This is a genomic window from Sulfuricaulis sp. (assembly GCF_024653915.1).
Taxonomy (GTDB): Bacteria; Pseudomonadota; Gammaproteobacteria; order Acidiferrobacterales; family Sulfurifustaceae; genus Sulfuricaulis.
Window position 1 is genome coordinate 1 of the sequence record NZ_JANLGY010000020.1, and the last position, 56,995, is coordinate 56,995.

The 56,995-nt window shown below is 57.4% G+C and carries 54 protein-coding genes and 5 pseudogenes (1 of these 59 cut by a window edge); 16 read left to right on the forward strand and 43 right to left on the reverse strand.

Annotation, left to right across the window (positions count from 1 at the left end; translation table 11 throughout):
- Together NUV55_RS09770 and NUV55_RS09775 are read left to right on the forward strand one after the other, a co-directional pair.
- Positions 1–163, forward strand: a pseudogene (locus NUV55_RS09770) (transposase); the annotation flags it as partial.
- Between the two features lie 91 nt (positions 164–254).
- Entirely contained in the window at positions 255–947 is a 693-nt protein-coding gene (locus tag NUV55_RS09775) for a transposase (RefSeq protein ID WP_296672492.1), read from the forward strand.
- A 202-nt stretch (positions 948–1,149) separates the two neighbouring features.
- Here NUV55_RS09775 and NUV55_RS09780 read toward each other — a convergent pair whose 3' ends face one another.
- A complete protein-coding gene (locus NUV55_RS09780) occupies positions 1,150–2,361 on the reverse strand; it encodes a glycosyltransferase family 2 protein (protein WP_296672494.1) in 1,212 nt (403 codons plus the stop codon).
- A 254-nt stretch (positions 2,362–2,615) separates the two neighbouring features.
- On the opposite strand from NUV55_RS09780, the gene NUV55_RS09785 reads away from it, so the two are divergent.
- Entirely contained in the window at positions 2,616–3,296 is a 681-nt protein-coding gene (locus tag NUV55_RS09785) for a class I SAM-dependent methyltransferase (protein ID WP_296672495.1), read from the forward strand.
- A gap of 25 nt (positions 3,297–3,321) precedes the next feature.
- Here NUV55_RS09785 and NUV55_RS09790 read toward each other — a convergent pair whose 3' ends face one another.
- From NUV55_RS09790 to lptF, 3 genes are read right to left on the reverse strand one after another with little or no spacing between them, the layout of a single operon-like run.
- Positions 3,322–4,338: a thioredoxin fold domain-containing protein gene (locus NUV55_RS09790; protein ID WP_296672497.1), complete on the reverse strand. Its 1,017-nt coding sequence runs from the start codon at positions 4,336–4,338 to the stop codon at positions 3,322–3,324.
- 20 nt (positions 4,339–4,358) lie between these two features.
- The gene (gene lptG / locus NUV55_RS09795; protein WP_296672499.1) at positions 4,359–5,438 is read right to left on the reverse strand and encodes an LPS export ABC transporter permease LptG; all 1,080 of its coding nucleotides are present in this window, start codon (positions 5,436–5,438) and stop codon (positions 4,359–4,361) included.
- Complete coding sequence (gene lptF / locus NUV55_RS09800) at positions 5,435–6,532, reverse strand: LPS export ABC transporter permease LptF (RefSeq protein WP_296672501.1); 1,098 nt, start codon at positions 6,530–6,532, stop codon at positions 5,435–5,437. The genes lptG and lptF overlap by 4 nt, the downstream gene beginning before the upstream one ends.
- A 215-nt stretch (positions 6,533–6,747) precedes the next feature.
- On the opposite strand from lptF, the gene NUV55_RS09805 reads away from it, so the two are divergent.
- The 5 genes from NUV55_RS09805 to NUV55_RS09825 all read left to right on the forward strand — a co-directional run bounded on the left by NUV55_RS09805 (position 6,748) and on the right by NUV55_RS09825 (position 14,345).
- The gene (locus NUV55_RS09805; protein WP_296672502.1) at positions 6,748–8,259 is read left to right on the forward strand and encodes a leucyl aminopeptidase; all 1,512 of its coding nucleotides are present in this window, start codon (positions 6,748–6,750) and stop codon (positions 8,257–8,259) included.
- Positions 8,256–8,705 (forward strand): DNA polymerase III subunit chi, encoded by a 450-nt coding sequence (locus NUV55_RS09810; protein ID WP_296672504.1) that lies wholly within the window; start codon positions 8,256–8,258, stop codon positions 8,703–8,705. Before NUV55_RS09805 ends, NUV55_RS09810 begins: the two co-directional genes overlap by 4 nt.
- Positions 8,706–8,708: 3 nt before the next feature.
- Entirely contained in the window at positions 8,709–10,643 is a 1,935-nt protein-coding gene (locus tag NUV55_RS09815) for a hypothetical protein (protein ID WP_296672506.1), read from the forward strand.
- A gap of 179 nt (positions 10,644–10,822) precedes the next feature.
- On the forward strand, positions 10,823–13,585 hold the full coding sequence (locus NUV55_RS09820) for a valine--tRNA ligase (RefSeq protein WP_367280399.1): 2,763 nt from the start codon (positions 10,823–10,825) through the stop codon (positions 13,583–13,585).
- Positions 13,586–13,631: 46 nt separating this feature from the next.
- On the forward strand, positions 13,632–14,345 hold the full coding sequence (locus NUV55_RS09825) for an FKBP-type peptidyl-prolyl cis-trans isomerase (protein WP_296672510.1): 714 nt from the start codon (positions 13,632–13,634) through the stop codon (positions 14,343–14,345).
- Positions 14,346–14,355: 10 nt separating this feature from the next.
- On the opposite strand, the gene NUV55_RS09830 is transcribed toward NUV55_RS09825, so the two are convergent.
- The 5 genes from NUV55_RS09830 to NUV55_RS09850 all read right to left on the reverse strand — a co-directional run bounded on the left by NUV55_RS09830 (position 14,356) and on the right by NUV55_RS09850 (position 17,606).
- Positions 14,356–14,766: a hypothetical protein gene (locus NUV55_RS09830; RefSeq protein WP_296672511.1), complete on the reverse strand. Its 411-nt coding sequence runs from the start codon at positions 14,764–14,766 to the stop codon at positions 14,356–14,358.
- Positions 14,767–14,785: 19 nt separating this feature from the next.
- The gene (locus tag NUV55_RS09835) at positions 14,786–15,187 is read right to left on the reverse strand and encodes a hypothetical protein (RefSeq protein WP_296672513.1); all 402 of its coding nucleotides are present in this window, start codon (positions 15,185–15,187) and stop codon (positions 14,786–14,788) included.
- Positions 15,188–15,279: 92 nt separating this feature from the next.
- Entirely contained in the window at positions 15,280–16,860 is a 1,581-nt protein-coding gene (locus tag NUV55_RS09840; RefSeq protein WP_296672515.1) for a peptide chain release factor 3, read from the reverse strand.
- A gap of 90 nt (positions 16,861–16,950) precedes the next feature.
- Positions 16,951–17,157: a cold-shock protein gene (locus tag NUV55_RS09845; protein ID WP_096360074.1), complete on the reverse strand. Its 207-nt coding sequence runs from the start codon at positions 17,155–17,157 to the stop codon at positions 16,951–16,953.
- 191 nt (positions 17,158–17,348) lie between these two features.
- Positions 17,349–17,606 (reverse strand): hypothetical protein, encoded by a 258-nt coding sequence (locus tag NUV55_RS09850; protein WP_296672518.1) that lies wholly within the window; start codon positions 17,604–17,606, stop codon positions 17,349–17,351.
- Positions 17,607–17,740: 134 nt separating this feature from the next.
- Here NUV55_RS09850 and NUV55_RS09855 point away from each other — a divergent pair.
- The 3 genes and pseudogenes from NUV55_RS09855 to NUV55_RS09865 form a co-directional block, all read left to right on the forward strand.
- Positions 17,741–18,043 (forward strand): annotated as a pseudogene (locus NUV55_RS09855) (thioredoxin family protein); the annotation flags it as partial.
- Positions 18,044–18,194: 151 nt separating this feature from the next.
- Complete coding sequence (locus NUV55_RS09860) at positions 18,195–18,464, forward strand: tetratricopeptide repeat protein (RefSeq protein ID WP_296672802.1); 270 nt, start codon at positions 18,195–18,197, stop codon at positions 18,462–18,464.
- A gap of 112 nt (positions 18,465–18,576) precedes the next feature.
- Positions 18,577–19,107 carry a tetratricopeptide repeat protein gene (locus NUV55_RS09865; protein ID WP_296672520.1) on the forward strand — a complete coding sequence of 177 codons (531 nt, stop codon included), beginning with the start codon at positions 18,577–18,579 and terminating at the stop codon, positions 19,105–19,107.
- Positions 19,108–19,135: 28 nt separating this feature from the next.
- On the opposite strand, the gene NUV55_RS09870 is transcribed toward NUV55_RS09865, so the two are convergent.
- The gene (locus tag NUV55_RS09870) at positions 19,136–20,329 is read right to left on the reverse strand and encodes a hypothetical protein (protein WP_296672521.1); all 1,194 of its coding nucleotides are present in this window, start codon (positions 20,327–20,329) and stop codon (positions 19,136–19,138) included.
- A gap of 399 nt (positions 20,330–20,728) precedes the next feature.
- Positions 20,729–21,325 (reverse strand): malonic semialdehyde reductase, encoded by a 597-nt coding sequence (locus NUV55_RS09875; protein WP_296672523.1) that lies wholly within the window; start codon positions 21,323–21,325, stop codon positions 20,729–20,731.
- A 132-nt stretch (positions 21,326–21,457) separates the two neighbouring features.
- Between NUV55_RS09875 and NUV55_RS09880 the strand changes: the two genes are divergently transcribed.
- Complete coding sequence (locus NUV55_RS09880; RefSeq protein ID WP_296672525.1) at positions 21,458–22,426, forward strand: hypothetical protein; 969 nt, start codon at positions 21,458–21,460, stop codon at positions 22,424–22,426.
- 175 nt (positions 22,427–22,601) lie between these two features.
- Positions 22,602–22,826: a hypothetical protein gene (locus tag NUV55_RS09885; protein ID WP_296672526.1), complete on the forward strand. Its 225-nt coding sequence runs from the start codon at positions 22,602–22,604 to the stop codon at positions 22,824–22,826.
- 65 nt (positions 22,827–22,891) lie between these two features.
- Here NUV55_RS09885 and NUV55_RS09890 read toward each other — a convergent pair whose 3' ends face one another.
- Positions 22,892–23,416 (reverse strand): NUDIX hydrolase, encoded by a 525-nt coding sequence (locus NUV55_RS09890; protein WP_296672528.1) that lies wholly within the window; start codon positions 23,414–23,416, stop codon positions 22,892–22,894.
- A 183-nt stretch (positions 23,417–23,599) separates the two neighbouring features.
- Between NUV55_RS09890 and NUV55_RS09895 the strand changes: the two genes are divergently transcribed.
- Positions 23,600–24,388, forward strand: coding sequence for a M48 family metallopeptidase (locus NUV55_RS09895; RefSeq protein WP_296672530.1), 789 nt, complete (start codon positions 23,600–23,602; stop codon positions 24,386–24,388).
- A 13-nt stretch (positions 24,389–24,401) separates the two neighbouring features.
- Here NUV55_RS09895 and rimI read toward each other — a convergent pair whose 3' ends face one another.
- The 12 genes and pseudogenes from rimI to gltX form a co-directional block, all read right to left on the reverse strand.
- Positions 24,402–24,884 (reverse strand): ribosomal protein S18-alanine N-acetyltransferase, encoded by a 483-nt coding sequence (rimI, locus tag NUV55_RS09900; protein WP_296672531.1) that lies wholly within the window; start codon positions 24,882–24,884, stop codon positions 24,402–24,404.
- Positions 24,881–25,180 (reverse strand): annotated as a pseudogene (locus tag NUV55_RS13860) (uracil-DNA glycosylase); the annotation flags it as partial. The pseudogene NUV55_RS13860 and the gene rimI, both read right to left, overlap by 4 nt.
- A 3-nt stretch (positions 25,181–25,183) precedes the next feature.
- Positions 25,184–26,152 (reverse strand): annotated as a pseudogene (locus tag NUV55_RS13865) (hypothetical protein); the annotation flags it as partial.
- Between the two features lie 87 nt (positions 26,153–26,239).
- A pseudogene (locus NUV55_RS13870) lies at positions 26,240–26,653 on the reverse strand (uracil-DNA glycosylase family protein); the annotation flags it as partial.
- A gap of 25 nt (positions 26,654–26,678) precedes the next feature.
- Positions 26,679–28,226 (reverse strand): 2-isopropylmalate synthase, encoded by a 1,548-nt coding sequence (locus tag NUV55_RS09910; RefSeq protein ID WP_296672533.1) that lies wholly within the window; start codon positions 28,224–28,226, stop codon positions 26,679–26,681.
- A gap of 281 nt (positions 28,227–28,507) precedes the next feature.
- Positions 28,508–29,290: a CDP-diacylglycerol--serine O-phosphatidyltransferase gene (gene pssA, locus NUV55_RS09915; RefSeq protein WP_296672535.1), complete on the reverse strand. Its 783-nt coding sequence runs from the start codon at positions 29,288–29,290 to the stop codon at positions 28,508–28,510.
- Positions 29,290–29,952: a phosphatidylserine decarboxylase gene (locus tag NUV55_RS09920; protein WP_296672536.1), complete on the reverse strand. Its 663-nt coding sequence runs from the start codon at positions 29,950–29,952 to the stop codon at positions 29,290–29,292. Before NUV55_RS09920 ends, pssA begins: the two co-directional genes overlap by 1 nt.
- Before the next feature lie 98 nt (positions 29,953–30,050).
- Positions 30,051–31,067, reverse strand: a complete 1,017-nt coding sequence (ilvC, locus tag NUV55_RS09925; RefSeq protein WP_296672538.1) for a ketol-acid reductoisomerase — start codon at positions 31,065–31,067, stop codon at positions 30,051–30,053.
- Between the two features lie 119 nt (positions 31,068–31,186).
- On the reverse strand, positions 31,187–31,678 hold the full coding sequence (gene ilvN / locus NUV55_RS09930) for an acetolactate synthase small subunit (protein ID WP_296672540.1): 492 nt from the start codon (positions 31,676–31,678) through the stop codon (positions 31,187–31,189).
- Positions 31,678–33,411, reverse strand: coding sequence for an acetolactate synthase 3 large subunit (locus NUV55_RS09935; RefSeq protein ID WP_296672541.1), 1,734 nt, complete (start codon positions 33,409–33,411; stop codon positions 31,678–31,680). The genes ilvN and NUV55_RS09935 overlap by 1 nt, the downstream gene beginning before the upstream one ends.
- Before the next feature lie 135 nt (positions 33,412–33,546).
- Positions 33,547–34,980 carry a cysteine--tRNA ligase gene (cysS, locus tag NUV55_RS09940; protein WP_296672542.1) on the reverse strand — a complete coding sequence of 478 codons (1,434 nt, stop codon included), beginning with the start codon at positions 34,978–34,980 and terminating at the stop codon, positions 33,547–33,549.
- 22 nt (positions 34,981–35,002) lie between these two features.
- Positions 35,003–36,403: a glutamate--tRNA ligase gene (gltX, locus tag NUV55_RS09945; RefSeq protein WP_296672543.1), complete on the reverse strand. Its 1,401-nt coding sequence runs from the start codon at positions 36,401–36,403 to the stop codon at positions 35,003–35,005.
- A 144-nt stretch (positions 36,404–36,547) separates the two neighbouring features.
- Between gltX and NUV55_RS09950 the strand changes: the two genes are divergently transcribed.
- Both NUV55_RS09950 and NUV55_RS09955 read left to right on the forward strand, forming a co-directional pair.
- The gene (locus NUV55_RS09950; RefSeq protein ID WP_296672545.1) at positions 36,548–37,048 is read left to right on the forward strand and encodes a peptidylprolyl isomerase; all 501 of its coding nucleotides are present in this window, start codon (positions 36,548–36,550) and stop codon (positions 37,046–37,048) included.
- 18 nt (positions 37,049–37,066) lie between these two features.
- A complete protein-coding gene (locus NUV55_RS09955) occupies positions 37,067–37,837 on the forward strand; it encodes a UDP-2,3-diacylglucosamine diphosphatase (protein WP_296672546.1) in 771 nt (256 codons plus the stop codon).
- A 35-nt stretch (positions 37,838–37,872) separates the two neighbouring features.
- Here NUV55_RS09955 and NUV55_RS09960 read toward each other — a convergent pair whose 3' ends face one another.
- The 19 genes from NUV55_RS09960 to truA form a co-directional block, all read right to left on the reverse strand.
- Positions 37,873–38,580, reverse strand: coding sequence for a hypothetical protein (locus NUV55_RS09960; RefSeq protein WP_296672548.1), 708 nt, complete (start codon positions 38,578–38,580; stop codon positions 37,873–37,875).
- A gap of 6 nt (positions 38,581–38,586) precedes the next feature.
- Positions 38,587–39,822, reverse strand: coding sequence for a DUF4147 domain-containing protein (locus NUV55_RS09965; protein ID WP_296672550.1), 1,236 nt, complete (start codon positions 39,820–39,822; stop codon positions 38,587–38,589).
- Positions 39,822–40,295, reverse strand: a complete 474-nt coding sequence (locus NUV55_RS09970) for a protein tyrosine phosphatase family protein (protein ID WP_296672552.1) — start codon at positions 40,293–40,295, stop codon at positions 39,822–39,824. The genes NUV55_RS09965 and NUV55_RS09970 overlap by 1 nt, the downstream gene beginning before the upstream one ends.
- 164 nt (positions 40,296–40,459) lie before the next feature.
- Positions 40,460–41,965 (reverse strand): CoA-acylating methylmalonate-semialdehyde dehydrogenase, encoded by a 1,506-nt coding sequence (locus NUV55_RS09975; RefSeq protein ID WP_296672554.1) that lies wholly within the window; start codon positions 41,963–41,965, stop codon positions 40,460–40,462.
- 23 nt (positions 41,966–41,988) lie between these two features.
- Entirely contained in the window at positions 41,989–42,618 is a 630-nt protein-coding gene (locus tag NUV55_RS09980; protein WP_296672556.1) for a lactate utilization protein C, read from the reverse strand.
- Positions 42,615–44,021, reverse strand: a complete 1,407-nt coding sequence (locus tag NUV55_RS09985) for a LutB/LldF family L-lactate oxidation iron-sulfur protein (RefSeq protein ID WP_296672558.1) — start codon at positions 44,019–44,021, stop codon at positions 42,615–42,617. The genes NUV55_RS09980 and NUV55_RS09985 overlap by 4 nt, the downstream gene beginning before the upstream one ends.
- Complete coding sequence (locus NUV55_RS09990; protein ID WP_296672560.1) at positions 44,012–44,758, reverse strand: (Fe-S)-binding protein; 747 nt, start codon at positions 44,756–44,758, stop codon at positions 44,012–44,014. Before NUV55_RS09990 ends, NUV55_RS09985 begins: the two co-directional genes overlap by 10 nt.
- Before the next feature lie 53 nt (positions 44,759–44,811).
- The gene (locus NUV55_RS09995) at positions 44,812–45,993 is read right to left on the reverse strand and encodes an O-succinylhomoserine sulfhydrylase (RefSeq protein WP_296672561.1); all 1,182 of its coding nucleotides are present in this window, start codon (positions 45,991–45,993) and stop codon (positions 44,812–44,814) included.
- Between the two features lie 191 nt (positions 45,994–46,184).
- A complete protein-coding gene (locus tag NUV55_RS10000) occupies positions 46,185–47,114 on the reverse strand; it encodes a restriction endonuclease (protein ID WP_296672563.1) in 930 nt (309 codons plus the stop codon).
- 398 nt (positions 47,115–47,512) lie between these two features.
- Entirely contained in the window at positions 47,513–49,042 is a 1,530-nt protein-coding gene (gene purF, locus NUV55_RS10005) for an amidophosphoribosyltransferase (RefSeq protein WP_296672565.1), read from the reverse strand.
- A gap of 33 nt (positions 49,043–49,075) precedes the next feature.
- Positions 49,076–49,570 carry a CvpA family protein gene (locus NUV55_RS10010; RefSeq protein ID WP_296672566.1) on the reverse strand — a complete coding sequence of 165 codons (495 nt, stop codon included), beginning with the start codon at positions 49,568–49,570 and terminating at the stop codon, positions 49,076–49,078.
- Between the two features lie 115 nt (positions 49,571–49,685).
- Positions 49,686–50,300: an SPOR domain-containing protein gene (locus tag NUV55_RS10015; protein ID WP_296672568.1), complete on the reverse strand. Its 615-nt coding sequence runs from the start codon at positions 50,298–50,300 to the stop codon at positions 49,686–49,688.
- A gap of 136 nt (positions 50,301–50,436) precedes the next feature.
- Positions 50,437–51,723, reverse strand: coding sequence for a bifunctional tetrahydrofolate synthase/dihydrofolate synthase (folC, locus tag NUV55_RS10020; protein ID WP_296672570.1), 1,287 nt, complete (start codon positions 51,721–51,723; stop codon positions 50,437–50,439).
- 115 nt (positions 51,724–51,838) lie between these two features.
- Positions 51,839–52,756 (reverse strand): acetyl-CoA carboxylase, carboxyltransferase subunit beta, encoded by a 918-nt coding sequence (gene accD, locus NUV55_RS10025; RefSeq protein ID WP_296672572.1) that lies wholly within the window; start codon positions 52,754–52,756, stop codon positions 51,839–51,841.
- Positions 52,753–53,595: a tryptophan synthase subunit alpha gene (gene trpA / locus NUV55_RS10030; RefSeq protein WP_296672574.1), complete on the reverse strand. Its 843-nt coding sequence runs from the start codon at positions 53,593–53,595 to the stop codon at positions 52,753–52,755. The genes accD and trpA overlap by 4 nt, the downstream gene beginning before the upstream one ends.
- On the reverse strand, positions 53,595–54,794 hold the full coding sequence (trpB, locus tag NUV55_RS10035) for a tryptophan synthase subunit beta (RefSeq protein ID WP_296672576.1): 1,200 nt from the start codon (positions 54,792–54,794) through the stop codon (positions 53,595–53,597). Before trpB ends, trpA begins: the two co-directional genes overlap by 1 nt.
- The gene (locus NUV55_RS10040; protein WP_296672578.1) at positions 54,791–55,465 is read right to left on the reverse strand and encodes a phosphoribosylanthranilate isomerase; all 675 of its coding nucleotides are present in this window, start codon (positions 55,463–55,465) and stop codon (positions 54,791–54,793) included. The genes trpB and NUV55_RS10040 overlap by 4 nt, the downstream gene beginning before the upstream one ends.
- Positions 55,466–55,535: 70 nt before the next feature.
- Positions 55,536–56,639, reverse strand: coding sequence for a Rieske 2Fe-2S domain-containing protein (locus tag NUV55_RS10045; RefSeq protein ID WP_296672579.1), 1,104 nt, complete (start codon positions 56,637–56,639; stop codon positions 55,536–55,538).
- 50 nt (positions 56,640–56,689) lie between these two features.
- A protein-coding gene (gene truA / locus NUV55_RS10050) for a tRNA pseudouridine(38-40) synthase TruA (RefSeq protein WP_296672581.1) crosses the window boundary here: on the reverse strand, positions 56,690–56,995 show its 3' portion. It continues 483 nt past the right edge of the window; the window shows 306 of its 789 coding nt (coding positions 484–789); its start codon lies beyond the right edge, outside the window; the stop codon is at positions 56,690–56,692.

A 56,995-nucleotide genomic window follows, 5' to 3' on the forward strand; every position in this document is an offset into this window, starting at 1 on the left:
TTTCCTGGGGATTCTGGGTAAAGTCATCAAACAGTGTCACTGGCTATGCCACGCCTACTGTCTGATGGACAATCACTACCACCTCCTGATCGAGACCCCCGACGCCAATCTGTCGGTCGGCATGCGCCAGCTCAACGGCACCTACACCCAAACCTTCAACCGCGGTCAGTTAAAGGGGTCAGTACCCTTAAACGATCCTTTGCTCTAAACTACAATCCGAATAACACAACAACAAACATGACAAGAGCAGGCACATGCCAAGAAAGCCTCGCTTCTATCTGCCGGGCATCCCCGCTCACATCGTCCAGCGCGGCAATTGTCGTCAAGCCACGTTTTTTGGCGACGAGGATTATGCCGCCTACCTAAGCTGGCTTCACGAAGGCGCGAAGCAACATGATTGCGCCATCCATGCCTACGTGCTGATGACCAATCATGTTCACCTCCTGGTCACACCGCAGGACACCGAATCCATCAGCCGACTCATCCAATATGTCGGCCGTCATTACGTGACGTATGTGAATCATGCCTATAGAAAAAGCGGCACACTTTGGGAAGGACGGCACAAAGGATGCCTGATCTCCAGCGATAACTACCTGCTCACCTGCATGCGTTATATCGAACTCAATCCGGTGCGTGCGGGCATAGTCGCCTCTCCGGGCGACTATCGCTGGTCAAGCTATCGAATCAATGCCAGCGGCGGCGAGCATGCCACCATTACCCCGCATCCCTTGTATCTGGCACTTGGTCGGGGTTATGAAGAAAGAGGTTACGTCTACCGGGAATTGTTTCGAATCGCACTGGATCAAGACCAAGTGCGTAATATCCGGGCCACAGTGCAAACTGGGACTCCGCTGGGGAATGATCGTTTCAAGCAACAGATTGAGCAAACCTTACAACGCAAGGTTGGGCAATCGCGTCGAGGCCGACCTGAGAAAATTTCAGAATAAGGGTACTGACCCCTTTAGTAAATGACCGTCAATCTCATCCGCGAATCGACGAATAAGTCTTGGGCCTTGGGCAGTGACCGGTTCCGGGAGGAAATTGAGAGAGCATTACAACGTCGTACGCGTCCGTTACCGCGCGGCGGGGCGCGACGGCGTAATACAGAAACCGAAACGTCTGGGCTGGCATGAGCAATCGAGTCTGACCCTATTGCTTTGCTCTCGCCTTCAACCGTCTCACTCCCGAAAACAGCTTGCGCACGGCGAGGCGCGTGAGGTCGATGGGTCCCAGCCCCTCCGAGGTGATACGGCCGACAACGTAGCGCAGGTAAAGATTGAAACAGTACAAACCGCTCGCGATCCGGATTGACGGGATGATTCGCACAAATAAACCCAGCCAACGAGCCTGCCACAACCCGGGTACGGCGTCGGACGCTTCGCGCAGGTGAACGAGTGCTTCCTTCCTTTTTCCATGTTCCAGCGCGGTGCGGCCAGCATAATATTGATAAAGTCCGCGGATGCGTTTGATTTCGGGATCCGTTTTGCGTTCGTTCCAGAACAATTCATCGAACAGCGGCAATCGATGTACAGCATAACGGTATTCATTCACGCCCGTGGCGAGATGAGCCTCGGCGAGATCACGCCCACCCACGGCCTTGTTGTGCTTGATGGCGCCGGGAAGCGAGATCATGTTGGCACGAAAGTTACGATACAGGAGCCCCAGAAACCGGTAATCCGCCGCGGTGCGGTAGTTCTCCGGAAACAGGCCGATGGTGTCCAGCGCCTTGCGCGTGAGTATGGTGATGGGTAGCCAGCCCAAATGACGAAAGCGCAAGTACTCGAAGATGTGGCCACGGTAGAGGGCGGCATCGCTGTAACCGGCCCGGACGGCGATATTCCGACCCCAGTCGCCGAGTGGCTCGCTAGTATCGTAGACACGCAGGTAATTATCGGATTCGCCGGGTGGCAACTCAACCAGCTGCGATCCGACCGTGCGCGCCATGCGCGGAAACTTGTTGGAGATTTCGTATATATCGTGTCGCACCCGCGAACCGACGCCCCAATCCTCGAGAAACTCGGTCATCACGAATTGATCTTCCGGGGACCATTTGAGGAAGGCCAGCGTGATTTCGAGAAAGTACGGCAGCCATTCGTCGTCCGAATCAATGAAGGTAAGATAACGCCCGCGGCTGTTGCGCAGCCCGTTGTTGCGCGCAACATAACAGCCTGCGTTTTCCTGGCGGATGAGCCGGACGCGCGGGTCCAGGCCCTCGACAAGGGACGCCGTCCCGTCGGTGGAGCCGTCATCGACAATAATCAACTCCCAATCCTGGAAGGTCTGGCGTCGGACACTGTCAATGGCGCGCCCGATGGTGTCGGCGCGATTGTAGGTCGGCATGATGATGGAAACTTCGGGCATAGCGGGGCGTTACATTCAGCTTCTTATTGGTAGTCTCGCAAAACCCACCGCGAACACTCCAAGCCCGCGTCAGGCCCTGGAAGTGTAGCATGAAAGTTGGGGCCCCCCGGTGACGACACGATGGCGCAACACGGGTGCGCCGGAAAACCCCGTGGACGTGCGGCTGATATTATTCTCGTCTAAGATGATTATAGACAGGCCGGCATGTACCATTTCAGCGCCTTAATTGACAAGCACCTTGGCCTATTCCTGACATGATCAACGCGTTTCTCAGACATCTGCGAACTGACGGCCTGCGGGGCACCCTGGCCGCCTTGATCGACTTCAGCCAGCACCTGTGGCGGCGCTGGGCCGATGCCAGCTTTGACCGTCGGTATGGTACCGACACGCAGGGCATTACCGATGACATGACCGAGCTCGGCGTGTTCACGGAACATCGACTCAATGCTTTCGGCTACGAAGGAATACAAATTCCCGTGTTCCAGAAAATGCTGCGCGAGCTGAAGCTTGATCCATCTGAATATGCCTTCGTGGATTTTGGATCGGGCAAAGGGCGCGCGCTTATGATGGCTGCTGAATATGGCTTTGCGCGAACCTATGGCGTGGAATTCTCACCCGTGTTGCACGAGATTGCACAAAAGAATATTGCGATATTCGGACAACGCAATCCACGGGCGTGCCCGATTGAGTTGCGTCTTCAGGATGCGATGGAGTTTTCGATACCGGATGAGAATCTGGTGTGTTTCTTTTACAACCCGTTCGACGACAAGGTAATGCGGCAAGTCGTTGGCAACATCGCCGACTCTTATGCGCGCCACCCGCGAAAGCTTGCCGTGGCCTATCGCAACCCTCTCTGCGCTGAACTGTTCGACAATCTCGGGTTTCTGCAGCTGGTCAGCTCTACACATCGCTACCATATCTATAAAAGTCGCTGAAGCGGAGCAGTGTCTGGCAACTGGTTTATTGTGCGTAATCGATCGCCACGCCCTGCGACAGCAATTCATCCCGTCTGGCGGCGTTGTAGGAAGAGAAGGTGGCATGCTTGTGGTAATGCTTGCCGCTGACGTAGCGCAGCAGTTCCTTGAAATGAAAATGGTACTGCATGCCGTCCATGCGCATGCGCTCCTTGCCTTCGTTGAAAAACACCACGCCCGGCCGGTAAATCAGGTTCAGTCGCTGCGCCCAAGCCCTGGGCGTGGTTTTGCGCCCGTCAATATCGACCATCGCTGAATCCGAATAGGCATCAAGTCGGACGATTTTGTATTTGGCCAGCTCCGGCTGGACCTCGGCATGATTCAGCACCTTGGCATGAAACTCGTCGCAATCCGCACAATCCTTGTCCTCAAAAATCACTGCAAGCGGTTTTGAATAGCCCTTGAAATCAGTCATGTCGGTAAATCGCGCATCCGGCCGGAAACGGTAAACCGCGGCCTTGTTCAGTTTTTCCACATAACTTGCCAGCGATTGTGACTGATAGTGCTTGCCGTGCACGTAGTCGAGCGCCTGACGCAGGACGGCCGGCTTGCGGTAACCGTTCAGCTGCAGCACGGTTTTGCCTGTGGCATCGAAAAACACCATGGTCGGCGTGGCCACGACCTTCAGTTTTCGGGCCAGTTCCGTCTCCGAGTTGGTCTTGCCGTCGAACCACTCCACGCTGTTGCCGCCTCGAATATTAATGGCGATGACGTCGAAATATTTTTCTGCGAAATCTTTCGCCTCGCCACGACGAAAGTTCTCGTCCAGAAGCCGCGCGCAATAGGGACACTCGTCGAGGTACATGAATAACATCACATGCCGGCCCTGCGCTTTGGCTTCCTCCACGTCCTCATGCAACACGAGAAAGCTTTTCTTGAACCAGTCGGGTAATTCATAAATCTGTCCGCCGGTCAGCTGGCCACGCGGCGCCTCATCCCCCGCGGCCGACGCCAGGCTAAAAACTGTCATGGAGATTATTGCCACGACGATTCTGATCAACATCACAATTGACTCCTTACAGTTCACTGGCCGCGCGCGGCACGGCGCAACAGGAACAGGGCCAGAGCAAAAAAGGCCACGATCGGCAACAACGAGGCGGCCACGGGAGGCAGCGCGTAGAGCGCGCCAAAATAACCCAAGCTCTTGTGAATAATCATAAACATCAGTCCCAGCATGATGCCGATGAACACCCGCTGGCTCAGTCCCCCGCTGCGTATCTGCCGGAAAACAAAGGGCGTGGCCAGCAAAACCATGATGAGAATGGCGAGCGGCATGAAGCACTTCTGCCAGAATGCCAGCTGGAAGCTGCGCGTGTCCTGATTGTTCTGCTGCAAATGGCCAATGTAATAATGGAGTTGCTGAATCGAAAGGCTCCCGGGCCGGATCGCGAACACCGACACCACATCGGGTGTGATCGCCGAGTGCCAGTCCTCTTCCGGGACACGACGAGTCTGCACCGCCTCGTTGCCCACAATCAGGCTTTCGCTCACATTCTGCAGGCGCCATACCCCGCCTTCGTAGTGGGCACGTTGCGCGCTTGTCTGGATGCGCAGTCGGGAACGATGATCGAAGTCGTATAGGTTCATTTGCAGAAGGCTGAAGTCCGGCAGCACCTCGCCGATATTCACGAACGTCGTGCCGCTGCGCAGCCAGATGCCCGAGCTTTTTTTCTGTAACGGGGTTTCCAGGGCACTGGCACGTCCGGTCTGGGCCATGTTTTCCGATACCGGCACGACGTATTCGCCCAGCAGCAGGATCACCAGCGCAAACAGCAATCCCACTTTCAGCGTCGCCAACACTATGCGCGTTACCGACACCCCGGCGGCGCGCATGGCGGTCAGTTCGGAATTGAGCGCGAGAGTGGATAAACCCATGATCGTGCCGATCAAGGCGCCAATGGGCGCCAACTCATAGACCTGTTGCGGTTGCTTCAGGACAACATACTTGACCATCTCAAACAGCCCGAAATTTGCCTGGCCGTAATCCTTCAGGGCACTGATCAGGATAAAAAACGCCGCCAACGCCACCAGCACGTTAAGCACCAGCAGAGTGCTGTAAAGAATCTGCCGGGCGATCAACCGATCGAGCAATGAGGGCATCATGCGCGCTTCAACCTCATGGGCAGGGTAAACAACGGCAGGTTCTGCAGACGCCGCCGCAACAGGTAAACAGCCGCCAATCCCATGCCGCCATGCACCCACCACAGACCCACGCTGGCAGGCACGCTCCCGCTCTGCAACATGGTCTCGCCGATGCCGAGCAGGTTGGAATAAATAAAATAAATCACGATGGCGACAAAAAAATTGGACATGCGCCCACGGCGCATGTCGGTAAACGCGAACACCATGGCATACAGGGCCAACACAAACAGGACGACGGTCTTGCCCAGTCGCCAATGCAATTCCGCGCTGGCTTTCGGGTTGCCAAGCTGGCCCAGCAGCGACATATTCGGCAATCCCTCCATCGGCACCAGCGGTTCGTCGATCATCTTGGGCTCGATGCGCAGGTTATAGACGCCGAATTCAAGAATGCGGTAGTTGGCCGCACCGGGTTCGCCTTCATAGAACGTTCCGTCATGCAGCGCGATGAACTTGTCGCCGGTTTTGGCATCGGTAAACGGTCTGCCGGTTTTCGCCACCAACACGCCCTGGTTGCCCTGCTCCAGACTGCTGACGAATACACCCTCCAGACCACCGTCCCGGCGTGTTCTTTCAGCGTAGAAAATGCGCCCCGCACGCGCGGACTCGGTAAACACGCCGGGGGCCACCTGATCGGGCTCCAAGCGCTGGGAGCTTTCGACTTTGACTCTTTCAATCTGTCGCACCGTCAGCGGTGTGGTGTAGAACGACGCCACCATGACCACCACGCCCAATGACAGCCCGATTAACATCACCGGGCGCAGGAAGTGCATGAGCCCGATACCGCAAGCGGCCAGCACCGTCATCTCGCTATCGCGATACCAGCGTGACAGCGTCAACAGGATGCCCAGATAAAACGCCAGCGGCAGCAGAACGTCGATTTTCCCGAGCATCTGGTAGCCGAGCAGGACATAAAGCACGCTTTCAGAAGTGCCGCCCCGCACCACCCGCCCCAGGAGCCAGGTCAGGTTCATCATGGACATGACGATCAGCAGCACCACCGCAATCCCCAAGGTGGTGACGGCGGTTTCCCGGTAGAACGCGCGATTAATGATCAAGGCGTGAACACCGGGCAAGGCTTTGACAACGGGCGCGCAAACATTGGAAAATGCCACTCAATGGCCGGAATGGAGGGTAACCCATCAAAAATACCACTTTCTCACGCACAGTCACACCTAATGGCTTGATTGCAAAACGGAACCGTGACCCGAAGTCGACAAAAATATACCATATCCTGCAGCGTCGGGGCGTGAAATAACTACAGGGAATCGGCATGGAATTCATCGTCAAAAGCGGCACTCCCGAAAAACAGCGCACGGGCTGTGTTGTGGTCGGTGTTTTTGAATCGCGCAAGCTGTCTGCCGTAGCGCACCAGATCGATGAAGTCTCGGGCGGCGCCATCAGCGCGATACTGCGGCGCGGCGATCTCGACGGCAAATCCGGCCACACCCTGCTGCTGCACAACATTCCAAATCTTCCCAGCGAACGCGTATTGCTGGTCGGCTGCGGCAAGGAAAAAGAATTCAACGAAAGTCGTTACCGTGATACCACCGCCAAGGCGGTTAGCGTTCTGAAGAACACGGGCTCCACCGAAATCACTTCTTACCTGACTGAAATTGACGTCAAGGGCCGCGACATCGCCTGGAAAGTGCGCCAAGCCGTGGAAGTAATGGAAGCCACGTTGTACCGCTTCGACCAGCTCAAGAGCAAACCAGATAATCAGCGCCGCGCCTTGCGGCGTGTGGTGCTCGCCGTACCCAAGCGTAGCGACCTCGGTCCCGGTGAACAGGCGATTCGTGAAGGCCAGGCCATTGCAGAAGGCGTGAAACTCGCGCGCGATCTCGGCAATCTTCCCGGCAACCTTTGTACCCCCAGTTATCTCGCCGAACAGGCCGTTGAGATCGGCAAACAATACAACCTGAAAACAACCGTGCTGGAAAAGGAGGACATGCAGAAACTCGGCATGGGCGCGCTCTTGTCCGTGTCACGCGGCAGCCGCCAACCGCCCAAGCTCATCGTGCTTGAATACCAGGGCGGCAAGGAAGGCGAGTTGCCCGTGGTGCTGGTCGGCAAGGGCCTCACCTTCGACGCCGGCGGTATTTCGATCAAGCCGGCGGCCAACATGGATGAGATGAAATTCGACATGTGCGGTGGCGCCTCCGTGCTGGGGGCGGTGAAGGCCGCGGCCGAACTGAAATTGCCGCTGAATATTGTCGGCATCGTACCAAGCTCGGAAAACCTGCCCGACGGCGATGCCAACAAGCCCGGTGATATCGTCACCAGCATGTCCGGCCAAACGGTGGAGGTGCTCAATACCGACGCCGAGGGCCGACTGATTCTGAGCGATGCCCTCACCTACGCCGAGCGCTTCAACCCGGCGGCGGTGATCGACATCGCCACGCTCACCGGAGCCTGCGTCATCGCGCTGGGCGCGCACGCCAGCGGACTGCTGTCCAACAATGACCCGTTGGCGCGTGAAATCATCAATGCCGGCAAGTACACCCACGACCGTGCCTGGCAGTTACCGCTGTGGGATGAATACCAGAAACAACTCGACAGTAATTTCGCCGACATGGCCAATATCGGCGGACGCGAGGCCGGTACCATCACCGCCGCCTGCTTCCTCTCGCGCTACGCCAGGAATTTCAAATGGGCGCATCTCGACATTGCCGGTACCGCCTGGAAAACCGGCAAGGAAAAAGGCGCCACCGGTCGGCCGGTTCCGCTGCTGGTGCAATTTCTTATCAACCGCGCGCACAAAAGCGACGCGGAAACCTCGGCATGACGCGCGTTGATTTCTATTTGCTCAACCATGCCGCCGATGGCAGCCAGGACGCCGCTGTTTGCAAGCTGGCCCACAAGGCCTTCCGCCTCGGTCACCGCATTTATATCCTGACCCCCGATTCCAGCCACGCTCAGCGGCTCGACCGTATGATGTGGATATTCAGTCCCGGCAGTTTCATCCCCCATGGATTGAGTTCAAACACCACGGATGCCGACATGCCGGTATTGATCGGCTATGATGAACCGGCCGCATCGCACGAGGATGTCTTGATCCAGCTCACGCCGCAGGTACCGGAGTGCTTTAGCCGCTTCCAACGCGTCGCCGAGGTGGTCAGCGGCGCCGACGCGGACAAGGCACAGGCGCGTGAACGTTTCCGTTTTTATCGCGACCGCGGCTACACGCTGCAAACACACAATATTTCCGCCGGTGATTTCGTCGAGGCCTGAGTCATGGAAACGCCCGATCCGAAATATAAACACAAACCTTCCGAGAAACACACGCTCGAAGAGGTGCTGAAGTCGCTACAGGACCTGATACGCAACGATTTCTCCGAGAGTACGGCCGGCACAAACAAACCGATAACGTCAGCGACGGAAGCGCGCCACCCCGATACCACGCCGGAGCCGAAACAGCGTCGTGAAAGCAAGCCGGTGGCACGGGAAGATTTTGCTCCGGTGTCACCCGGATCGGGACCGGTCAATCTGGATGCCGTGATGCGGTCATTGAAAGACCTGATTGGAAACGAACTCAACGTTGGCGATGCGCCCAAACCGGCGAGTGAGATGAAATCCGCGGCACATGACGAGTATTTGTCCGCTGAAGAAAAAATCGAAGAGTACATCCCGGAAGAACTGGCAGATCTCGATAATGAACTGACCATCGACGAAGCGCCCGCCACGAAGGAAACCAAATCAGCGCCGTCACGCTATGAGTTTCCTGCGCCTGAAGAAATTACTGCAGCCAGCCTGCCGGAAGAATTAACTCCGTTCGGTGAGGACTTGACCATCGAAGCGCCATCGGCGCTCGAGTCTCCGTACACCTTGCCTGTTGAACCGGCAGAACCATCTGGTGAAATTGCAGCAGAGCCGACTCCGAGCATGGTGGAACCTGTCCCGGAGGAATTCACGCCGCTCGACGAGGAGTTGACGTTCGAGGAACCGCTGGAAGCGGCACCTCCCCCCGCCGTACCGACAGTGGCAGCAGAACTGCCCGGTGAAATCTCGCCGGAGCTTTTCGAAGAACCTGTGACACCGCCACCAGCCGCGGTCACGTCCATGTCAGCGCCAGAGGTGAATCTCGCGGCAGGCACACAGCATGAAATGTTCCTTGAGACTTCGTCGCCACGTCCCTCTGAGCCCGAGGCGGTTGCAACAGACTCCGCCCCGGCAACGGCCGCGGACGCAGCGCCCGTCGATCAGCACGAACAACCCATGGAAGCGAAGCAGGAAAGCGTGCCCGAGGCCCTGCCGACCATTGAAGTCGAAGAAAGCTTCGATGATCACGATTATTTCGCCGCTACCCCGCCGTCAGCATCGGAATCAGAAGAGACCATTGCCGTGGACGCGGAAATCACCTCTGAACCGGAGATCGTTGCGACCCCGGCAGCAGAACCTACAGCGCCACCAGCGCCTCCGGAAATAGCGGCGGCTCCAGAATCACCTGTGGCGTCAGTCAAAACTACCGGGAAGAAAATTACCCTGGAGACAGCGAACGAGCCGACCCCGGAATGGCAGCGGGATGGTTATTCAGTAGACTTCAATTCGTCTGACCTGAGTCCGCCGCTGCCGGAAGAATCGGATATTGCCCCCCCTCAAACCAGCTCGACAATTGCTTCTGCCGAGGAAAAGTTTCAGCACAGTTATTCGGTGGATTTTGAATCGTCCGATTTGAGCCCACCGTTGCCGGAAGAATCGGATTTGGCCTCGTCAGAGGCAGGCGCGTCAGCGGAGAACGAACCCCCGGTCGAATTAGCCAAGGCCGACAGTTTCCCGGCACCGGAATCCAAACCCGCGGCACCGCCGCCGGAACCGCCCGCCGTTGAAACCAAGTCCGAAACTCCGGCTGAAACAGAATCGCCGCCACAGATCACGGATACGGCAGTACCAGAAGCGGAGGCATCGGCAGCGTCCAATCTCGATGACATTCCGGTACTGAATGAAGTGGTGGCGCCGCCCGCGGGGCGCGTGTCGAAAACCAAACCTTCCAAGCCCTCCCCCAAACCATCGTTGCCCGCGCCGGACCGCGCGCGCGAAATCGTGGTGCGGGCGGTGGCCAAGCTCAATGTCGAAATGCGCAAAACCGGCAGCGCCGGGCTCGACACCAAGACCATCCTGCGGCTGCAACAGCTGATACGCCAGGAACTCGAAAAAGGCGGGGAGAAATGAAGCAACCGGATAATCAAGTGAAATAAACCCGATAACTCACTAGAATTCCGCCCCCTGTTTCAACATTTACTGTTTCCTTGAGTAGTTTTCGGGAAGGGGTAAGGTACTTTCCCGAGCATCATAAAATGAGCCAGAACCCACAAAAACCCGCTGGCGGCGACCCGACGTCCGAGAGCACCCTGAGCAAATCCTACGATCCGCACGCGATCGAAGCACGGATCTATGAAACCTGGGAGCGCGCAGGCTATTTCTCCGCCACCGGTCAGGGTGCTCCCTACTGCATCATGATCCCGCCGCCCAATGTCACCGGTAGCCTGCACATGGGTCATGCGTTCCAGGACACGCTCATGGACACGCTCACGCGCTACCACCGCATGCAGGGCGACAACACCCTGTGGCAGGCGGGCACCGACCACGCCGGCATCGCCACCCAGATGGTGGTCGAACGCCAACTCGAGGCCGAGGGCAAAACGCGCCACGACCTCGGGCGCGAGGAATTCGTCAAGCGCGTGTGGAAGTGGAAGGCCGAATCCGGCGGCACCATCACGCGCCAGTTGCGGCGCATGGGCGCCTCGCTCGACTGGTCACGCGAACGCTTCACCATGGACGAAGGGCTGTCGCGCGCGGTCACCGAAGTCTTTGTACGGCTTCACGATGAAGGTCTGATTTATCGCGGCCAACGCCTCGTGAACTGGGACCCGGTGCTGCACACCGCGGTCTCCGACCTCGAAGTCGTTTCCGAGGAAGAAGCCGGCCATCTCTGGCACATTCGTTATCCCATCGTGGGCACGAAGGAACATCTCGTTGTCGCCACCACCCGTCCGGAAACCATGCTGGGCGATACCGCCGTGGCGGTCCATCCGGAAGACGAACGCTATAAGAAATTCATCGGCAAGGTGGTCGAGCTACCGCTCACGGGCCGCAAGATCCCCGTTATCGCCGACGACTATGTAGACAAGGAATTCGGCTCCGGTTGCGTCAAGATTACTCCCGCGCATGACTTCAACGACTATGAAGTCGGCAAACGACACAACCTGCCGCTGATCAATATTTTTTCTATTGACGCACACATTGAACTATCGGGCTCTCCTTATCATGGGCTCGACCGCTTCAAGGCACGCAAGCAGCTCGTCTTGGATCTCGAAACTCAAAATCTGCTCGAAAGGGTCCAGGACCATAAACTCATGGTTCCGCGCGGCGACCGTACCGGTGCCGTGATCGAGCCTTTTCTCACTGATCAGTGGTACGTGAAGGTCGCGCCGCTCGCCGCTGAGGCCATCAAGGCGGTCGAAGATGGCCATATCAAGTTCGTGCCAGAGAACTGGACTAAGACTTACTACGAGTGGATGCGCAACATTCAGGACTGGTGTATCTCACGCCAGATCTGGTGGGGCCATCGCATACCGGCGTGGTATGACGAGAATGACAAGTTCTACGTCGGCCGCACTGAGGCCGAAGTTCGCGCCAAACACAATCTTGGCGCTCGCGTCCTGAAACAGGACGAGGATGTGCTGGATACGTGGTTTTCTTCAGCACTGTGGCCATTCTCAACCCTCGGCTGGCCGGAGCAGACCAAAGAGCTGAAAACCTTTTATCCCACGAGCGTACTGGTTACCGGCTTTGACATCATTTTCTTCTGGGTTGCACGCATGATCATGATGGGGCTCAAATTCACCGGCGAGGTTCCGTTCCAGCAGATATATATCACCGGCCTGATTCGCGATGCGCATGGTCAGAAGATGTCGAAATCCAAGGGCAATATCCTCGACCCGATCGATCTTATTGACGGCATCGATCTCGAATCGCTGGTACGCAAGCGTACCAGCGGACTGATGCAGCCGCAGATGGCGAAAAAGATTGAGCAGGCCACGCGCAAGGAGTTCCCGCAAGGCATTCCGACCTTCGGCACCGATGCCCTGCGCTTCACCATGGCCAGTCTCGCCACCCAGGGACGTGACATCAAGTTCGATCTCGGGCGTATCGACGGGTATCGCAATTTCTGCAACAAACTCTGGAACGCGGCACGCTACGTGCTGATGAACACCGAGGGTCAGGATTGCGGGGTGAGCGCAAAAATTGAACTCAATGCCGCCGATCGCTGGATTATTTCGCGCCTGCAGGAAGTCGCCGCAGAAGTGGAAATGAATTTCCGCGACTATCGCTTCGATCTTGCCTCGCAGGCGATTTACAGCTTCGTCTGGCATGAGTATTGCGACTGGTATCTGGAGCTCTCCAAGGTCGTGCTGACCGGCGTCGACAGCCGGCCGGAACAACTGCGCGGCACGCGCCGGACCCTGGTACAAGTACTGGAAACTGCGCTGCGCCTGCTGCACCCCATCATGCCCTTCATCACCGAGGAAGTCTGGCAGCGCATCGCGAAACTCGCAGGTAAGGCTGGCGCCACCATCATGCGCGAGCCCTACCCTCGGTTGGATAAAAACCTGATCGATACCGAGGCGAGCGAGGAAATGCGCTGGGCCATGGCGGTGATCACCGGCGTGCGCAACATCCGCGGCGAAATGGACATCTCTCCCGGCAAACCGCTGCCGCTAATGTTCCAGGATGGTTTCGCGGCTGACAAAAAATATCTCGAAACCAACCGTCCGTATCTTTCAGCGCTGGCGCGGGCCGAATCCATTACCTGGCTCGACAAGGGGCAGGAGGCACCCGAATCCGCCACGGCCCTGGTCGGTCACATGAAAGTACTCATTCCGCTCGGTTCACTGATCGACAAGCAGGCGGAACTGGATCGGCTTGGCAAGGAAATGGAAAAAATCGAAAAGGACCTGTCCAAGGCCAAAACCAAACTGGCCAATGCTGATTTCGTCGCGCGCGCGCCAAAAAACGTGGTTGAGCAGGAGCAAGGTCGCGTGCAACAATTTGAAACGGCACTGGTCAATCTGCGAAACCAGCGCGCCAAGGTAGAAGCGTTGCCGGGCTGAGCCGGAGGCGCATCATTATCCCTGACATTCACCACAAGGAGTCACCATGAAAACCGGTTTTGTGTTCGGCTTGCTCGCCCTCTCCCTTTCCCTGAACGCCTGGGGCAAGGAGCCAGCGAGTTTCAAGACAGACAAACAGAAATTTAGTTACACCGCAGGTTACCAAATCGGACAGAACCTGAAGCGCCAGAACCTCGACCTGGATTCCAAGACCTTTAGCCAAGGTGTGCAGGACGCAATATCTGACGCCAAGCCCCGTCTCAAAACAGAAGAAATGCAGGCGGCAGTTCAATCTCAGCAGAAAAAAGATATGGAAAAACAGGAGGTACTGATGAATAAGAATCTGGAAGCCGGACAGGCCTTTCTTGCGACCAACAAGAAAAAGGATGGCGTGATAGCACTGCCCAGCGGTTTGCAATACAAGGTCATCACCGAGGGCAAGGGCAAGCAACCCAAGAGCACCGATTCGGTTGTCGCCCACTATCGCGGTACGCTGATCAACGGCACCGAGTTCGACAGTTCTTACAAGCGCAATGAACCGGCGACTTTCCCGGTGGCGGGCGTGATCAAAGGCTGGCAGGAAGCCCTGCCATTAATGAAGGAAGGTTCCAAGTGGCAGGTATTCATCCCAGCCGATCTGGCCTATGGCGCGCGCGGTGCTGGCGCGGCAATCGGCCCGAATGAAGCGCTGATCTTCGATATCGAACTGCTTAGCGTGAAGAGCAACGCCGAAGGCGCGCAGGCCAAGGAAGATAAATAGAAAGAGATTCTCAGCCCCGGCGCTTGAGTTTATACGAGGTCATATCCTCCACCAGCGCCGGACAGGGAATAGCGTCGAGGTTGCCATATTGTCCTATTGCCTGATCGACGAGGGCATGGATATTCCTCACCTCGGCTGAATCGGCAGCACCGGAACTCAGGAGCCGCTGCAATCCCAGCAGGCCGCCAAGCTGGATTTTGACCAGCACGCTGTGGGGCATGCTGAGCAGATCGTCCTCCACCCCAAACGCGGGCAAAGCCGCGGCTTTCATTTGCTGGTATAGCTTCTCGCAGCGTAGATGAGCCTCTTCAGATGCGCAGGCAATATCCGGCCCGCCGCGTCGTGTTACCTGTTCACCCTTCTCACAGCCAAACTGTTTGGTGATCAGGGTGTTACTGAAGGCGCATTTGTACGGTTCCATGCATTCGCCTTGCCCTTGCTTACTTGGGTTTTTCGTCCGAACCGCTGATATGCCAGTCGTAGGCACAGTCCAGATGAGTGCGCACGGCAACAATGCCTCCCAATCCATCCTCAAGCATGGCGGCCAACGGTGAGCGGTTGTCGAAGCGATGATTCATCTTGTTCATCCAGATGTTTCCCATGTGCGCGTTGCGCGGATAGGACGTACGCAGGGCGTCGGCAATGCCGATCAGATGCTCGATACGCTCCATGACTGGCTCGCCTTCCGGAAACGGGGTGCCCTGACGATATTGACGCACCGCACCGGGACGCGTGCCTGCCGGCAGTGCCAGCAAGGCGATCTGGTCGGCAGCGGCGATACCCCAACTATCCAACAGACCGACAATGGCGCGGGTCAAGGCAATGCGGTCTTCCAAGTTCATTTTCTGCATGCTGAGACCAGCATGGTAAATCCCGCCAATGATGGCTGTAAACGCACATCATTCATAATGACATCCGGCCGAGTAAAGCCGTATCAGTGCTCGCGCGTGGCGAGAAAACGGATCTGCGGCCAGCGCTCCATCGTGAGATGGAGATTAACCAGCGTCGGCGCCAGATAAGTCAGGTTGCCAGCCCGATCGAGAGCGAGACGGGCCTCGCCATTGCGACGGAACTCCTCAAGCTTCTTCGGCTCATCGCAGTCCACCCAGCGCGCGGTGGTTACGTCAATGTCATCGTAGGTGCATTCCACGCCATATTCGTGCTTCAGGCGATAGGCCACCACGTCGAATTGCAGAGCACCCACCGCCCCGAGAATGAGGTCATTGCTGATCAACGGACGGAATATCTGCGTGGCGCCCTCTTCACTCAGCTGATCCAACCCCTTCTGCAGCGCCTTCATGCGCAGCGGATCACGCAGCACCACGCGCCGGAAGAGTTCGGGTGCAAAATACGGAATTCCGGCGAATTTCAGGTCCTCTCCCTCGGTGAAGGTATCCCCGATCTGGATTGTGCCGTGGTTATGCAAGCCGATAATGTCCCCGGCATAGGCCTCGTCGACCTGTTCGCGCTCGCGAGCCATGAAAGTAATCGCATTGGCGATCTGAACATCACGATTCAGGCGCACCTGATGCATTTTCATGCCTTTCACATATTTACCGGAAGTAATGCGGAAGAACGCGATGCGGTCGCGATGTTTGGGGTCCATGTTCGCCTGGATCTTGAACACGAAACCGGTCAAGGCCGTCTCGTCCGGCGCCACCGTGCGCGTGTTGGTCGTGCGTGCCAGCGGCGGCGGTGCGTGCCGCGTAAAATCATCAAGTAATTCGCGTATGCCAAAATTATTGATCGCCGAACCGAAGAATACCGGTGACAGCTCGCCGCGCAAATACTGCTCCGGATCAAACTCATGGCTAGCGCCCTTGACCAGTTCGATTTCCGTCCGCAGCTCAGTGACCTGTTCGCCGAGTATAGCGTCCAGTTCCGGATTGTTGAGGCCGCGAATAACCACGCCTTGCTGAATCTTGCCACCATGTTGCGGGCTGAAAAAATGCACGCTGTCTTGAGCCAGATGATAGACACCCTTGAAGCGCCTGCCGCTGCCAATGGGCCAGGTCACGGGTGCGCAACGTATCTTGAGCACGGTCTCAACTTCATCCATGAGTTCGACCGGATCGCGCGACTCACGATCGAGCTTGTTGATGAAGGCCATGATCGGTGTGTGCCGCAAGCGGCAGACTTCCATCAGCTTGATGGTGCGCTCCTCCACGCCCTTCGCCCCGTCGATCACCATCAGCGCTGAATCCACGGCCGTGAGCGTGCGATAAGTATCCTCGGAAAAATCCTCGTGGCCGGGCGTATCGAGAAGATTAATGATGTAGTCCTGATAGGGAAATTGCATCACCGAGGAGGTCACGGAGATGCCGCGCTGTTTCTCGAGCTCCATCCAGTCGGACGTGGCATGCCGCGCCGCCTTGCGTCCCTTGACCGAACCCGCAAGCTGGATCGCGCCACCGAACAGCAACAGCTTTTCGGTAAGCGTGGTCTTGCCCGCGTCGGGATGAGAGATGATGGCGAACGTGCGACGCCGGGCGATCTCGGACAGGAAATCGGTCATGCCTGATATGAGAAAAATTGAGGCGTGCGATTATACAAAAAAGAAACCCCGCCATGGGCGGGGTTTCCAAACAGACGGCTTATGCCAGTCTTAGGCGTCGACGACAACCTTGGTTGCCTGCATGCCTTTCGGACCCTTCTGGGACTCGAAGCTCACGCTCTGCCCCTCAGCCAGGGACTTGAAACCGCTGCCCTGGATGACGGAGTGATGCACAAACACATCTTCGCCGCCATCCTGCGGTTTGATGAAGCCAAAGCCCTTTGAATCGTTGAACCACTTAACTGTACCAGTACGCATTAAATAACCTCGAATAAAAGTTGGTGTTGTGATGCAGAGCGTGAAAGGAATTTACGGGAGTGATCTAAGTTGCGGATCCACCGAAATACTGACAACAAACTGCAGTCAGGTAAAATATAGCCGATCATTTGGCGAAATGCCACAAATTGATGACTTGAGGGGTCCCGCCCCTGGCAAGGGCCGGCCGGGCGTCAGACCCCGCGCCACAAGGCACGCAGGCGGAATCGCGCCCGCATCGGGAAATCCAGTATCCCGCGGTGCCGGCGCACCTCGCGCAGATATAGCTTGGCGACCCGAAAACCGAGACGGAATGAGCGTCGAAAATATTCGACCTTGGTCAACTGGCCGCCCTTCAAGGCATGCTCGAAACCGGCATTGAAACGGGTCTCCCGCAGAGAAGGCGGTATTCGCAATCCTATGTCACGCGGCGTCGGATAGGTATGCAACATGATGACCTCCTGCATCAAGGGGCTTATTTTAAATATAGACTCTCACCAACCCGGTTGCTGCCTTGTGTCCTGGTCGGGTCTTTGTAATATCGTAAAACACGGCCAATTCCCCTTACGTCTTCGACGCCACGGCGGATAATTTCCACAAGTTGGTGCTGGAAAATTCCGACAAAGGTCCGGTGCTGGTGAACTACTGGTCGCCACGTGCCGGCCCGTGCCTGATGCTGATGCCGCGCCTCGTCCGCCTCGCCACCGAGTTTGGCGCGAGCTTTCTGCTCGTGATGTTAAACACCGATGACCTCGGGCGTCTGGCGCGTGAGCACGGCGTCAACAGTCTTCCCACGGTCAAGGTGTATCGACGCGGCAAAGTGGTCGACACGCTGCATGGCGCCGAGTCAGAAACGATATTGCGCAAGTTCATATCTAAACACGTGTAATATCGCTGCCCGAAGAAACCCGACAACATCCGGAAATCCGCATTCTGTCCACACATGTGGGCTTTATCCGCACGTCACAGGACGCCCCGCCCATCGAAACGCTCGAACGCGCTGTTACTGATAATCCCGATGACCTCGAGACACGTTACAACTGTGCGCGGTCAATATGACACAGGACAATTTTGAAGAAGCCATGAAACAGTTGCTGGAAAACGTCCGACGCGACAATACGTTTCGTCATCAGGCCGGTCGTGACGGCTTGTTCGCCATTTTCAGTCTGCTGGGTAAGGATGACGAGCGTGTTCAACGGTACCGCACCCTGCTGAACCAGGCGATGCCCTGGATTGGGGCAGTAAACCAACTAATCTTTTCTCGCACATTTGTATGTGCGCCTTCTCCCAATAAAACATCAATTTACTGATACCTCGACGGTCAAAAGTGGCCGTTCGTCGGTCGCGAGGCATAACCCGATACCTTCATCGTCTATATATCAATAGGTAGATGAAAATAAGGGGTCATTTTCAGGGGGTTCCATGTCAGCCAGATCCACGTGTTTATTTCTGATTCTATTCCTGTCGATGTCGGGCATACCGGCATTCAGCGCCGGCCTGGAAGACGCCGATGAGCGACTGTTCAAGGTGCAATTGGCGATGGCGGAGAATGGCAGCTCACGGGCGCAGTATTATCTGGGCGAAATGCACGAAAACGGATTGGGCACCAAGCAGAACGTCGACGAGGCATTTAAATGGTACGCCAAGGCCGCGGAACAAGGCGACTCCCTGGCCAAGCGGAAAATCGCGCTTCGTCGGGAGATCATCAGTGAGATACAGAAGGAACAAGAAGCCGAGAAAACGAAATCTCCCAGAACCACTGTATTCTCAGGGAAACCAGACAACGTGTCCCGAAAAAACAACATCTCGACGCCAGTGACTGTGGCACAGACTGATCACGCCCGGCAGACGGAAGACAGCATCAAGGCCGCAGAGAAAGCAAAACGACGTGCCGCGGTACGCGCAATGATTCTCGAGCGCATGCGTCATCCGGTTGGCGAGCTGTTTGAATAACTACTGCTGATCGGTGTTTAAAGCAGGTTTACGCCACATCACCAAGGCGGCGCTTGGGCGCATCCGAGCTCTTGACGATTTCATCTACCAGCCCGTCATCTATCCATAAAAATACCGCTCGCGTTACCGCGGAAACGGTGTACATACGAGGCTTGAGGCAGGAGACCGGGTTACTGGCCGTGGGTGTGCCGCCCTCGATGTTTTTCGGCACACCGTCAGCCGCCACCAACTGCACGGTTCCGTCGACGAGATAGAGATTCCAGGTGTCCTTCGTTCCCCTTTCGAGCAACTGCGTTCCGGGCGGCACTTTATATACCAGGCATTGCTCGGCAAGCATTTCCAGCTTGCCATGATCCAGCTCGCGAAAGCGGGTGAATAGCTTCAGAATCTGTGGATCTGCCGGCTCCGGATGACCAAGCAGCGATGAGCCGATATTCCTGATAAGAGCACTATCGCTGGCATGGCCCGCCACTTTACCGTCAGACTTTGAATTCAGCGTTACCTGGCGTTCTGCGCGTTTGCCGACATCTCCATAAGGATCGTTGGTTGTTTCAGCATTCGCGCTTACGGCATTGCGGCGGATATCCTCAATCAACGTAAATTCCGCGGACTTGCGCATGCCTTTCTTGACGATGCCCTGGTAAATCTTGTCTTTGAGAATGGCAATCTCGGGTGTATGACGCTTGCCCATCGGGATACCGGCCAGCAAATTGAGAATTTCAACCACCGGCGTTTCCCGATCGGCCGGCGTTACCGGACGATCAAGAATCGCCGCATATTTTTCCAGCGTCGCACCTCTGTCATAAAGAACAGGGCAATACACCGGCATATCGGGACTTGAAACATCCTTGTAGTCAAGGAAAATCTCCATGCCACGGTATATGCTTTTTTCCCGATTCTTTTTTTGAAATGAGGTTAGATCGATTTCTGCTGTCATCCCTGAAACGGGGTATAGCCGCCGGGCAATATTTCTTTCAAGGAACAAGGTCTCAAACCCCCATGGCCTTTTCTCCGGCGTCCGGTGAATAATGGCCAGACGGAAATTTCCCTGCATGGGATTTTGCAGATAGGTCATCAGGAAACGGCGATTGTATTCGGCAAAGGCCTCGGTGAGCTTGGCGTCCACGACAAATTTCTTGTCCTGGTCATGCGTACCAAGCTGACCGTCGGGTGTCAGCACATAGAACCCGATCAATCCGGTAAATGTTTCGACCGTTTTCATATTTTCATTATTACCCAAGACAGAAATTTCATTCTCCGTCGATGCCGAAACACAAAATCCGCAAACCGCCGGCAGCGGGTTTGCGATCCTGATCCGGCCTGATCCCTGCCGTTTCAATTACCTCATTACTTAAGCTTAGGTAAAAGCAAGGAACATGCCAGGAACACCCTGATTTACCGATGTTTTTCTGCGACGTATTGCATGAAAAGCCCGGATAACTAAGGGAATTTTCAGGCGAGGAACTGATGGGTGGTGGGTGCTACGGGGCAAAAATCGTCATGCGACACAAATGTCGCCCATAGCCGCCCAAATAGGGCACGGTCACAAGGGCCGACAACTTCAGGGGACAAAACGGCCACGGAGTTAGCGAAGCGGGACAACGGGTACGCTAGCGAACGCTTACTCGACGCGACACGCCTCGGTGAAATCCAGTCGTGGACCACGCGGGTGTATACGGGAGACATCCGCATGACCGATGGCGCAGATGAAATTCGACATTACTTTTCCATCGGGGAAGAATTCCGCGTCCAGTTTTTTCTTGTCAAAACCCGACATTGGTCCACAATCGAGGCCGAGGCTGCGCGCCGCCAGAATAAAATAGGCGCCTTGCAGCGAACTGTTGCGAAAGGCGGTTTCCTGGATTTTCTCCGGCTTGCCCGCAAACCAGGATCTTGCCTCGAGGTTGTGCGGGAACAATTGAGAAAGCTTTTCATAAAACTCCATATCCATGCCGATAATAGCTACGACGGGCGCCGTCATGGATTTATCGACATTGCCAGAATCCAGGCAGGGTTTGAGACGTTCCTTGGCCTTCTGGCTGCGTACGAAAACCAACCGCGCGGGTGTACAATTTCCGCTCGTAGGGCCCCATTTCATCAGATCGTAAAGATTATGGAGCATGTCGTCGCTGACCGGCTTATCGAGCCAGTAACTGTGGCTGCGGGCAGAGCGAAACAAAGTATTCAGCGCGTCATCGCTGAGAGGTTTAGTGCTCATGGTGTCTCCAATCATGGAATGCCATGTCTATTTATCAGATAACCAACATTCATTCAAAGAATGTCCACGAATAATCCATTGGAATCCGGCATCCAAGACCCCATTAAGAGTTTTTAACCATACAAGGAAATCATGTCATTCATTCAGCAGGCCATCCTGACCAAAAAAGCAGCACTCGCCGACACCATCAGCGAACCGATGGCAAGGCTCGGCAACCGCTGCGCCGACGTCTGGCCTGACGCGGGCGCGCTTGATCGTCTCCTGGGCGAGGCGATTGGGTCAATCCCCCACTGTCATCTGCTCTATGCCTGGGACCTCAACGGCATCGAAATATCGTCCATGGTCCAGGCCGGCGGCGCCGACCCCTCTTGGCGCGGACGCGATCTGTCGCAACGCCCCTACCTGAAAAACCACCTGCCATTCAAGGGCGTGATGCTGTCGTCGGTGTACATGAGCCAGTATCTGCCCAAGCAGTGCATCACCGCGCTGCAGGCCGTGACAAAAGACAACAACCTGCTTGGCTTCATCGCCGCGGATTTCGCACTGGACGATCTGCTGCATGACTCACGCCTGACGGCGCCCGAAATGCACTGGCAGCAGTTCCGTGGCGATCCCGCCGTGCGCGGCACGATGTTCATGCAGGAACGCGTACCCAGCCTGCTGGACCAGCGCATTGACGAGGTACTCGATCTCATACACCGCCTGATGTGCGACCACGGCGTGTTTCACAGCAAGATTCACTTTTCCAGCGGGCGCTGTTCTTTGTGGCTGTTTAACGACCCCTATAACTACCGGCTGCACCGGGTGGACGAAATCATCAATCCGGATTTCTGCCTGGCCTACCCGGTTTGCCCTTATCCAGAGAACGCCAAGGTCTCGCCGGATCAGATCCGACAAGTCCTGGATGAGCTCAAGGCCCTGCGTTTTGCCGATGAAACCATTTACCTGCGCTCCAGTTCCATCAACATCATGAACGGTCTGGTGGGTCTTACCTTCTCCTGCGACGGCTCACACTACATGCCGGTCGAGGAATTCCTGGAGAAGGACCTCTCTTTCTGGCTCGGTTCGCTCAATATCAAACCAGAAGTTGCTGCGATTTGATCCACAGCCTAGCGGCACTTGAAATACGTCTAAGTAATGATGCCAGTCGCATGTGTTTGACCGTTTCTCTTCCGGATTTGTCTATACTTGGAATCGGGTGCAGTCAAAAATCACCCACTTGAGTCTACGGATGTCCGGTACCTCGAACGTGCAGTAACCGAACGGGAGGTAGACGATGAAGACGGTAAATTTGCAGCTCATCACCATTGATCTGGAGAACGGGCAACAAGGGGTTTTCATTGGTTTCCCCCTGATCACGGAGGAAAACAGCGAATTGGACAGTCAGGTGGAGGAGATCTGGTTTTCCAATATACAGGAAATTCCGGACGACCTTAGCGTCAAAAAACTCATGTCTCTGATCGCGATACAGCTCTGCCGGTGTAGAGCCTCACTGCAATAACGGCTGATCGCGATCTTCGCGTTTTTCTCCGCCGGTCACACCGGCCTGAAGCTTCTTTTTTCGCATTACATCTCTATGCTCATCTTGTCGGCCCGGAACAAGCCCACCAGTGTTTTAGCGTCCATAATTTCACCCGCCCGCGCCTTTGCCAGGGCCTTGGCAAAGGGAACCCAGTGCACCTCAAATACCTCATGGGCCTCAGCGCTGGCCGACACTTCGCTGAGATTACGCGCCAGGAACAGATGCACGACTTCCGTGAAAACACCGGGTGAACTGATGATTTTACCCAAGGGTTCCCAGCGAGTAGCCAGCACACCGGCCTCCTCCTGCAACTCACGTTGCGCGCTAGTGAGCGGCGATTCACCAAGATCCAGCTTGCCGGCAGGCAACTCCCACAGCCATCCGCCGGCGGCATGCCGGTACTGGCGCAGCAGGCAAACCTGATTTTCAGAATCCAGAGCCACGACAGCCGCACCGCCCGGGTGTCGCACGATTTCCAGCTCGGCAACCGCGCCATTGGGGAGTGTCACCTGCTCAAGATAGAGATCGATGATTTTTCCACGGTAAACAAGCGTTTCTCTGTCAGCCACTTTTCCCCCTCGGCAGTGTGAATCGAGACGTTAATTCTATCGGCAAAAGCTATTTTTGACTGCCGCCAGATGAACAGTGGGATAAGCGGAAGGCAACAGGTAAAATCGACCATACCCTGTTCCTCGAGAGATATCGTGTTCGTGTTAGGGAACAACAGCGCCAATCACCGGACAAAAGAAATTATGCCTTATCGTCTATCCACGCTGCTTGTTGTCGGTATATTGGCAACTTTTCTCGGTGCCTGTGCCACGGTGCCCGAAACCGGTCGCTCGCAATTACTTCTCGTCAGCCCGGCCCAGGAAACTCAGCTCGGTCTCCAGGAGTTTGAAAAACTCAAGAAGTCCGTGCCCATCTCCAAAGATGCGGCGGCCAACGCACAATTACAACGCGTCGGTCAGCGCATCGCCGCCGTGGCGCCGCTGCCCAATGCACAATGGGAATTCGTGCTGTTCGAAAAATCCGACACCCCTAACGCGTTCTGCCTGCCCGGGGGCAAGGTTGGCATCTACAGCGGCATTCTTCCCATCACAAAAGACGATGCCGGGCTGGCAACCGTCATCGGGCATGAAGTCGCGCATGCCGTGGCGCGCCACGGTGCCGAGCGCATGTCCGAAGGCATGATGCTTCAAATCGGCGGCCAGCTGCTGGAACAGGCGACGCTCGGCCGCTCTAATACCAGTCGCGTGCTGTTGCAGCAGGCCTATGGGATCGGCGCCACCATTGGCGTGGCGCTACCGCATTCGCGCGGGCAGGAACTGGAGGCGGATCGTCTTGGAGTTTTGTACATGGCGCGCGCCGGCTATCAACCGCGCGAGGCGCTCGGTTTCTGGAGGCGCTTTGCGGAATACAAGGAAAAAAAAGGTGGCGGAAAACAGGTCGAGTTTCTCAGCACGCACCCGCTCGATGAACAGCGTATCCGGCAAATCGAAGGCATCATCCCGCAAGCCGAGATGGAATACCGGAAACCCTGAAGGTCCTCCCGGACTATCGGTCCCGGACAGTCAGGTCCCGTGCGAGAATAATCGCGTCTTCGCGGCCCTGGCGCGCTGGGTAATAGCTCTTGCGCAACCCGACTTCGTCGAATCCCAACTTGGTGTAAAGCTTGTAAGCAGCGGCGTTGGACAGCCGCACTTCCAGCAACGCCACACGCGCCTTGTTCTGCCGGGCAAAATCGAGCAGGAACAGCACCATGCCCTCGCCCAGCCCCTGTCGCTGATAATCCGGGTGAATACAGATATTCAGGATATGGCACTCACCCACGGTCACCGTCATGATGCCGTACCCAATAATTCCTTCCTGAGGGGATTCGTAGACATAACAATGGCAGCCCACACGCAGACAATCGCGGAAAATGGGCAGAGTCCAGGGAAATTCGTAGGCGAAATTTTCCACCTCCATCACCGCCGCCAGGTCATGCCCGGTCATGGGACGCAGCAAGGGCAGGTTTGAAATGACGACAGCACTCATGATTTTTCCATCTCGGCCTTGGCACGGCAGAGGTCGTCCCAGACCTTGCGCTTGTCGACCGGGTTGCGCAGCAGATAGGCCGGGTGATACGTCACAAACAGCGGCGTGCCGTGGTAGGACAACTTTTGCCCGCGTAATTTCCCCAACGGGACGTCAGTCTTGAGCAGGCTGTGCGCGGCATGCCGTCCGAGCGCCACGATCAGGCGCGGCTTGATCAGCCCAATCTGGCGCTGCAGATACGGTTCGCATTGCGCCACCTCTTCCGGCTGTGGATCACGGTTGCCGGGAGGACGACAATTATGCACGACGCCACCGGCAGTCACGAAGTTGTGTGTCTCCTCAACGTCAATGCAGAAGAAGGTCTTGTCCGTGCGCGGTCGATCGGTGATATCCTCGATTTCAAAGTCGTCGTAGAACACTTCGGCCGGCCCGAGAGACAGACGGTCAGGGCAAAACGGGATGCGGCGAGCAACCTCAGGATGCAGCTTGTAGCGCATCGTGGGAGGAACATAAGGCGCGATTTGCTCGGAAAGCGCTCTCGTCGTCTCCACATCGAAATATAACCGCCCACGCGCCGCCTTGGCGCGAAGGCCGAGCTGTGACAGTCCCTGCTGCAGAATCAGCAAATCCTCTTCAGGGAAACCGCAAGTGGCAATCTCAGCAAGCGGCTGCCGCCTCGGGCGAATCCGCGTGTAACCATCATCCATGAACCAGAACGCCAGCATCCGTTCGTTAAGCTGCGTCGCCATCCACGCTGGAACGCGTTTTCTGGAGGGATAGAAGTCCTTGCGAAGAATCCGCAGGGCGCGGTGCGCCAGAGTCCTGACCTGTATTACCGGATATGTCTTCTGTCCGCCGACCACGGCGGAGACGGAAAGCTCATCCACCCGTGGATCGAGCTCCTTGAGCAGATCGGCCTTGAACAGAGCATATTCACGTTGAACCGCCGAATGACCGAACGAGAGCATGGTCTTGTCCGCGGCCAGATATCCGTCACCGAGCAGCGTGCCACACACAACGTCAAAAACGAGTGGACTCAGTCCCTGCCCTGTGGCGATCCGATCACCAGGTTGCAGGGCTTCCACGGCAACAAAGCCGCGTTGTGTGAGAACCTCATGGTCCCCCGTTAACTGTATACCCACCCGGCTCTTGCCCGCGTTTTTTGCCAAGCGATAGGTCATGCGGAAAACGCGCCGGTTGCCGAGCGGTGATTCGTGCCAACCGGTGACACGGCGCGGCACCAGCCGGCCGACCGCATCCGCGGACATCACCAAACCGTCATAGCGGGAACGAACCAAACGGCCAATCCGCTCCCAAGAACCGTCGCCGAGCTGAACCAGGGCGTTGTACCTCAGACATTTCAAGACGTTCGCTATATAGACCTCCTCACGCTTCAGGCCCAGTGCAAACAGAATCGCATTCAGCAGCTGACCGGCCTTGCCCACGAACGGCTCGCCCTGCCTGTCCTCTTCCGCCCCGGGAGCCTCGCCGATGAACATCCACTTGGCCTGGCGATGACCGACACCGAAAACCGTTTGCGTGCGCGTGGTGTGCAACGAACACTTTGTGCACGCGCGCACTTCCGCTTCCAGCTTTGTCCAGTCCTGGGTGTTGGTTGTGTCACTTGGCGCTCTGGACAGAACCGGTTCAATGGCTGTTTCCGGTGCGGCCAAATCCGGTGTATGACGCGGTTCCCAGCGCGTAATGCCGAGCGCGTCGAGATACTGCCGACGACGTATCTCCTCCTGTACGTTCATGGCTTTAAGCATAAGGCAGTGTCATGGAATAACAAGATTATATCGGCTGGCCCACCTGCGGGTGCGTGCGCTCCGCCGGTGCAACCAGCTTGTTCAGGGCATTGAGATAGGCCTTCGCAGAAGCGATTACAATGTCGGTATCCGCCCCATGGCCATTCACAATGCGCCCGCCCCTTTCCAGACGCACCGTCACCTCGCCCTGTGAATCGGTGCCACTGGTGATGTTGTTAACCGAATAAAGGAGCAACTGGCCCTGGCCACCCGCGATGCTGTCGATCGCCTTGAACGCGGCGTCCACCGGGCCGCTGCCCGGCGCACCCGCCTGCTTTTCCGAGCCGTTGACGGCCAGCGTGATATTGGCAAAAGGCGTCTCGCCGGTCTGGGAACAGACCTTGAGCGATACCAAGCGGAAGTGTTCATTTTCCAGCTCCAGATCGGTCTCGGTCACCAGCGCCTGCAAATCCTCGTCGAAGATTTCGTGTTTCTTGTCAGCCAAATCCTTGAATCGCTCGAACGTCGCGTTCAGCTCCTGCTCGGTCTTGAACACGATGTTCAATTCCTTGAGGCGGCTCTTGAAGGCGTTGCGCCCGGAATGCTTGCCGAGCACCATGCGATTCGCGATCCAGCCGACGTCCTCGGCGCGCATGATTTCGTAGGTCTCGCGCTTCTTGATAACGCCGTCCTGGTGAATACCGGACTCGTGCGCGAAGGCATTGGCCCCCACAATGGCCTTGTTGGGTTGCACCGGAAAACCGGTGATGCTGGATACCAGACGGCTCGCAGGAACGATCTGGGTAGCATCAATACGCGTGTCGCAAGAGAAGATATCGCGACGCGTACGCACCGCCATGACTACCTCCTCCAGTGATGCGTTACCGGCACGCTCGCCCAACCCATTGATGGTGCATTCCACCTGGCGCGCCCCGTTCAGTACCGCTGAGAGCGAATTGGCCACTGCCAATCCAAGATCGTTGTGGCAATGTGTCGACCAGATGGCCTTGTCTGCATTCGGCACACGTTCGATCAGGGTCTTGATGCGCTCCCCCCAGACATGGGGAATGCTGTAGCCAACGGTATCGGGCACATTGACGGTCCTGGCACCGGCGGCAATCGCGGCCTCGAACACACGACACAGGAAATCCATTTCGGAACGCACGGCGTCTTCGGCCGAGAATTCCACGTCGTCTGTGTATTGACGCGCGCGCTTCACCATGGACACCGCGCGTTCGAGCACCGCGTCCTCCGTCATGCGCAACTTGTGTTGCATGTGGATCGGGCTGGTGGCGATAAAGGTGTGGATGCGGCCGCGCTTTGCCGGCTTGAGGGCCTCGGCGGCGCGATCGATGTCTTTCTCCACGGCGCGCGCCAGGGCACATACGGTGCTGTCTTTCACTTCTTCGGCCACCGCCTTCACGGCCTCAAAGTCACCGGGGCTGGCCACCGGAAATCCGGCCTCGATAATGTCCACGCGCATACGTTCCAGCACCTTGGCGATGCGCACTTTTTCCTCGCGCGTCATGGAGGCGCCAGGGCTCTGTTCGCCATCGCGCAATGTCGTATCAAATATGATTAACGGATCGTTCATGGTCTTCTCTCTGCGAAAATGTAGCCCTGCTTCGCTCGTCTTGTCATCATAATAGTAGGCATGATTCTTTCAAATCATGCGGGCTAAAAACAGGTTCTGGGTTGCGTATTATATTCCTCGCCAGGAAGGGGGTTAATTTGCGCCTAGCGGCGCAGCAGCAGTCGGGAAGACAGCGCAGAAGGCGCACAAACCGGCGACACCACGTGGCGGTGCTGCCGGGTGCTGAAGAGAATGGAGGATTGGCCCTGCATGGTCAAAGCTTAAATCAAAGCTCGACAAATTTAAACCCGGCCGTGGGGGTGTTTTTCAGGATGGTCCTCTTTCTCCCGGCGCGCACGCCGGAACAGAAACGCCATCGGGCCGGATAGCGCGTACACGAGGAAGGTCAGGAACAGCACCTGCGGGGGATCCTGGAACAGCAACACAAACACCAGCGGCAGTGTCAGGATAGTCATAAATGATACCCGCCCGCGCAAATTCACGTCCTTGAAGCTGCGGTAGCGAATATTGCTCACCATCAGCACGCCGGCCACGACAGTCACGATCAGCGCCGCAATGCTGATCTCCCGACCCGGCACGCCATTGGCGTGCAACACCCAGACCAGACCGACCACCACGGCCGCGGCCGCCGGACTCGGCAGGCCACGGAAAAATCGCTTGTCCGCTATGCCAACTTGCGTGTTGAAACGAGCCAGTCGCAAACCAGCGGCAGCCGTGTAAATAAAGGCCGCCAGCCACCCGAGTTTACCCATGCCGGAGAGCGCCCATTCATACATGATGAGCGCGGGCGCAAGCCCGAAGGACACCATGTCCACCAGACTGTCGTATTCAGCGCCGAAATCGCTTTCCGTGTGGGTCATTCGCGCAATCCGCCCGTCGAGAGCGTCCAGAATCATCGCGATAAAAATGGCGAGGGGCGCGTACTCGAAACTGCCGTTCATTGCCTGCACGATGGCATAGAAACCGGCAAAGAGACTGGCCGTGGTGAACAGGCTCGGAAGAATATAAATACCCCGACGCCGTTGCTTCTCCTCGGGGGCGGGTGTGTCGTCAAAACGATCCATTATTTCTCCTGCGCCGGCGGCGCAAAGCGGGCGATTACGTCGACGGCGCCCTTCACCTTGTCACCCAGTGAAACCTCGAGTTGAGCGTTTCGTGGAAGATAGACATCCACACGTGACCCGAACCGGATGAATCCATAACGTTCGCCACGCGCGATCCGTGCGCCCGGCTGTACATAACAGAGTATACGCCGTGCAATCAGACCGGCAACCTGCACCACCACAATATCCTGACCGTCATCGGTCCGTATCCACAAGGCATTGCGCTCATTGTCGAGAGAAGCCTTGTCGAGGGCCGCATTAACGAATTTGCCCGTGCTGTACCAGCGTTCCATGATTTTGCCTGCGACCGGGCTGCGGTTGGAATGAACGTTGAAAACGTTCATGAATACACTCACACGCCGGGCCGGGCGCTTGAGATAAGGATCCTCGACTTCGCCGAGCGCGATTACCTTTCCGTCTGCGGGACAGATCACAACGCCGGAAATATCGGGAATTTGACGAGGAGGATCGCGGAAGAACTGAACGATAAAAACCAGAATTATCCAGAATGGTGCCGCCCACACGGGTCCGGCGAAATAATGCACGCCCAGCGCCACGCCTGTGGCAAACACCATGTGCCACTGGCCCTCACGGGCCAGTATGGGGTAGCTCCCGTTAGTCATATTCGAATATGAGTGTTTACCACGGAGATCGCAGGGTTCGCAGAGAGAAATTAAGAAAAAAAACTCTGCGCTCTCTGCGTCCTCTGCGGTGAAATTTATTAGTTTCTAGATTTATCGACGATGCGGCTGGCCTTGATCCAGGGCATCATGTCGCGCAGTTTGCCGCCGACCTCTTCGATCGGGTGCTTGGCAGCTTGGGCGCGCATTTCCGGAAAACGCTTGCCACCGGTTTCGTTCTCGGCCATCCATTCCTTGGCGAACTGACCGGACTGGATTTCCTTGAGAATCTTTTTCATTTCGGCCTTGGTCTGTTCGTTCACGATGCGTGGGCCGCGAGTGTAGTCGCCGTACTCGGCGGTGTTCGAGATCGAATAGCGCATGTTGGCAATACCACCCTCGTACATGAGGTCCACAATGAGTTTCAGCTCGTGCAGGCACTCAAAGTACGCCATCTCGGGCGGATAACCCGCCTCCACCAATGTCTCAAAACCGGCCTGCACCAGATGCGTAGCGCCGCCACACAACACCGCCTGCTCACCGAAAAGATCGGTCTCGCACTCGTCCTTGAATGTGGTCTCGATAACACCGGCACGCCCGCCACCGATAGCCGAGGCATAGGAAAGCGCCACGTCACGAGCTTTGCCGCTGGTATCTTGTTTAACTGCAATCAGGCAGGGGACGCCGCCGCCCTGCGTAAAAGTCGAGCGCACCAGATGGCCCGGACCCTTGGGCGCGATCATAATGACATCGAGATCGGGACGCGGCTGAACAAAACCGAAGTGAACCGAGAAACCGTGGGCCACGGCCAGTGTCGCGCCCTTTTTAAGGTTCGGCTCGACGCTTTCCTGATAGATTTTCTTATGCTGTTCGTCCGGCGCGACAATCATGACCACGTCCGCGCCCTTGACCGCCTCGGGAACGCTCTTCACGGTCAAACCGGCGTTCTTCGCTTTCTGAACCGAGGCAGAGTCTTCGCGCAAGCCAACGGTCACGCCCACACCGCTGTCTTTGAGATTCTGGGCGTGCGCGTGGCCCTGAGAACCGTAGCCCACGATGGTGACTTTTTTTCCGCGGATGAGCGAAAGGTCGGCGTCTTTGTCGTAAAAGATTTTCATGATTAATGACCTCTATATATTTATGTAACCGCTGATAAACGCAGATTAACGCGGATTAAAAAATAAAATCAGAATTTAGATGCTTATATCCGCGTTAATCTGCGGTTTCAAAATCAATATTAAACTCGCAGGCTTTTCTCTCCGCGGGCAATACCGGAAACACCGGAACGTACCACCTCGATAATGCCATTGTGATTGACGGCCTTAACGAAGGCATCCAGCTTTTCGCTGGTATCGGTAAGCTCAATTGTGTAAGTAGCGTCAGACTCATCGATGATGCGTCCCTGATAATCCTTGATCAGCTGGCCGACCTTGGCGCGAGCGGCGCCACTGGCATTCACCTTGATCAGAAGCATTTCACGTTCGATATGCTGCCCTTTCGTGAGATCGACCAGCCTGACCACGTCCACCAGCTTGTTAAGCTGCTTGGTGATCTGCTCGATGACATCTTCCGAACCGCTGGTCACCAACGTCAGGCGCGACAGGGTGGCATCTTCGGTGGGCGCCACGGTAAGCGATTCGATATTGTAGCCGCGCGCGGAAAACAGGCCCGCCACGCGCGACAGCGCGCCCGACTCGTTTTCCAGCAACATGGAAATCGTGTGGCGCATCAGGCCAGCTCCCGGTCGGTCGGCACCACTGCCTTGCAAGGCTTCAAATGCATTTCATGCTGTCCCTTGCCGGCCGCGATCATGGGGTAGACGTTCTCGGTCTGGTCGGTAATGAAATCCAGAAACACCAGACGATCTTTCATTTTTAGCGCTTCCTTGATAGCGCCTTCCACGTCGCCCGGTTTCTCGATCTTGAACCCGACATGTCCGTAGGCCTCGGCCAGCTTCACGAAGTCGGGCAGGGCATCCATGTAAGAATTCGAATAACGCCGGTCATAAAAGAATTCCTGCCACTGACGTACCATGCCCATGTAACGATTATTGAGATTCACAATCATGATCGGCAGATCGTACTGCTTGCAGGTGGAGAGTTCCTGGATGCACATCTGGATCGAGGCCTCGCCGGTGACGCAAGCCACCGTCGCCTCGGGGAAGGCGAGTTTCACGCCCATGGCAGCCGGCAGTCCGAAACCCATGGTGCCAAGACCGCCGGAATTGATCCAGCGCCGCGGCTTGTCAAACTTGTAATACTGCGCCGCCCACATCTGGTGCTGACCGACATCGGAAGTAATGTAGGCATCGCCTCCGGTGATTTCGTAAAGCCGTTCGATAACGTACTGCGGCTTGATGAGCTTGCTGTCGTGGTCGTAGTCGAGGCAATTCATGGCGCGCCATTTGTCTATCTGCTGCCACCAGGCTGCCAGCGCCGTCTGATCGGGTTTCTGTATTGAGGCCTTGATCAGCCTGATCATCTCGCGCATCACCGATTCCGCGCCGCCCACCACGGGAACTTCCACCGGGACATTCTTCGAGATCGAGGCCGGATCCACGTCGACATGAATAATGCGCGCATGCGGGCAAAATTTGTTGAGATCGCCAGTGACGCGGTCGTCGAAGCGCGCGCCGATGGCGATCAGCACATCGCATTCGTGCATCGCCATGTTGGCTTCATAGGTGCCGTGCATGCCGAGCATGCCGACGAAGAGCGGGTCGGTCGCAGGGTAGGCGCCCAACCCCATGAGCGTGTTGGTGCAGGGGTAAGCGAGCAAGCGAACCAGCTCGGTCAACGCCGCGGAGGCCTCACCAAGCACAATCCCGCCGCCGGTGTAGATCATCGGGCGCTTGGCCGCGAGCATCAGATCCACGGCCTTTCTGATCTGCCCCGGATCACCTTCATTCACCGGAGCATAAGAACGCATGGAGACACTCTTGGGATAGGCGTACTCACATTTATGCGCGGTAATATCTTTCGGGATATCCACCAGCACCGGGCCGGGGCGGCCGGTGGTGGCGATGTAGAACGCCTTCTTCACCGTGGCCGCGAGGTCCTTCACGTCCTTCACCAGAAAATTGTGCTTCACGCACGGGCGCGTGATGCCGACTGCGTCCACTTCCTGGAACGCGTCATCTCCAATGAGGCTGGTGGCCACCTGACCGCTGAACACCACGAGCGGGATGGAATCCATGTACGCCGTGGCGATGCCGGTGATGGTGTTGGTCACACCCGGACCGGAGGTGACGAGCACCACGCCGGGGCGGCCGGTGGCGCGCGCATAGCCGTCGGCCGCGTGCGCCGCGCCCTGCTCATGCCGCACCAGAATGTGTTTTACCTTGTCCTGCCTGTAGAGCGCGTCGTAAATGTGCAAGGCCGCGCCGCCAGGGTAGCCGAAGACATGTTCCACGCCTTCGTCAGCCAGGCAACGGACAAAAATATCTGCGCCAGTTAATTCCACAAAAACCTCAGGGAAATAAAAACCCGCGTACGCCCCAAACCGGGCGCGCGGGCCTTGGCGGTTGCCGGTTTAAAATAAGAAATTACTTATAAGTATCCGCAGGGTCAATAGCGAAGAGCCACAAACAGCGGTTTATTACTGTCGGCGCCAGCTGGTCCGGCCACCGGCATCCTCCAGAATGACTCCCTGAGCCTTGAGTTCGTCGCGCAAGCGGTCCGATTCGGTCCAATTCTTGTTCTTGCGCGCCTCTGAACGCCGGGTAATCAGGGTCTCGATTTGCGCATCGCTCAGGCCACCGGCGGCACCACCACGCAAAAAGGCCTGGGGGTCCAGCTGTAAAAGACCGAGTATCCCGCCCATGCGACGCAGGGCCGCACCCAGCGGAGCGGCCGCCGTTGAGCCATCCTCGCGTAGCTTGTTGATGACACGCGCCAGCTCAAACAACACCGCGAGCGCACCGGGCGTATTGAAGTCGTCATCCATGGCGGCTTGAAACTTGTCCTCGTACTCCGCTGCTGCCCCTCCCTCATCAGCCGGAGTCAGATCCTTGAACGCCAGATAAAAACGGGTCAAGGCGGCTTTGGCGCCCTGCAAATTCTCGTCGGAATAATCGAGCGGGCTGCGGTAATGGCTCCCCAGAATGAAATAGCGTACTACTTCCGGCTCGAATTTCTTCAGTACTTCGCGCACCGTAAAGAAATTGCCGAGTGATTTCGACATTTTTTCTTCGTTGAGTCGCACGAAGCCGACATGCATCCAGGTGTTGACGAAGCTCTCGCCCGTCGCTGCCTCGCTCTGGGCAATTTCGTTTTCATGATGCGGAAACTTGAGGTCCATACCGCCGCCGTGGATGTCAAAGTGACTGCCGAGACAGGCAGTAGACATGGCCGAGCATTCAATATGCCAACCGGGACGGCCCGGCCCCCAAGGAGATTCCCACTGCGGTTCGCCGGGCTTGGCCGCCTTCCACAGGACAAAATCAAGCGGATCGTCCTTGTCCTCATCGATCTCCACGCGCGCCCCGATTTTCAATTCATCCAGAGTCTTGCCGGAAAGCGCGCCATAGGGCTTGAATTTTCGCACACGATAATAGACGTCCGTCGCTCTCGACGTCCTGTCTCCCGCGACACTTGTGCGTCCCTGCACATCGTTGTTTTTCGCGGCGTAGGCAAAATCAAGCTCAACCAACCGGGCGATCATGTCGCGAATCTGGGGCATGTGCACCGTCGCGCGTGGCTCCTGATCCGGCGGGATTACACCCAAAGCCGCGGCGTCTTCATTCATAGCCTGAATAAAGCGTTCCGTAAGCGCGCTGATATCTTCGCCGTTCTCTTTCGCCCGATTAATGATCTTGTCATCTATGTCGGTGATGTTGCGAATATAAGTCACCGCGTAACCGCGCGAGCGCAAATAGCGCGCCACCATGTCGAACACCACCATGACGCGTGCGTGGCCGAGATGACAGTAGTCGTACACCGTCATGCCGCACACGTACAGGCGGACCTGTCCGGGTGTGATGGGGGTAAAGGTTTCTTTCTTCCGGGTAAGGCTGTTGTAAATCTGGAGCATAGTCTTGTTTTTTTGTTACCTGCTATATTGATAGTCTTTTCCGGGCACGTTCCACGCCGATAAGCGGCAGGAGCTTGGCCATCTCCGGCCCGTCCAGCTCGCCCATGAGCGCCGCGCGCAAGGGCTGAAACAGAGACTTCCCGCTCACGGACCGTGCCTGCTTTACCGTATCGCTGATGGCCTTGAAATCGGCGCCATGCTTTTCCAATGCCTGGCGCGCACTCGCGAAAAATTCCGGGCCGGCCGTCGCCATGGCCTCCCTGGCCGCATGGCTGAGAGCAAGCTTATCCGTAAACACAATCTGCGCCCAGTGCTGCGCGTCCGCGGGAAAAGAAATATTGCCCCGCACTGCCTCAATGAACGCAGCAAAGCTGTCGGCGGGCACCAACGCCTGCACCGCCTCACCCATCCATTCCCGTATCGCTGCGGACGGCAGATGCAACACCGCCTCGCGCTGCCAGTGCATCAGCTGCGCCTCATCATAACGTGCGGGCGCCCGACCCAGCCGTGACAAATTAAAATATTCTGCCAGAATTTCCAGATTCATAGAGGCATTGGCATCGTAGGTATGTCCCAGACGCGCCAGATAGTTGTTGATGGCGGACGGCAGAAATCCGACGGAACGTAACTCCTCGACTGATTTCGAGCCAGACCGCTTGGACAGCGGCGCGCCGTCGGCTCCAACCACGAGCGCGATATGCGCATACTCCGGCAGCGGCAGTCCGAGCGACTTGAGCAGTAAAATCTGGCGTGGGGTATTGGTCAGGTGATCCTCGCCACGCACGACCAGAGTCACCTCCATCAGTGCGTCATCAATGGCGTTACAGAAAAAAAATGCCGGCGTGCCATCGGAACGGCGGATAACATAATCGCCGATATCATCCGTGTTGAATGTCAGCCGCCCGCGCACCTTGTCTTCGAATTCGACGGTATTTCCCTCTTCCACCCGAAACCGCAGCGTCGCGGGTTCTCCCTTGGCAAAACGGGCCTGTACCTCCTGTGACGACAACGCACGACATTTGCCGGAGTAGCGCGGCGGGCGATGCGCGGCCAGGGCGGTTTTGCGCGCAATAGCCAGCTCATGCTCGCTGCAGAAACACGGGTAGGCCTGGCCTTTGGTTTCAAGGGCGCTGAAGTATTCCTTGTAGATTGAATCGCGTTCGGACTGCGCATAGGGCCCATGCTGGCCACCGGCCTCCGGTCCTTCATTCCAGGCCAAGCCCAGCCAACGCAAATCCTGCTCCAGCGCGCGGGCGTATTTCTCATGCCCGCGCATGGCGTCGGTATCTTCCAGGCGCAGCAGGAAGGTCGCGCTTGCCTGTCGTGCCAGCAGGAAATTGAAAAGCGCCGTGCGGATATTGCCGAGATGCAGCAGGCCCGTGGGGCTGGGTGCGAAGCGGGTCTTGAAGGGTCGTGAAGTCATCGTGAAGGGCGCCATGTTAGCGGAAACCGCCCTTCCGGCGAAGTCCCGGCATTACGACAGGCACGCCAATCCAGTGTAAACTTCGGTACAGAAGCCCGCCATCGGCGGGTTGACTCGGCCACCAGTACAAAAGAGCGCCCACTGATGATTCACATGAAAACCAACTTCGGCACCATCGTCCTGGAGCTCTATCCGGAAAAGACGCCGAAGACCGTGGAAAACTTTCTCGCCTATGCGAAAGACGGTTTTTATGACGGCACGCTGTTTCACCGAGTCATCGACAAGTTTATTATCCAGGGCGGCGGTTTCGGCCCGGGCATGACCCAGAAAATGACGCGACCCCCCATCGAGAATGAAGCGAACAACGGTATGCGCAATGCGCGGGGCACGCTTGCCATGGCGCGCGCCACCGATCCGCACTCCGCCACCAGCCAGTTCTTCATCAGCATCGTGGACAACGATTTCCTGAATTACACCGCGCCCACGCCGGCGGGTTGGGGTTATTGTGTGTTCGGCAAGGTCATTGACGGCATGCATATCGTCGACCAGATCAAGGGAGTCGCCACCGGCTCCAAGCTTGGTCACAAGGATATACCGCTGTCCGACGTGCTCGTCGAAAAAGTACAGGTCGTTGAAGAAAAATAGGAGGCCAGAAGAAAAGAGATGCCAGCTGTCACACTCTTCATCTCCGACTTGCATCTCTGTGGCACCCGCCCTGCCATCACTGGACTGTTTCTCGACTTTCTCCAGCACCGTGCGCGCGCCGCTGACGCGCTTTATATCCTCGGCGACCTGTTCGAGTACTGGATCGGCGACGAGGCCACCGAGCAGGAGGAATTTCGCCCCATCGTGCACGGCCTGCGCAGGCTGACAACGAGCGGGACACCGGTATTCGTCATGCACGGCAATCGCGATTTCCTGATGGCGGACGGTTTTGAAAAAGCTACTGGCTGCCGCCTGCTGGCCGACCCGACGCGTATCGATCTCCACGGTACAACCACTCTGCTGATGCACGGCGATTCGATGTGTACCGACGACGTCGAATACATGGCCTTCCGCGCACAAGTGAGGAATACCGCATGGCAGCAGGCGTTTCTGGGAAAGCCTGTCGCCGAGCGCGACAAGATTGTGCGTGACTTCCGGGAGATCAGTAAAAATTCGACCGCCAGCAAAAAACCGGAAATCATGGACGTCAATCAGAAGGCCGTCGAGGCGGTCATGCGCGATCACGGTGTACAGCGCCTGATCCACGGCCACACGCACCGGCCCAACGAGCATATCTTCACGCTCGACGGCCAACCCGCACGCCGCATGGTGCTCGGTGACTGGTACGAACAAGGCAGTGTTCTCAGCGTGGATGCGCGCGGCTGGGCATTAAAGGGTCTGCCGCTCGAAAAAACACTAACAAATGAAAAGATGAAAGTGAAAAGCTGAATCCATTCAGCTAATCGCTTTTAGCTCTGCACTTTTCACTTCGTTCGCAACTCCTCGATCATCAACCGTTTGTATTCCCCCGGCAAGCGCAGCATGGCGGCCGTGGCGCGGAACTCCGTGTTGTAATCCACCAGCTCAATTGTCTTGCCGGCCATGTCCACAAGCCGGACTGGAAAACCATGTTCCAGATGGCGCGCGGGGAGAAACACGTTATTCGCGAGGTCGCAGGCCGTCTGCATTTCCCGGGGGGTCATCGGCAGTGTTTTTGCCTGCTGTCCCGCCAGCACCTCGCGGTATTGGCGCATCGCTACCACCGCCTCCGGCATCAACCCCGCGGCCGCGTAGAGGTCATAGCAACGCTTTCCATTTGTCAGCAATTCATAGTGGCTAACCGGGTGTGTTCCGACGGCGGGAAACGCGGCACTGTCGCGAACCACCTTGTGTGCCAGGTTGACCGGGGATTTGGCGTCCATCGGTCGTGGCCGGAAGACCAGAATCTGCCGGTCCGCACTGCTGACGCTGTAAAGGGTTCCATCGGCCCGATCGAACAGCAGGAAATCCTCGCTATCGATCCCGCCGTCCATGCGCAGAAAACCCGCCGTGACGACCATGCGCGTGCGGTAGGGCTCAGCGCCCGGTTCGTGTTCGATAAAATACAGTACCGCCGCCGGTGTCGTTGGCTCGGAGCAGGAGACCAGCGCCAGCCACATCAGGGGGGCGAGCAGAAAAAAACGCCGGATCATTAGCCTTCAGCTTCCGCCTGTTACTTTTAATCCCAGCATGATGTCCATGACGTTGGTGCCGGTGGGTCCGGTCTGGATCAGATCACCACTCGCTTCCAGAAAACTTCCGGCGTCGGCCCGCGCCAGCATCTGTTCCGCGTTTAGTCCGGACTGTTCCCCGCGCGCAATCGTGCCACCATCCACCAGTGCGCCGGCATCGTCCGTGGGACCGTCCGTGCCATCGGTGCCGGCCGAAAGGAACCACGCATCGTCATGTCCACGCAGCATCATGGCGGCGGCCAATGCCAGACTCTGGTTGCGCCCCCCGCGGCCCGGCGATTCCGGAAGCCGTATGGTGGTCTCGCCACCCCAGATATGAACCGTGCCGGGTTCGGATCGTAACAATTTTTTTGCCAGGCGTGCTCCCGCTTCCAGGGCATAGCCGGATATAAAACCGGTCTCGAGCATGGCCAAATAACCCAATTCCTTGGCCGCTTCCAGCGCGGCACTCTTGGCGTTATCGAGCGTGGCGACAATCTCACGTTTTACGTTCTGAAAACAGACGTCGTCGGGAGCCGGCGCCGGCGGCATGTGTTTCAGGGCCTCGGTAATAAAATCCGGGAGGCCCCGTACTGTCAAAGGCCGGCGCATGTCTTCGTCCGCCACCAGCGGACCGGAACCGATGGCACGCAAATCGTTTCCCGGCACATCTGAAACCACGAGGCACAGAACTCGCCGCGGATAAAGCAGTTTGGCCAAGCGACCGCCCTTGAGGCGCGACAGGCGCCGGCGGATGCGATTGTAATCGTTGATGTCCAGCCCCGAACCGAGTATCCAGCGGTTGATCTCCTGAAACTGGTCGAGGCTGATCTGCGACGGCAATACCTCCACCAGCGCCGAGGCACCACCAGAGATCAATACCAGCACCGATGCGTCTTTGGGAATCCGGTCCACAAACACCAGCAACTTGCGGCCGGCTTCCAGACTGGATTCATCCACCAAAGGATGCCCCGCCTCCAGCACCGGCCACGGCAACGCTTCGGCGTGCCCTTTTTTGGTGATAATCAGGGCATCAGCGATAAGATTGCCCATCACGTCCTGCGCGCCCTGCGCCATGGCACAAGCGGCCTTGCCCACCGCCACCATGTATACCTTTCCGGGCAGCGGCCTTTCCTTCAGCCGCTCACGCACGCAGGCGCGGCCGTTGACCGCGGCGAGCGCAGACTGGAATATCTGTAGAAGTTTTTTTCGACTATCGTTCATCATGCGTTGTTATGTTTCGGCGCAACCTGTCGCGCCATTTCCAGAAACTCCTGCCACACCGAATCCGGCTCCCAGATCGCCAGCACATCAGGCATAGTAACATCCGGCAGCCAACCCTGCCGCCGCAGACGATAAAGCGCCATAAAAACCGAAACGCGCTTGTTGGCGGCACAATGAACAAATACACGCTTGCCCGCCAGCTCATCCATGATTTCAAAAAAATCCTCAAGATCGTCTTGCGTGGGGTGCTCCCAGACGACAGGAAGATGGATATAACGCATACCGAGGGATTCAACAGTCTTGCGTTCGTCGGGCAGGGAATATTCCGCGTCGTGCAGGGCGAGATTCACGACAACCTCAAATCCTGCTTCCGTGACGGTGGTCAGTTCTTCTTCCGTCGGTTGGCCGGCCGTCGCAATCATATCGCTCAACCGGCGATAGTTGTAGATTTTCTCCAGGGTGCCTTCATCCACGGTATGGCCGTATGCTAAAACTCAGCTCAAAATATCTTAAACCGCAGATTAACACGGATTTATTTTTAAGATGAACGCGGATAAAAAATTCCTATAAGCTATCTGCGTTTATCTCTTCTTCATCTGCGTTCATCTGCGGTTGCTTTATTTTTTTGAGATGGATTCTAGCCAAGTGTCGGCATCGACAGATTGGACGATGAGCCCTTGTCTTCGTTCTCCGGCCAACGACTCGTTACGACCTTACTGCGGGTGTAGAAATACACGCCTTCCATGCCGTGCACGTGCAGGTCGCCGAACAGCGAGGCCTTCCAGCCGCCAAAGGAGAAAAATGCCATCGGCACCGGGATCGGCACATTGATGCCGACCATGCCGACCTCGATGTCACGCTCGAAGCGGCGCGCGTGCGCGCCGGACTGCGTAAAGATAGCGGTGCCATTGCCGTAGGGATTGTTGTTCACGAGACGGATGGCATCACCGATGTTGTCTGCCCGCAGGACGATGAGCACCGGACCGAAAATCTCTTCCCGGTAAATTTCCATCGTGGTCGTGACCTTGTCGAACAGGGTCGGCCCGAGATAAAAACCTTTTTCCCTGCCAGCAACCTTGAGTCCGCGTCCGTCTAATACCAGCTTTGCGCCTTCCGCCACGCCACTATCGATCAGCTTGCGTATGCGTTCGCGATGGGCGGCGGTAATCACCGGCCCCATGTCGATGCCTTTCTCGTCTCCCGCTCCGATTTTCAGTCGCGACGCCTTGTCGCGCAGCTTTTCGACTAATGCATCGCCGGCCGCGCCCACGGCCACGACCGTCGAAATCGCCATGCAACGCTCGCCGGCCGAACCGTAGGCCGCACCCATAAGCGCATTCGCGGCAAAATCGAGATCGGCATCCGGCATGACAACCGCGTGGTTCTTGGCGCCGCCCAGGGCTTGCACACGCTTGCCGTGCCGTGCCGCGGTTTCATAGATGTATTTCGCCACCGGCGTCGAGCCGACGAAGGAAATCGCGCGCACGTCCGGGTGCGTCAGCAAGGCATCCACCGCCTCCTTGTCGCCGGGAATCACGTTAAACACCCCCTCCGGCAGCCCCGCCTCGTGCAGCAGCTCGGCCATGCGCAAGCTCGCCGACGGCACTTTCTCTGAAGGCTTGAGAATAAAAGTATTGCCGCAGGCAATGGCCACCGGAAACATCCACAGCGGTACCATCACGGGAAAGTTGAACGGCGTGATGCCGGCGCACACGCCCACCGGTTGCAGCAGCGAATGACAGTCCACGCCGCGACCAACATCCTCGGCCTGCTCGCCCTTGAGCAGATGCGGCACGCCCATGGCGAATTCAATCACCTCAATGCCGCGCTGCAGAGATCCGGCGGCATCTTCGTGCGTCTTGCCATGCTCTTCCGTCGTCAGGTGAACCAGTTCCTCGCGATGCGCCTGCATCAGCTCGCGAAAGCGCATGAGAATACGCGCGCGCCGCAGTGGCGTGGTATCGCGCCAGCCGGGAAACGCCGCCTGTGCCGCGGCCACGGCCATTTCCACATCCTGCTTGTTAGCCAGCGGCGCGCGCCGGATAACCTCGCCGGTCGCCGGATTGAATATATCCGCTGCGCGCGAACTGGCGCTGGCCTGTGCCTTGCCGTTAATCCACAGTGATAAGAGAGGTTTTGTCATGACTGCGTTCCTCTGCAAAATTTTCAGCCGACGATAATGATCAGTACCCGATACGGTCCGTGCGCGCCGAGCGTGACGGTCTGTTCGATATCCGCCGTGCGTGAAGGACCGGAAACGAAATTAACCGCACGCGGCAGTGTGCCCCGTTCAACGCGCAGCCGGTCCCAGGCCTGCTCCATGTTCGCTACAATGCGCCCGGACTCGATCACGGCAATATGCGTTTCCGGCAACAGACTGACCGTCGCCGGTGTCTCGGGTCCGGAGAGCAGCATCAAGGTGCCGGTTTCGGCAATGCCGACAAAGGCGCCGGTGACGCCCACCAGATCATCACCGCGCGCGGCGCGTGTCTGTAGCTCAATACCCACGGAATTCCAGCCGTAGGGCGCCAGCGCCGGCCAGCATACACCCTGCATCGGCAACTGGCGTTCGCCCAGATACCGTGCGACCAAAGCGGGCACTTCCGTTATCGTCCGAGCCTGTGCCACGTCGCTCGCCAGGCTCACGGCGCGCGCGCCAAAACGCTTGATCAGATCATCTTCCAGCGGTGGAATCGGTCCGCGTTGATGGCGTCGGATTTCAGCGCTGATATCGGCAACAACACTTGAACCACGTGCCTTGCTGATCCGCGCCAGGATGTTTTCACGCGCGCTCATAAGGAACGCCTCGCCTGATACAGTTCGCGGAACGTCCGGCCGGCCGGCGCGGGCATGTCGCGCCCTTTGGTCCAGCCGGAGGCGCCCGGCAGATGACGCAATCTTTTTTCTTTTCCACCCAGTAAACATAGTAATCGCACCGCCGCACGCGTGAGCAGCGCGTACACCGCCGGATGCCGTGCCGCCCACGACCATAGCCTAAGCGCGACGCGCTCGGTCCAGGGACGCAAATGACGTACCACCTGCTGATGGCGCAGATGGCGCATCAGGTCCGGTAACGGAATCTTCACCGGGCAGACCACGGCGCATTCGCCGCAGAAGGTCGAGGCATTGGGCAGATCGATGGCGTTCTCCAGTCCCACGAAGGACGGCGTCAGCACCGACCCCATCGGGCCCGGATAGACCCAGCCGTAGGCGTGCCCGCCGATGTTCTGGTACACCGGACAATGATTCATGCAGGCGCCACAACGGATGCAGCGCAGCATCGGTTGCAGCTCGGTGCCAAGCAGGCGGCTGCGACCGTTATCGAGCAGAATGATATGAAAATGCTCCGGTCCGTCGGATTCGTCCTGGCCCCGAATTCCGGTCAGGACCGAGACGTAATTGGTGATGGGCTGGCCGGTGGCAGAACGCGGCAGCAAGCGCAGAAGCGTGCTTGCATCCTCCAGTGTGGGCACAACCTTTTCGATGCCGGTAATGGCCACATGCACGCGCGGCAGCGTGGTGGTCAACCGGCCATTGCCCTCGTTGGTGACGATCAACACTGAACCGGTCTCGGCAATAATGAAATTCGCGCCGGAGATGCCCATGTCGGCCGACAGGAATCCCGGGCGCAGCACCTCGCGCGCCTCGCGGCACATTTCAGTAATCTCCGTTTTGCGCGTGCGCTTGTGCTTTTCCGCGAACAGGTCGGCGATCTCTTCCTTGCTCTTGTGCACCACCGGGGCCACGATGTGTGATGGCGGTTCGTGCGCCAGTTGCAGGATGTACTCGCCCAGATCGGTCTCCAGCACCTCCACGCCGACGCTCGCCAGATAATCGTTGAGCGCACATTCCTCCGTGACCATGGATTTCGATTTGACGACCTTGCGCACACCGTGGCGCTGGGCAATTTCCACCACGATGCGATTGGCCTCCTCGATGTCTTCCGCCCAGTGCACCACCGCGCCACGCGCGGTTGCCTCCTGCTCGAAACGCAACAGGTAACTGTCGAGGTGATTGACCACGCGCTCGCGGATGTCAGTCGCGGCATCGCGGATTTCGGTGAAATTCGGCAGCTCTGTAATCGCCGCCGCGCGCTTGTCGACGAATTTCGATTGCATCTTTTTCAGGGCGTGCTGCAACTTTGCGTTTTCCAGGCTTTCCGCCGCCTTGCGCCTGAAATGCATCGCGGTTACTTCCACGTGCTGCCCTCCTTGCCTTCCCCAGCCAAGACCTCAGCGATATGCAGCACCCGGGTTTGCAGGTCGCCGCGACGGCGCAGACGGCCCTCGATATTCAGCAGGCAGCCCAAGTCGCCAGCCACCACGGCGCTGGCGCCGGTCTGGGCGATGTTGGCGCATTTCTTGTCCGCCATGCGCGTGGAAATAGCGCCGAACTTGACCGCGAAGGTTCCGCCGAAGCCGCAGCAGGTGGCGCATTCGGTCATTTCTGTCAGGGTCACGCCCGGCATCTTTGCGAGCAGCGCGCGCGGCTGCGCCTGTACGCCGAGTTCGCGCAGTCCCGAGCAGGAATCGTGATACGTCAACGAACCGGAATAACGGCCGGGAATTTTTTCAATCTTGAGGACATTGACCAGAAAATCGGTCAACTCGTAAGTACGGGAGGACAGGCGATTGACCGATTCGAGAACGCTTGGGTCGTCTTTGAGCAAGGCCGGATAATGCACTTTTATCATGCCGGCGCAGGAACCGGAGGGCAGGACAACATAATCGCAGTCCTTGAATTCCCCCAGGAGTTTCAGCGCCAGTGCCTTGGCGGATGCGTAATCGCCGGAGTTGTAACCGGGCTGCCCGCAGCAGGTCTGGCTTTCCGGCACCACCACCTCGCACCCCGCGTTTTCCAGCAGGCGTAAGGCCGCAAAGCCGATGCTCGGCCGCATCAAATCCACCAAACAGGTGACGAATAAACCAACGCGCATGATGTGGCATTCTACAGCGTGCCGCTGCTTTGTTCAGCGCATACCGCTTCGCATCATGAAAGCCCGCGCGTCAGGTCTTTCTTCAAATCCTCCACGTCTTCCAAACCCACCGAGATCCGCACCAGGCCATCGCTGATGCCGGCGTCCTGACGTTGCTCGGGCGTGATGCGCCCATGCGTAGTCGTGGCCGGATGCGTGATGGTGGACTTGGTATCGCCCAGATTGGCGGTGATGGAAATCACACGCGTGCTGTCAATCAGTTTCCAGGCCGCGTCCTTGCCACCGTCCAGCTCGAACGACACGATGCCACCGAAACCCGATTGCTGCTTCTTGGCCAGTTCGTGCTGCGGATGCGACGCCAGACCCGGATAGTAAACGCGTTTCACGCGCTTCTGCTTTTCCAGCCATTGCGCCAGTTCCAGCGCATTCGTGCTGTGCGCCTTCATCCGCAAACCCAGCGTTTCCAATCCTTTCAGGAACACCCAAGCATTGAACGGGCTTAGGGACGGTCCGCAGGTGCGCATAAAACCATAGACCTTCTCGCCCACCAGTTCTTTATTGCCGACGACAGCGCCGCCAATACAACGGCCCTGGCCGTCGAGGTATTTGGTCGCGGAGTGGATCACGACATCCGCGCCCAGCTTTAGTGGCAGCTGTAGAGCGGGCGTGCAGAAGCAATTATCCACCACCAGCAGGCAGCCCTTGGCATGCGCCAGTTTCGCCAGACGCGCGATATCGGAAATTTCGGTGAGCGGATTGGACGGCGTTTCCAGGAACAGCAGTTTCGTATTCGGCTTAATGGCCTTTTCCCACGCGCCGTAATCCGAAAGCGAAACATAAGTCGTCTCGATGCCGAACTTGCCGAGGTAATTATTGAACAGCAGCACCGTCGGCCCGAAGATATTGCGCGACGAGACGATGTGATCGCCGCTCTTCAGCAGCGCGAGACAGGTCGAGAGAATCGCCGCCATGCCGGAGCCGGTGGCGACGCATTTCTCGCCACCTTCCAGCGCCGCGAGGCGTTCCTCGAAGGCACGCACGGTGGGATTGGTGAAACGCGAGTAGATGTTCCCCGGCTCCGCACCGGAAAACCGCGCCGCCGCCTCCGCCGCGCTTTTGAACACGTAGCTGGACGTGACAAAAATCGGTTCGGAATTCTCGCCCTCATTGGTTCGATGCTGCCCCGCCCGCACCGCGCGGGTATCGAAGCCCCATTGGTCAAATTCGTCAGACATGGCCCTGCTCCTTAAATTACTGTTACGGCGCAAGCTTGCGGTGGGCTAAAAAAGAAAAGCCACGAATGCGGCTAGAGCGGGAACTCTCGCTTTAGCGGCATTTGTATCGCGCCCGCAAGCTGAAGCTCAAATCGGCGCCAATCGAGACAAAAGTTATATCACCGACCCTGCTATGTCAATATACGACCGATCTAGGTGCCTGGCCTGTAATCACTTTTCAAATAATCTCTAGCAATCGAGAAAAGTTTAATGTTGTGCTCTTTGGCAAATTTTTTAGCTGCACCCGAATAATCGAATAGGCTAGCAAGAATTGCTTCTTCGGCATGTGGCCAAGATGCTCGAACACCAGCAAGCTCTCTTATTGCAGCTACTCCGATGTTTTTTGCATGCGCCTTACACTGAACAATCCTAACTTTTCCATTCTTTTTGAGAATTAAATCTATGTCTTGGTCATTTGACCGTGGCGTAAATTCGACTTCAAAACCTTGATCTTTGTAGATTCTTGCTACAGCACGCTCAAATCCAATGCCATCTAACGATGCCCATGCGTGAACATCTCGCATAGCCAAACGGAGTTCTTTTTCAGCCAAGTCCCTAATTCGATTCTTAGCGTCTTTAACTTCTTGAATCTTGGTGGCGTCCCCAGGGGTTTTTGTAAAATAGAGAACCAACAAACCACTGATAAGTGCGACAAGGGGTGGCCACCAGCCCCAAACACCGATCATAAAGATAGAAAAAAAAGTAAAGACAAATAGTACTGTGCTGATTGCGTGACCATCAGACTGGCCAACATATATTTTCTCAGAATTACTTAATTCTTCGGATGGGCTTATATCAATCCGTTTCTCAAGAGGCGCATTAGGATCGGTTACTTTTCGAGGGAGCTGGTCTTCATTCCATGTCCGGACAATTTTATACGAGTTATCTTTTCCAGCATCTTGTATTTCAACCTCCACTCGATAAGGAGTTATCTCAATAAGTGTATCTCGATTGACTCTATGCGGACCTTTACCTGAAAAACTTAAATCGCTATTCAAAGGAAACACAAGGTTTCCTTGGCCCAAGGCAGCAACCAATTTACCTGTAACTGTGTAGCGGTAAACTTTTAGAACCTTCAGCATACGGGCGATAGCTATGACGTTCAGTTAACAGTAACACTAGGCTTTAGTGTTGCAGCACATGTTTGTGCTTATTACTTCTTGAGTCAAGCCGGCCCCTGAGTGTTTTTCAAACCCCGTATGGCGCGCCCGAGCATCGCAAACCTCGGGCCGGGCGACCGCCGAGGCCGAGGCGCGAAGCGCAGGGAGGTGTCGCGCCATCCGGGGGAGTGGTTTTGGTGACTTCTGCCGAAACAAAAGTCACCCAGGGTGCGGGGCGGGAGCCACCCGCAATTATGCTTTTGAGTCACGGCCGCAGGCCGCTCGACAAAAAAAAGCCGCCCATCGGGCGGCTTTTAGTAAAATAATAGTGCGCTTCGCTATCGCACAGCACACCCTACCTTAAGAAGGAAAAGAAAAAATTATCTCGGAAACGTCAACACCTCCGCGCTCACCATCCCATTCTCATTCGATCCATTCACACTGCGACCACTCTTGGCGCCGTCATTACGCTCATTCTCAATGCGATCCAGATACGCCCGGTCCACGTCGCCGGTGATGTACTCGCCGTTGAAGCAGGAGGCGTCGAACTGTTGAATCTTGGGATTGCCCTCGCGCGCGGCCTCGATCAGGTCTTCGAGGTCCTGGTAAATGAGTTTGTCGGCACCAATGACTTGCGCGATCTCATCTTCCGTACGGCCGTTGCCGATCAACTCGTTGCGCGACGGCATGTCGATGCCGTACACGTTGGGGAACCGCACCGGCGGCGCGGCCGAGGCGAAGTAAACCTTGCGTGCACCGGCGTCGCGCGCCATCTGGATGATCTGCTTGCTGGTGGTGCCGCGCACGATGGAGTCGTCCACCAGCAGTACGTTCTTGCGCCGGAATTCGACGTCGATGGCGTTCAGCTTCTGGCGCACCGATTTCTTGCGCTCGGCCTGGCCGGGCATGATGAAGGTGCGGCCAATGTAGCGGTTCTTGATAAAGCCTTCGCGGTACGGCAGGTCGAGCTCGTAGGCCATCTGCAGCGCGGCGGTGCGCGAGGTGTCGGGAATCGGGATCACCACGTCGATGTCGTGGTCAGGCCAGACGCGCTTGATCTTGTTGGCCAGGCGCTCGCCCATGCGCAGGCGCGTCTTGTGCACATAGATGCCGTCCATCATCGAGTCGGGCCGCGCCATGTACACGAATTCGAAGATGCACGGGGCGTGCATCGGCTTCTCGGCACACTGCTGGCTGTGTACCTGGCCGCGCTGATCCACCAGGATGCATTCACCCGGCGCCACGTCGCGCACGTATTCGAAGCCGACCACGTCAAGTGCCACCGATTCGGAAGCGAACATGTATTCCGTGCCCTGTTCGGTTTCGCGCTTGCCGTACACCAGCGGGCGGATTCCGTAAGGGTCGCGGAAGGCCAGGACGCCGAAACCCGTAATCAGCATGGTCACGGCGTAGGCACCGCGGCAGCGCCGGTGCACCGCGGACACGGCCTTGAAGACATGTTCCGGCGCCAGTCGCAGTTTCGCGACTGCCTGCAATTCATGCGCGAAAACATTGATCAGGATTTCGGAATCGGAATCGGTGTTGATGTGCCGCAGGTCCTCGCGGTACAGCTCGTCCTTCAGTTGATCGGCATTGGTAAGGTTGCCGTTATGCGCCAGCGCCAGGCCGTAGGGGGAGTTCACGTAGAACGGCTGGGCCTCGGCCGGGGAATCGCAGCCCGCCGTGGGATAGCGCACATGGCCGATGCCCATGTTGCCCTTGAGGCCGAGCATATGACGTTCCTGAAACACGTCGCGCACTTGGCCGTTGTCCTTGCGCAGGTGGATACGGTTGTCTTCGCAGGTGAGGATGCCGGCGGCGTCTTGGCCGCGGTGCTGCAGGACCAGCAGGCCATCGTAGATCGCCTGGTTTACCGGGGATTTACCGAGAATGCCGATGATGCCGCACATGCCGAGGGAATCTCCAGCGCTTAAAGACCGATTTTAGCCGTAACGGAGGTGCCGGGCAATATCGCGCGGGATATAACTGGCTACATACACCGCCGCGCGCTCGAAAAATGGCGAGAAAGCAGAGTCGCGCCACCAGTCACGCTGCGGAACCGAGGTCAACCCGGCAACCAGGAACACCGCGATCACGATTACGGCACCGCGCGCTACCCCGACCAGTCCGCCCAACGCGTTATTGACCATACGGAAGTGACGCCGGAGCGGGAAATATTTGTGCAGCAGCCACGAGCCCACCAAACCCAACACGAAAACCGCGACGAAGATCAGCACGAAGGCGAACAACTGGCGCAGCGCAGCATCTTCGAAGACGCCCCGGAACAATAATGAAACCGGCGCAGCATAAAACCATGCCAGTGCGCAGGACAAAGCCCAAGTCAGCAGCGAGATAACTTCACGCATCATGCCGCGCCACGCACCGATGGCAGCGAAGATGGCGACAATTCCGAGAATAAGCAGATCAAAACTGTTCATGTATTAATAATCAAAAGAAAAATAGACAGGATTAACAGGATTTACAGGATTAAAAACTTTGCGAATTAAAATCTTGTTAATCCTGTGAATCCTGTCCATTTGTTTTTTCAAAAGTTTAAGTCTGCGAATGCACCACGCCGGCAACGCCGGTTTCCTTGCGGATTTGCGCCTGCGCCTTGTCGGCTTTGGCGCGATCGGCGAACGGACCAACCGTCAACCGTAATGCCTTTTTACCGCCGACCGTTACTGAATCGGTATGAACGGTATGTCCGGAACTCTTGAGTTTGTCGCGCAGTCGCAAGGCATTTTGCGTATTGGAGAAGGTGCCAACCTGCACCATCCAGCCGTCCTCCATCTTGCTTTCCGGGGCCGGCTTCGCCGTTTTCTCTGGCGCGGGTTCCGGTTTTTTCACCACGGCCGGTTTTTCCGTCGGTGCCACCGATTTGGCTTCCGGCGCCGTTTTACTCTCGACCGATGGCAGCGTGACTTTTACTGCTTCGCTGTTTTCCATGGGCTTTACTTCGCTGCCGGGCACCGGCGTAACGACAATCCGGGTCTCGGAAATCCCCGCGCGCGGCAGAGCCTCGCGCACGCCCTTTAATTCCGGTGGCGGCTCACGCTCGTCGAGTATCATGGGCACGAAGATCACCACCAGCGCGACCAGCACGATCGCACCGACAATACGGTGTTTGGGATTGAATTCGGGACGGGCGTCGTCTCGGTCCGCCATGAGAATCAAGCAACCATAATTAAGAAAGTATGAGTTTTTACCGCAGAGATCGCAGAGAGTTTCCAGTTAATTTTCATGATTCTTTTCTCTGCGTGCTCTGCGCTCTCCGCGGTTGATAATCATACACAAGAAACTCTCAGTCCTTTCCGAGAGCGGCGAGTATATCACCGACCGTGTGAAAGGAGCCAAAGATGACGATGCGGTCAAACTCACCGGCATCGCGCCTGGCGGAGGCATAAGCGCGGTGCACATCGTCAAACTCCTGCGCGGGTGCGCGTACGCCCGCCGCCGTCAGTGCTTCGATCAGTTGCGCCGCCGTGGCCCCGCGCGGCACGTTCAAGGTCGCTGGATACCAGTGATCCACCACGCCTGTCAGCGGGCCGATCACGGAAATAATGTCTTTGTCCTTGAGCATGCCGAACACAGCCAGCGTCCGGCCCGGGATGGTCTGTTGCTTCAGCGTCGCCGCCAGCGAACGTGCCGCCTGCGCGTTGTGCGCCACGTCCAGCACGCACACCGGCCGGCCAGGCAACACCTGGAAACGTCCCGGTATCACCCCTGACAGTAACCCCTCGCGTACGTCCGCCTGTGTCACCGGGAAGCGGTCCGCCAGCGCATCGAGCGCCGCCAACGCGCAGGCGGCGTTGTACAGCTGATAATCGCCGCGCAGCGAAGGGTGCGGCAGACCGGAACGCAGGCGCATTCCCATGCGCCAGGTCCACTCTGTATTGGTGCGCTCAATTTGAAAATCACGTCCAACTTGCAGCAAGTTCGCACCGAGGCGCTTGGCCTCAGTGGCGACGATTTCCGGCGGATGCGGGTCACCGCAGATGGCAGGACGTCCGTGGCGGAAAATACCAGCCTTTTCGCGTCCGATGGCCTCGCGAGTGTGGCCCAGCCAGGCGGTGTGATCGATATCCACTGCCGTTACGATCGACACATCGGGATCAATCGCATTCACTGCGTCCAGACGTCCACCCATGCCGATCTCCAGCACGGCGATGTCAATTTTTGCTACATGAAACAGATAGAAGGCGGCGACGGTGCCGAACTCGAAATAGGTCAGCGGCACATTTCCGCGCGCGGCATCGATGCGCTCGAACGCATCGCACAGTTCGACATCGGTCGCGGTACGGCCGTCCAGGCGAATTCTTTCGTTGTAAGTGATGAGGTGCGGCGAGGTATAGGCGCCGACCTTGTAACCCGCCCGGCGCAACATGGTTTCACACATCACCGTGGTCGAGCCCTTGCCATTGGTGCCGGTAATGGCGATGACAGCATACGGCGGGCGGCGCAACCCCAGATTGTCGAGCACGGCATGCGCCCGCTCGAGCCCGAGCTCGATGGTGCGCGGATGCAGCGTCTCGATCCACGCCAGCCAGTCGGAGAGCGTCCGGGTGTTCAGAGAATTAACGAACCCCATGAAATATGAGTTATTACCGCAGAGTACGCAGAGATCGCAGAGAGTTTCCAGTTAATTTTCATGATTCTTTTCTCTGCGTGCTCTGCGCTCTCCGCGGTTAAGCATTAATAGAATCTTAGGGGGATTCGGAGATCCCGGATTCGGTTTCCGCAGTCCGGGATCGCTGGTCAGAAGGCGCGGCCTGGCGCGTCAGCATCGCCAGCAAGTTGGCAAGTTTGTCGCGCATTTCGCGTCTATCTATTATGAGGTCAATGGCACCGTGCTCCACCAGAAATTCCGAGCGCTGGAAGCCCTCCGGCAGTTTCTGGCGCACAGTCTGCTCGATCACGCGCGGGCCGGCAAAACCGATAAGCGCGCGCGGTTCAGCAACATTGATGTCGCCCAGCATGGCGAAACTCGCCGACACGCCGCCCATGGTCGGATCCGTCAGCACCGAGACAAAGGGAACACCGGCGTCACTCAGATGCGTCAGCGCGGCGCTGGTCTTGGCCATCTGCATCAGCGACATCAGCGCCTCCTGCATGCGCGCCCCGCCGCTCGCGGAAAAACACACCAGCGGGATTTTCTTTTCGAGACTGACATTCACGCCGCGCACGAAACGTTCGCCCACCACCGCACCCATGGATCCGCCCATGAAAGCGAACTCGAAGGCGCCCGCCACCAGTGGCATGCCCTTAAGCGCACCTTCCATGACAATCAGCGCGTCGCGCTCGCCGGTGTTCTGCTGCGCCTCGCTAAGACGGTCACGGTATTTCTTGGTGTCCTTGAACTTCATGGGATCGACCGGGAACAGGTTCGCGCCGATTTCCGTGCGCGGTTCCGGGTCGAGAAAAATATCCAGCCGCCGGCGCGCGCCGATGCGCATGTGGTGCGCACACTTGGGACATACCTCGAGGTTGCTTTCGATTTCGGCGTTGTACAACACCGTGGCACAGGCTGGGCATTTCTTCCACAGGCCCTCGGGCACCGAGGTCTTTTTGACGCCGCTCTGACTCTTGATCTTGGGCGGGACCAGCTTGTCGAACCAGCTCATCGGCTTGCTCCGGTGGCGGATGTCGGGGCCAAGGTGGCATGGTCCATGGCCGCGCGCAAGCGGGCGATAAAGGCCGGCACCTCGCTCAGGATTTTATCCGGATTCGTGGCCATTTCCTCCATGCGCTTGACCACGGCACTGCCGACGATGACCGCGTCCGCCACGGTCGCCATTTGCGCGGCTGTTTCGGGGCTGCTGATGCCGAAGCCGACGCCGAGCGGCAGCTTGGTATGACCGCGAATTTCCTTGAGCTTGGCCGTCACTTCGCGCACATCCAGGTTGGCCGCACCGGTCACGCCACGCAGAGATACATAGTAGATGAATCCGCTGGCGGCCTTGGCAATGATCTTGATGCGCTCGGCCGAACTGGTCGGGGCCAGCAGAAAGATGGTATCCAGATGTCGCGGCTTCAGTGCGGACTGGAACGCCTGCGCCTCTTCCGGCGGCAGGTCCACGGTGAGCACGCCATCCACCCCGGCATCAGCGGCTTCCGAAGCGAAGCGCGTGTAACCCATCGCCTCGATGGGATTCAAATAACCCATGAGCACCACCGGTGTGGTTTTGTCCTTTTCGCGGAACTCACGCACCATCGCCAGCACACGCGTGAGACTGATCTGGTGTTTCAAGGCACGCTCGGAGGCACGCTGGATCACCGGTCCGTCGGCCATCGGGTCGGAAAACGGCACGCCGAGCTCGAGAATATCCGCGCCGCTTTTGACCAGCGCGTGCATCAGCGGCACCGTCATCCACGGTTCAGGATCCCCCGCCATTATATAAGGTATGAGGGCGCGGCGGCCGGCTTGCTTCAACGTCTCGAATTTCTGCGCGATGCGCGACATCAGAATTTGATTCCTTCAAGGGTTGCGACCGTGTGGATGTCCTTGTCGCCACGGCCGGAGAGATTGACCACGATGATCTTGTCCTTCCCGAGCTCCGGCGCGAGTTTTTTCGCGTAGGCCAGCGCGTGACTGGATTCCAGCGCCGGCATGATGCCCTCGGTGCGGGTCAGTTCGTGGAATGACTCAAGTGCTTCCTTGTCGGTAATGGAAACATACTGCGCGCGTCCCGTATCTTTGAGGTAGGCATGTTCCGGACCCACGCCCGGGTAGTCGAGCCCGGCAGAGATGGAATGGGTTTCGGTAATCTGGCCGTCATCGGTTTCCAATAAATAGGTGCGATTGCCGTGCAGCACGCCGGGCCTGCCGGCACACAGGGTCGCGGCATGCTTGCCCGTCTGCACACCTTCGCCGGCGGCTTCGACGCCGACCATGGCAACACCTTTATCCTTGATGAAGGGATAAAACAGGCCGAGGGCATTGGAACCGCCGCCGACACAGGCGACCAGTGCGTCTGGCAGACGTTTTTCCAGTTCCTTGATCTGCGTGCGCGTCTCGCGCCCGATCACGCTCTGGAAATCACGCACCATCATCGGATAGGGATGCGGGCCGGCGACGGTGCCGATAATATAAAAGGTGTTCTCGACATTTGTCACCCAGTCGCGCATGGCTTCATTCAACGCGTCCTTGAGCGTTTTCGATCCGGATTCGACCGGTACCACCTCGGCGCCCAGCAGCTTCATGCGATAGACATTGATCGCCTGACGCTTCATATCCTCGGAACCCATGTACACCACGCATTGCATGCCGAAGCGCGCGGCCACGGTGGCCGTCGCCACACCATGCTGGCCAGCACCGGTCTCGGCGATCACACGTTTCTTGCCCATGTGACGCGCCAGCAACGCCTGGCCGATGGTGTTGTTGATCTTGTGCGCACCGGTGTGGTTCAGGTCTTCGCGCTTCAGATAAATCTTTGCTCCGCCCCAGTTTTCAGTCAGGCGCTTGGCGAAATACAGCGGGCTGGGACGACCGACGTAATGGCGCAGGTCGTTGTCGAACTCTTTCTGGAATGCCGGTTTGTCACGCAGGCGCTCATACGCCTCACGCAACTCCTTCAGCGGCTGCATCAGGGTTTCGGAAACGAAGATACCGCCATAATCGCCGAAGTGGCCGCGCTTGTCCGGTAGATCATAGGCGCTCATACCACCCCTCTCACCGCTTCGATGAAGGCAGAAATTTTCTGAGCATCTTTGATGCCTTTGGTCGCTCCTGCGCGTCCTGCACCCGCGACATTTGTGCGTCCCTGCACATCAGCCTGCACCTCCACGCCGCTAGAAACATCCACGGCAAAGGGGCGCACCGTGCGTACCGCCTCGGCGACGTTCTCCGGTGTGAGGCCGCCAGCCAGAATCACTGGCTTGCCGAGATCGGAAGGCACCCGGCTCCAATCGAAGGCTTGACCGGAACCGCCGTCGACATGCGCCACTGCCGTGTCGAGCAACAGGCCTTCGGCATCGGCGTAGCGGCGCGCATTGTCGTGCAGATTGACATCGGCTTGCATGTGGATGGCTTTGATGTAGGGCCGGTGATAGCGGCGGCACTGTTCAGGGGTTTCGTTGCCGTGAAATTGTAACAGATCGAGCGTTACGTGTTTGAGGACGGTTTCCACGGTATCGGGCGCGGCATTCACGAACAAGCCCACCACGGTGACGAACGGCGGCAGCGCACGTACGATGGCTGCCGCCTGATCTGGCTTCACGTAACGTGGGCTCTTCGGCTCGAACACGAAACCGATGGCGTCAGCCCCGGCCTGCGCCGCCGCCATGGCATCCTCAATGCGGGTGATGCCGCATATTTTCACGCGTGTGCGCATGTGCCCTCCGGAAGGTCGCGAAGCTTACCAGAGGCCGGGAATCGGCGGAAGGCAACGGGGTAATCAGCGATTACACTTTCTCGATATCCAGCTGGTGCGCCTTGCGGCCGCCACGCTCGGTTTTCTCGACCACGCCGGAATGCTCCAGCAGGAGTCGGGCGAACTCCACCTCGCGGTGAACAAGTTCGCGCGCGCCACGGCGCAATTCCTCGCTGTGCTGCACGTGCAGGACATTGCGCTCCATGTCCTCAGCCGACCAGCCGCGTGAATGGGCGATATAGGGAAACGGCGGGAACTGAAAACCCAGCTCGGAAAAGAATCCGAGCAGGTGTCCGGCCACGTCCTGCACGTTATCTTGGCCACCCATGATGATGAACCCGGCAACCTTGTTGCGAATCAACACACGGTCCTTGATGGTGATCTGGTTCTGCACACAGTTGAGCCGCTCGGCCATCTTGTAATAGAGCGAACCGGAGGCGCCCCAGCGGATCGGCGTGGCCAACAGCACGACGTCGGCCCAGTGCACCAGCGCTTCGTAAACCTGCTCCATCTGGTCTTCCGGATCCATCTGCGTGATGGAGCACGGCCAGGTGCAAGCGCGCGCGCTCTTGGAGTAATAACCTTCGCAGGTGCGAAAACGCAGTTGATCCAACTGGATCAGGCGTGTCTCGCACTTGAGTTCCGCGGCCGCATGATCGAGCGCTACCTGCAACAATGCTTCGGAAGTTGAGTAACGCGGATATTCCCGGTCCATGGCCGTGGTGGAAATGCCCACAACACGCACCGGCCCCGGTTCACGCTTGATGGGTCGGTCGAGCGGGTGTGGTGGATGCGGCTTCTTGCGGCGTGGTGTCTGCGGCTCCAGCTGTACGTGAAGATGACCGCCCTCCTCCTTCACGACATGTCTCGGTACCGCGTCTTCCTCGTACCCGGGTTCGCCCAATCCGGTGCGGCAGTGGAATTTCCAGTGATGCCACGGACAAACGATGTATTCGCCGTCCAGCTGTCCCTGCCCCAATGGGCCGCCGGCATGGTTACAAATGCCCGAGACCGCGCCGAACTTTCCACCCTGCCACGTAATCGCGAGTTTAGTATTCCCCACGCTGACTTCCGTGACCGGTACTTTTCGGTATTTCTCGACAGAACCCAGATCGTGCCATGTCGTTTTTTCCATTGTTCGCTCCTCCTGTCATAACAAAGACAACAACATGAACGATATTGCAGTCAGTAAATATCCGGAAACGGCAAGGCATGAACAAACTCAGGAATCTTCGCCGAATTCGGATAGCTAACCGATACCAGATACAGCCCATCGGGCGCGGCGGTCACACCACCAGCCTTGCGGTCGCGCGCATCAAGCACTTCCTTCGCCCAATCCGGTTCGCGCTCACCCGCACCGATGGTCATCAGCACGCCAGCGATATTGCGCACCATGTGGTGCAGGAAAGCATTGGCATGAACGCGGATGTGGACAAACTCATTCTGACGCACCACCTCAAGCGCACGCAACTCACGCACCGGACTCTTCGC

What these genes read in the sequence shown, in the direction of transcription:
- NUV55_RS09830 (WP_296672511.1), bottom strand. Translation starts at nt 14,766, where the DNA reads ATGGAACCGTACAAATGCGCCTTCAGTAACACCCTGATCACCAAACAG.
- NUV55_RS09850 (WP_296672518.1), bottom strand. Translation starts at nt 17,606, where the DNA reads ATGTTGCATACCTATCCGACGCCGCGTGACATAGGATTGCGAATACCG.
- trpB (WP_296672576.1), bottom strand. Translation starts at nt 54,794, where the DNA reads ATGAGCGCCTATGATCTACCGGACAAGCGCGGCCACTTCGGCGATTAT.
- NUV55_RS09790 (WP_296672497.1), bottom strand. Translation starts at nt 4,338, where the DNA reads ATGTTGATCAGAATCGTCGTGGCAATAATCTCCATGACAGTTTTTAGC.
- NUV55_RS09805 (WP_296672502.1), top strand. Translation starts at nt 6,748, where the DNA reads ATGGAATTCATCGTCAAAAGCGGCACTCCCGAAAAACAGCGCACGGGC.
- NUV55_RS09845 (WP_096360074.1), bottom strand. Translation starts at nt 17,157, where the DNA reads ATGCGTACTGGTACAGTTAAGTGGTTCAACGATTCAAAGGGCTTTGGC.
- NUV55_RS09810 (WP_296672504.1), top strand. Translation starts at nt 8,256, where the DNA reads ATGACGCGCGTTGATTTCTATTTGCTCAACCATGCCGCCGATGGCAGC.
- NUV55_RS09980 (WP_296672556.1), bottom strand. Translation starts at nt 42,618, where the DNA reads ATGAGCGCGCGTGAAAACATCCTGGCGCGGATCAGCAAGGCACGTGGT.
- NUV55_RS09785 (WP_296672495.1), top strand. Translation starts at nt 2,616, where the DNA reads ATGATCAACGCGTTTCTCAGACATCTGCGAACTGACGGCCTGCGGGGC.
- folC (WP_296672570.1), bottom strand. Translation starts at nt 51,723, where the DNA reads ATGGGGTTCGTTAATTCTCTGAACACCCGGACGCTCTCCGACTGGCTG.
- ilvC (WP_296672538.1), bottom strand. Translation starts at nt 31,067, where the DNA reads ATGAAAATCTTTTACGACAAAGACGCCGACCTTTCGCTCATCCGCGGA.
- NUV55_RS09955 (WP_296672546.1), top strand. Translation starts at nt 37,067, where the DNA reads ATGCCAGCTGTCACACTCTTCATCTCCGACTTGCATCTCTGTGGCACC.
- pssA (WP_296672535.1), bottom strand. Translation starts at nt 29,290, where the DNA reads ATGGATCGTTTTGACGACACACCCGCCCCCGAGGAGAAGCAACGGCGT.
- gltX (WP_296672543.1), bottom strand. Translation starts at nt 36,403, where the DNA reads ATGACTTCACGACCCTTCAAGACCCGCTTCGCACCCAGCCCCACGGGC.
- NUV55_RS10040 (WP_296672578.1), bottom strand. Translation starts at nt 55,465, where the DNA reads ATGCGCACACGCGTGAAAATATGCGGCATCACCCGCATTGAGGATGCC.
- NUV55_RS10000 (WP_296672563.1), bottom strand. Translation starts at nt 47,114, where the DNA reads ATGCTGAAGGTTCTAAAAGTTTACCGCTACACAGTTACAGGTAAATTG.
- NUV55_RS09780 (WP_296672494.1), bottom strand. Translation starts at nt 2,361, where the DNA reads ATGCCCGAAGTTTCCATCATCATGCCGACCTACAATCGCGCCGACACC.
- NUV55_RS09865 (WP_296672520.1), top strand. Translation starts at nt 18,577, where the DNA reads ATGTCAGCCAGATCCACGTGTTTATTTCTGATTCTATTCCTGTCGATG.
- NUV55_RS09910 (WP_296672533.1), bottom strand. Translation starts at nt 28,226, where the DNA reads ATGAACGATCCGTTAATCATATTTGATACGACATTGCGCGATGGCGAA.
- NUV55_RS09885 (WP_296672526.1), top strand. Translation starts at nt 22,602, where the DNA reads ATGAAGACGGTAAATTTGCAGCTCATCACCATTGATCTGGAGAACGGG.
- NUV55_RS09995 (WP_296672561.1), bottom strand. Translation starts at nt 45,993, where the DNA reads ATGTCTGACGAATTTGACCAATGGGGCTTCGATACCCGCGCGGTGCGG.
- NUV55_RS09895 (WP_296672530.1), top strand. Translation starts at nt 23,600, where the DNA reads ATGCCTTATCGTCTATCCACGCTGCTTGTTGTCGGTATATTGGCAACT.
- NUV55_RS09835 (WP_296672513.1), bottom strand. Translation starts at nt 15,187, where the DNA reads ATGAACTTGGAAGACCGCATTGCCTTGACCCGCGCCATTGTCGGTCTG.
- NUV55_RS09840 (WP_296672515.1), bottom strand. Translation starts at nt 16,860, where the DNA reads ATGACCGATTTCCTGTCCGAGATCGCCCGGCGTCGCACGTTCGCCATC.
- NUV55_RS09880 (WP_296672525.1), top strand. Translation starts at nt 21,458, where the DNA reads ATGTCATTCATTCAGCAGGCCATCCTGACCAAAAAAGCAGCACTCGCC.
- NUV55_RS09965 (WP_296672550.1), bottom strand. Translation starts at nt 39,822, where the DNA reads ATGAACGATAGTCGAAAAAAACTTCTACAGATATTCCAGTCTGCGCTC.
- trpA (WP_296672574.1), bottom strand. Translation starts at nt 53,595, where the DNA reads ATGTCGCGCATCGCGCAGAAATTCGAGACGTTGAAGCAAGCCGGCCGC.
- NUV55_RS10015 (WP_296672568.1), bottom strand. Translation starts at nt 50,300, where the DNA reads ATGGCGGACCGAGACGACGCCCGTCCCGAATTCAATCCCAAACACCGT.
- lptG (WP_296672499.1), bottom strand. Translation starts at nt 5,438, where the DNA reads ATGATGCCCTCATTGCTCGATCGGTTGATCGCCCGGCAGATTCTTTAC.
- NUV55_RS09960 (WP_296672548.1), bottom strand. Translation starts at nt 38,580, where the DNA reads ATGATCCGGCGTTTTTTTCTGCTCGCCCCCCTGATGTGGCTGGCGCTG.
- rimI (WP_296672531.1), bottom strand. Translation starts at nt 24,884, where the DNA reads ATGAGTGCTGTCGTCATTTCAAACCTGCCCTTGCTGCGTCCCATGACC.
- NUV55_RS09775 (WP_296672492.1), top strand. Translation starts at nt 255, where the DNA reads ATGCCAAGAAAGCCTCGCTTCTATCTGCCGGGCATCCCCGCTCACATC.
- accD (WP_296672572.1), bottom strand. Translation starts at nt 52,756, where the DNA reads ATGAGCTGGTTCGACAAGCTGGTCCCGCCCAAGATCAAGAGTCAGAGC.
- NUV55_RS09815 (WP_296672506.1), top strand. Translation starts at nt 8,709, where the DNA reads ATGGAAACGCCCGATCCGAAATATAAACACAAACCTTCCGAGAAACAC.
- cysS (WP_296672542.1), bottom strand. Translation starts at nt 34,980, where the DNA reads ATGCTCCAGATTTACAACAGCCTTACCCGGAAGAAAGAAACCTTTACC.
- ilvN (WP_296672540.1), bottom strand. Translation starts at nt 31,678, where the DNA reads ATGCGCCACACGATTTCCATGTTGCTGGAAAACGAGTCGGGCGCGCTG.
- NUV55_RS10045 (WP_296672579.1), bottom strand. Translation starts at nt 56,639, where the DNA reads ATGGAAAAAACGACATGGCACGATCTGGGTTCTGTCGAGAAATACCGA.
- NUV55_RS10010 (WP_296672566.1), bottom strand. Translation starts at nt 49,570, where the DNA reads ATGAACAGTTTTGATCTGCTTATTCTCGGAATTGTCGCCATCTTCGCT.
- NUV55_RS09990 (WP_296672560.1), bottom strand. Translation starts at nt 44,758, where the DNA reads ATGCGCGTTGGTTTATTCGTCACCTGTTTGGTGGATTTGATGCGGCCG.
- NUV55_RS09875 (WP_296672523.1), bottom strand. Translation starts at nt 21,325, where the DNA reads ATGAGCACTAAACCTCTCAGCGATGACGCGCTGAATACTTTGTTTCGC.
- NUV55_RS09975 (WP_296672554.1), bottom strand. Translation starts at nt 41,965, where the DNA reads ATGACAAAACCTCTCTTATCACTGTGGATTAACGGCAAGGCACAGGCC.
- purF (WP_296672565.1), bottom strand. Translation starts at nt 49,042, where the DNA reads ATGTGCGGCATCATCGGCATTCTCGGTAAATCCCCGGTAAACCAGGCG.
- NUV55_RS09825 (WP_296672510.1), top strand. Translation starts at nt 13,632, where the DNA reads ATGAAAACCGGTTTTGTGTTCGGCTTGCTCGCCCTCTCCCTTTCCCTG.
- NUV55_RS09950 (WP_296672545.1), top strand. Translation starts at nt 36,548, where the DNA reads ATGATTCACATGAAAACCAACTTCGGCACCATCGTCCTGGAGCTCTAT.
- NUV55_RS09870 (WP_296672521.1), bottom strand. Translation starts at nt 20,329, where the DNA reads ATGAAAACGGTCGAAACATTTACCGGATTGATCGGGTTCTATGTGCTG.
- NUV55_RS09920 (WP_296672536.1), bottom strand. Translation starts at nt 29,952, where the DNA reads ATGACTAACGGGAGCTACCCCATACTGGCCCGTGAGGGCCAGTGGCAC.